Source organism: Bradyrhizobium sp. IAR9 (assembly GCF_013408065.1).
Taxonomy (GTDB): domain Bacteria; phylum Pseudomonadota; class Alphaproteobacteria; order Rhizobiales; family Xanthobacteraceae; genus Bradyrhizobium.
Window position 1 is genome coordinate 115,344 of record NZ_JACBZW010000011.1, and the last position, 57,671, is coordinate 173,014.

Sequence of the window (57,671 nt, forward strand, 5' to 3'; positions counted from 1 at the left end):
AGGAATCGCCCGCGTTGACTATGGCGGCCTTGCCGGAGGCATCGACGCCCATTGACCGGGACACCTTCGCGACGACTCGAACCTCGGTCACGCTTGCCTCAATGCTTCCGTCCGGTCTGAACACGATGAAGTTGACATCTCCGCTTGTCAGGGTCGTTGCACTCGGCGTGTTGATGGCCGCCGAGATCGCAACGCGGCGGTCTGGAATCTTGCCGGGGACCGGCTTCAGTTCCTGGAGTTGCCCCTCGTTCAGCGCGTAGACGCCGAAGGTTGTCGGCAAAGGCATGGAGGGGTGTGCAGGGGGTGCCGGCTCCTTTGCGCTGTCGGGCGATCGTTCGATACTCACGCTCTCCGACGGGGTCGGGGCGGTGGCCGGCCGGGGCTCGGGGTTGCCCGGCGCGCGCTCGGATGGCAGCACCAATTGTGACAGTGCGGACACGTGTGTCCTCAAACGCGGCCAATAGATCACCGCGCTGCTGGCGCCGGCCATGAGCAGGAGAATGCCGGCCAGTCGAACCAGAAAGGTGAAGGCGCCGCTCCGTTTGGGTTGATCCGGCGATCGTGGCGAAGCCACGGAACGGCGCGGTGCTCCCGCGTCCTTCGCAGCAGGTGGCGAAGCCGAAACGGGTGACGACATCGGAATGGGCGGGGGAGCGGGGGTATGGCCCGGGGGCGGGACTGGAACGTCGGTTGCCGCGACAAGTTTTTGCGGCTCGGACGCGGCGCTACGCTCGAAGGAACGCTCGACCTCCTTGATGGCACGTTCGAGGACTTGCTGAAACTCGCGCGATTCCCGCGCGTCGGCATGCGTAAATTGCTCCAGAAGCTTGACGCGCGCCAGCTCATAGACGATCTCCCGCATCTGCCGGGGATCGTCGGATACGGCGCGGATGCGGCTCGACAGGAGACGGATAAACCCGGCTTTGATCTGTTGCGCCGAGGGAGCGTTAGCCGCAGTTTCACCGGAGTCGGTCATCAAGGCCGATCAAGTAGCCCGGATAGGGCTATTTCGCTAGGTCTTTCCGCTTCAAACGTCTCGAGTTGAGGCGGTTTGGCTTCGATTGGCGGGTCCGCAAAGGCCTCGCGCGGTGTTCGAAGGTGCTTGCTTTTGGGCGAGAACCTGTGACATTTCGCCAAGCTCTTCTCTTTCTGGTGCTCGACCATGCGCGGCGTTCTGGCAGTCCTCACGGTTTTGACCTTCCTGGTTTCGCCTGCCGTTGCGCAAGGGACCAAGGATCAGGCCAACACCACGAGCTCCAGCATCATCACGACCCCCACGAAAAAGGCGCAGACCAATCAGGCTGCCTCGCGGCCGACCGCCGTTCGGAACCTTTCAGGCAGGCTGCCTGCTGGAAAGTCGGCCCAGGGCGTCTGGCGAGACGGCAAGCTGGTTGCCGTTCCCCGCTGAGGCGGCCGCCCAACGAACCGTGAAGGAACGGTGATCGCCTCCCTGACGTTCATGCTCGGGAGATATCGTATGAAACGACCAGTTCTGATCGCCATTGCGTTGCTTGTGCCCGCCGCTGCCTGGGCCCAGGGCGTCAATGACCCATCGACGCCCAATCGCAACGTGATCATTGTCAATCCGTCGCAGCCGTCGGGCAGCACGGCCACGCCGAATTACCCGAGCCGGATCCAGGCGCCCCTGACCCGCGGCGGGCGAGCCATACCCTATTACGGAAACAGAACCCGGGGCAGTGCCTCAAGTAGGCGGTAGGTGTGCCGCCGGCTGGCCTAAGAGAACATCGCCAACCATCAGCCATTCGGCCGCCGTGCTCGATTTCGGTAAATCCAGGAACGCTCCTGTCCCCTAAGAGAGCGGCGTCTTGGCGAGCTATTGAGGATTGACCTCGACCTCCAGGGTCGATGTCCCTGCACCGTGAAGGTTTTTACCCGAGATCAGAAGTGTGAATTTATCGGGGCCTTGCTTGTCGGCTGCTGCCAGATAGCGGAAGCCGGACCCGACCACGGTCAATTGTCCCCTTGATGGTCCGCTCACGACCGATACCTTGAAGATCTGCATGTACGACCAACGCAGGCCCTGGATGCAGTCGGATCCAGGCTGGATGGTCAGCGTCCACGTCACCGTGTCCCCCGATAGTTCGAACGGCGTCCGTTCCTTGATGCAGAGCGGACTGGCGTGAGCCGCCATGACTAGCGCAGCGGAAGCTGCGATGCAGGCAGCTAGCAGCAACAAGGGTTTTTGAGGCATGCGACAGCAGCTCCACGCGCAATTCCCGAAGAGAATATCAGCGAGCTAACGAGGTCTTCGACTCCTCGGGCTCGCCAGGTGCTCGTCAACTTCGTGCCAGACGAGGTTGCAAGCTAAAGCGCAAAGCTTGCCTGCGAATTCGCTTTCTTGCAATTGGCAAAGGTATAGATTGATGAGCCGGGCATAAGGGGTTTCCGGCCAATGGTCGTCCTTATGCTCTGTCTTTGGAGTGATCAGCGTGCGAACCGCTCGATGTGGCCATTCGCTAGATGACGGAAGGCGGTTTGGGATGCTGTCTCAAGCTGTCGTTTCCCTTGCCGCTGCCCTCGGCCTTGGTCTCGCCTGCCCTTGCTTCTGTCTTGCTCAGGCCGAACCGGAGCCCTCGCTCAGCGACTATCTTCCACCAAGCGAGCCAGAAGTAACGCGCGACGAATGGCGTCAGCGGATCGAGGACGCACGGCGACGCGCCAAGGAAGTTTCGCGCGAGCGGCGGGACCATCCCGAGCTCTACAAGCCGATTCCGGAGGATCCGGACCTTGTCGCGACCGAACGCCTTCTCCGCGACGACAGCCTGCAGCGAGGCGATATCGTCACGACCAAGAAGGGCATGTTCGTCTATCAGGGGCGATCCGACCAACCGCGTCGCGATCAGGACTTCGTGCCGGTCAACCCGAAATCGATGCGCTGAAATTCAGTACCGCCGCAAAATCTCGTTGAATTTGGGATCGGTCACTTTCGTGGTCTCGAGCAGCAGCGCCTTGCCTTGCGGCGTTGCCTGCACATAGGCCGCGATCAGCAGCGGTTCGTAACGCGAGCGGTTGGCGAGCGCCGAGCGGATGTCGGATTGCGCCAGCAGCTTGATCTCCTCGTCCGTCGCAGCCGCGCCCGAGGTCACGGTCCGGACGCGAGCGAAGGCGACATCGATCGGCACCGATCCGGTCAAGTAGGACATCTTCACAGCGGGCGTCGCCGCTTCGCCAGCCTGGGCCTGCAGCGTGCCGAGCGTGAGCCAGAGCGCGGGCCTGATCGGTGACACCTTCAAGGCAGCGACGACGGCGCCTTGGGCGGCCTTGTTCTCGCTGGCCCGTCCGGCCGCATCGGTCGACGGACGGTGAAGAACGTCAGCGGCCATTGCCGCCGCGTAATTCGCGAGCAGGTCGCCATCCAGCGAAACCGATGCCAAGACACCGCCGGCCGCCAGCTTGGCCTTCTCGGGCGGAATCTCACCCGAGAACAGGTCGCTCGCGCGAAAGTTCGGTCGGACGAGATCGCCGTAGAATTCCATGCCGGCATGAAGCGCCAGCACGATGGCGGTGCAGATGCCGATGACGCGAAGCAGGAACATGCGGTTCATGGTGAAATCGACGAGCCCTGTGAGGGCGAAGTGAGCACGGGATTGAAACGAGAGCAGGGCTCTTAAATTGCGAGCAGACTATCGCCTTGGATCGTCAGCAGCGTCAAGTTTCCGGTCGCATAGGCGCCGGTGTCGATGTTGATGCGGTTCGGGCGAATATCTGGCACGCTGACCGGCGTGTGACCGTGGACGATATATTTGCCGAAGCGCTCCTCGGACGCGAGGAATTCCTCGCGGATCCAGAGCATATCCTCATCTCTCTGCCGCTCGAGCGGGACGCCAGGCTTGACGCCGGCATGCACGAAGAAGAAGTCCCCGCAAGTAAAGGACGAGGGCAATTGCTGCAGGAAAGCCAAGTGCTCGGGCGGCAGCGCGCGCTGCAATCCTTCGATCAGCTCGACCTGCTGCTCCGCGGACGGATTCATGGTCGGCGTGATGCCGTAGGAGACCAGCGTCAGGAGGCCGCCATAGTGGCGCCACTCCTGCAGTCGCGCCGGGTCCCTGAGGACCTCGAGCAGGAAGATCTCGTGGTTGCCCTTGAGGCAAACCGTCTCGTGTGTTTTCGAGCGTTCGATCAACAGATCAAGAACGGCGCGCGAGTCCGGGCCGCGGTCGACGTAGTCGCCGAGAAAGACCTGGATGGCCCGTTCGGGGGCCGAGCGGGCCAGATCGACGTCGATGACGGTTAACAGCGATTGAAGCAGATCGGCGCGGCCGTGCACGTCGCCGATGGCATAGACGCGAACGCCGTCGGGAAGCCGAGGCTTGGTCTTCTTTCGAAAGCGTGAGGAAAGGCCCATCAGGTCGGTCGAATCGCTTCCAGCGTCACGAGCGGAACGTCGCGATGGCTCTTAGCAGAACAAGTCACACATCGGTATTCTTAATTGTTTCCGACCAAGGCGCCTGCATTTTGATTAAAGGATCGCGCGGCCTTTGAGCCGTATTTCAAGACGTCTCGCGTAGCGTCTCCCCAACAAAAACGGGGAGCGCGACATGCGCAAAGTTGTAAAGTTCCTGGCGGCCGTGGCCGCCATCGTCGTTGCTGCAGGGGTGCAGCAGCGCGCTGAAGCCGCATTCGTCGGTGCGCCCTTGGGGCTGCGCGGGGCCATCCAGTACATCAAGTTCGACCAGCCGACGCTGGCGCCAATGGCGTTCACGCTGTTTTGCCTGAAGTACAAGGACGAGTGCAAGCCGCGGCCGCAGCACATCGTGTTCAGGGGCGGGCGCCTGAAGCTTACGGCGGAGCGGCTGGCGCAGATGCAAGAGGTCAACCAGAAGGTCAATACCGCCATCCGTCCCGAGGCCAATCTGGAAGGGCTGCGCGGCGAGAAATGGCTGCTGCATCCGACCAGCGGCGACTGCAACGATTACGCTGTGACAAAACGCCACGAACTGATCGCCAAGGGCTTTCCGGCGCGCTCGGTGCTGCTCAGCGAGGTCGTGACCACCTGGGGCGAGCATCATCTCGTGGTCGTAGTGCGCACCTTCGCCGGCGATCTCGTGCTGGACAATCTCTCCGGCCACATTCTGCCGTGGTCGAAGAAGCCCTATCGCTGGGTCCGCATTCAGTCGCCCAAGAACCCGAACTACTGGGCCTCACTCGGCGATCGCGCGGTCTGATCACCCGCGCTCTATCGTGATCCGGATTGGCTGACGCTCTGCGACAGCCCCAGTCCCACGATCACTGCAAGGCACAGGATTGCTGCGGGCCGCAGCAGCCCGGGACCGGCCAAGCTCTGAACCAGCGCAAACAAAACACAGGCCGCGGCGGCGGCAGGGAAGAACGAGTCGCGTCCGCGCTGCAAGGCGCCGAAGAACAGGCGCAGCAGCGCGATCAGGCTCACCGCCAGCGCGGCCGCCAGGCCAATCCATCCCATGCCAGCAAAGACCGCCGTGGCTGTCGAGGGCGCCGTCAAAGCGGCTCCGACGTCGCTTTGATAGATCCGGCCCACCGCAGCAAAGGTCCCGGCGCCCGCGCCGAACCAGCGCGTGTCGGTCAACATCCGCTCCAATGCCGCCCGCGTTTCAGCTCCCACGTCCGGGATGAGCCGCAACAGGACCGGTCCGGAGCCTTTTTCGAACAGGAATGACAGGACGATCGCCGCCCCGATCAAGGCGGCGGCCGACAAGGCGCCCGCGGCCAATGGCGATAGATCGAGCCTGCGAATGACGAGGATCAGCAGGATCAGCACAATGCCGAAGGCCGCGGCGATCGCGCTGTTCGTGCCCGACAGGCCGAACACCGCAAGCGCGCTTGCCAGCGCGCCCATAAGCCCGCAAAGGCCGATCGCCACCGAGCGAAGGACCGAGTGATGCGTCTCGGCCCGTTCCGCAGCGAGCTGCATCACCGCCAGATTGAGCATGAGACCGAGGCCGGCCATGGTTGCCGTGAGATCAGCAGGAACGGTCGCCGCAAGCGCCGGCGACAGCCGATGCAGGTCCAACATCAAGGCAGAGACCCCAGTTACGCCGCTCAGCACAAAGAGAACCAGCTCGGCTCGGCTGCGGTTGCGGACCACCAGGATGGTGACACCGAGCAACGAGATCGCCGCAAGCGCCAGCAGCAGCGCGCTGACGGTCAGTCCGATATCGGCCGTGATCGGTCCGAACGGCAGGCCACCTATGGCATCGCGGGTGCTGGCCCAGATCGGATGGGCAAAGCTCAGCGGAAGCGGGACGAGCTGAGCCGCGATACACAGCGGAATGGCGATTGGGATCCAGCGGCCCCACGAGGTCGCGCGGACATAGTGATCGTAATCGGCTTTTCGCGCGCTCGCGGTGGCCGCCAGCAGGCTTAGCGCGGCGGCCATCGTCCCGAGCTGCGCACCAAACTTGGCGCCGGCGATTTCGAGAGCGGAAGCGGAGACGATGGAAACGATGAGGGCAAAATAAGCGAGGGACAAACGGCGCGCTCGAAGGGAATCCTGAAACGGTCAGGTCACCATACAAGCGAGCGGGTGGTTTTCAAACAGAGGCCTGCCTCGGTCCAACGCTCAAACCTTGGGCCGTTTGCGCGCGGGCTCGTCGCAGCATTGATCGGCGCGATCAGCGGGTGGCCTTGATCGGACGGCCGAACACGCGGGCGGCACGTGCAGCGGCAAGGCCAAAGCGCGCCGCCGAGCCGAAGAGATAGCCGCCCTGGAGGGCGATGGCCGCGAGTGCCACGCCTTTCAGGCTCTCGAGCACGGTGAGGTCGAGCACCAAGCCGACCGGGATGGCGGCGAGCACCATGACGAAGGTCAACGGCAGCAGCACCAGGACGCGAAAGCGTTGGCCCAGCACGGCACCTACGAGAAAGCTGAAAATCAAAAGCGCGGTCATCCGAAACACTCTCCGTGCTTCGGACCCTAGGTTCCCCACCCTAAAAAGACCCTTAAGCTATATGGCTAAATTTGGCCTATTGGCTGCAATTTGCCAGCAGCGAATGATAGGCCTCACGCAAGCCGTTCATGGCCACCACGCCTTTGATCTCGCTGTCGCTTTCCCTGACCACCACCGACAGCGAGGCCGTCGTCTGCCACTTGCCGGCGGCAAAGGCCGAGACCTCGTCGGGCAGCAGCACCGCGGCGCCTGCGGCCGCCATGCTGGCGTCAAAGGTCAGGGTGCCACCGCCGCTCGCGGCGATGGTGACCTTGGGGTGGCTCCGCGGCGGAAAGGGCCGGATCAAGGCCACCAGCACGTCGATCTTGCCCTTTGGCGCACAGCGGACGATGAGGCCGGCAAAGTCCGGGTCGGATTGGGTGGTATCCGCGGTCTTCGTGATGGCCGCGAAGCTTTCGCCGTCCTTGCCTCCCTGGGTGCGGCTGAACTTCCAGACGGAGGAGGGCGAGGGGGCGGCCACCTCGACAATGGGGGCGCCCTGGCACGAGGACCGCGCGCTGCCGGCGCAGGAGGTAGCAGAGCCCCATGGGCGATCGGCGGGGCCAAGGAGGGAGCCTGCCAACAGCGGGACAAGAAGGAGGCCAGACAATGGGAGTTCCTATCCTTAACGGCCCAGACTTAGCAGAGCGGAGAGAGGTCAAGAAGCCTCGCGCTCGACACACGGAGCCCTTGAGTTGGGCGGTTTGCTCGCCGACCGGGCACACGAAATACAACAAATGGTCACAAAGGGTTAAACCAAGCCCCAAAGAGTGGCCCGCACGCAACAGTAGCCGACGGATCGCTCCATTAACCACCGGGAACCCTTGTCGCACCACCCCCTAGGCCGTACCAATCAGGGCTAATTGGGGTCTCTTGGGGCGCGCGATTCATGCATTCCTTTGCCAAGTCATATCTTTTCAAGCCAGCATTTCTGGCCGCCGCTTTGGCGCTCGGAGCGTGCTCGACCAATCCCGGCTCGGGTCCGCTGACGGACGACGTCAACAACAAGATTCAGACTGAAAACGCTCCGGCCTACGAGCTGGTGCCGCTCAATCCGGCGACGGTGAAGATCCTGCACACCCATGAGCCCAAGGGGCTCGCTGGGGCGTTCACGGACAAGCGGCCGCCGGCCAGTATCGTGTTCGGCATCGGCGACGTCGTCAGCGTCACCATCTTCGAAGCCGCGGCAGGCGGTCTGTTCATTCCGGCGGAAGCCGGCGTCCGTCCGGGCAACTATGTGACGATCCCGGATCAGTCGGTCGACAATGACGGCTTCATCACCGTGCCCTATGCCGGCCAGATCAAGGCCGCGGGGCTTACGGCGGTGCAAATCCAGCGCGCGATCATCGACAAGATCGGCAACCGCGCCATCGAGCCGCAGGCGGTCGTCGCGATGTCCTCGCAGCGCACCCAGCTCATCAGCGTGCTCGGCGAGGTCAATTCGCCTGCGCGGTATCCCGCGAGCGCGGCGGGCGCAAAGGACAAGGTGCTCGATGCGATCACCCGCGCCGGCGGCATCAAGGGCCAGGGCTTCGAGACCTGGGTTATGCTGGAGCGTGGCGGACGGCGGGCCACCGTGCCGTTCGAAAATCTCGTGATGGCGCCCGAGAACAACGTCTATGTTCGCCCCGACGACAGCATCTACGTCTATCGCGAGCAGCAGAAGTTCCTGGCGTTCGGCGCCAGCGGCCAGAGCGGCGAGTTCAACTTCGATGCCTGGCGCATCAACCTCGGCGAAGCCATGGGCAAGGCCGGCGGTCTTCTCGATGGCCAAGCCGATCCGGCCGCCGTGTACATGTATCGCCGCGAGCCGCGCGAGGTTGCGGCCCAGCTCGGTATCGACGTGAGCAAGTACACGTCAGAGACCGTTCCGGTCATCTTCAACGTGAACCTCCGCGATCCCGGCGGCTTCTTCCTTACCACCAAGGTCATGATGAAGAACGGCGACGTGATCTACGTCTCGAACTCCCGCAACGTCGAAGTTACGAAATTCCTGCAGTTCCTGCGCGTGATCATGGCCACCGGCTCGGATGCGGTGAATCTCTCCAACGACGCCCTGATCTTCCGCAACAACGTCAAGCTGGCGCCGTAAGACGCCAACTTGATCCAGCGAAACCGATGGCACCGGGGCTTTGTCCCGGTGCCATTTTCGTTTAGATCGAAGCGGTTCTGCTGCGGCTACGAGTTCGGGAAAGATCAAGGCGCCACTGGGCAGCGCGCCGGTCATCGGGCACCCCGCACTGTTGCAAGGGGCTTCATGCGCTTTCGGACACTTTGCCGTCTTCTGGCTCTCGTCCCCGTCGGCTTCGGGCTTGCACCGCTCGGGCAGGCTCTCGGCGCTGCTGCAGAGCTAGGCGTCCGCCACCGCATCGACGTGATGGTCTCCGCGGAGCCTGACGCTCCTGTCTTGTCGCGCCTCAAGGGGGCCAAGGGCGAGCTGTCGTTCACGGTCCGGCTGTCGGCGAACTCCAAGGAGAGCAAGTTCTTCGGAATGCTGCGCCCGTCCTTCCCGGATATCGTTGTCCCCGAAGCCGCGGGCAAACCGCTGGTCCAGCAGACCAAGCTGTGGGAGGAGGAGGTCTGCCATCAGCGTCGCGGCCTGCCCAAAGTCACGGTGACGCAGCTCGGCGGGCATTTTGGCGAGGGGGAGGGGCGGATCGAGATTTCGGCTATCAACCGGCACATCGGCGTCCTGGTCCCGCCCGACGAATTAACCCCTGGAATAAAACTCGATCCGGGCAGTGATAGCTTTGGCGTATTCTTGGCATTCCGGGCGCAGACCCGGAACAGCCGCCTCAACGTGGATCTGAAGATCTATCCGATCGATTGCTTCCTCTAAGCCTAAAGCAAGCTCGCCTTAAGAAAGCACGATGCGCCTTTGGCCTCCCAATATGAGCTGGTTCAGGATTCGTTGGTCATGGAGCTTGCCCGCGACCTTCATCCTGTTTTTTGTGGTGGCCGGCGCGCCGTTTCCGTTCGGCTCGACCAATGATCTTTCGATCGCGTTTTGGTGCCTGTGTCTCGGGATCGCGGTGATCTTCGCGCCGACGCGCGATCTGCGTCGGCCGCATCTTTGGCTGCTCGCCGGCATCGGCGTGATCGTTGTGGCCTACGCGTTCGTGCTGCACGAGCAGCTCTCCGACCATCCCTGGGTCGCGCCATTCCAACCGATCTGGAAGCAGGCCTCGGATCTGCTGGGCGTACCGATCGCTCCCTCTGCTTCCATCGTGAAGAACGAGGCGTTCTTCGCGCTCGGCGCCCCGCTCGCCAACATCCTCGCGATCGTCCTCGGCATCACTGTCGGAGCGAACCGCGACCGCGCCCGCCGCCTGCTGTGGGTGATCGCGATCTCGGGTGCGGCCTACGCCCTCTACGGCGTCCTCTCGTTCCTGATCGAGCCCACCATGATCCTGTGGCGGGACAAGACGGCCTATCTCGGCAGCGTCACCGGCACCTTCATCAACCGCAACACGGCGGCGGCCTATTTCGGCTCCTGCGCGGTGATCTGGATGCTGCTGATCCTGGAGGATGTCCGCCGCCGGCTGCCTGAACGGCACATCGAATGGCGACGCCTGTCGCTCGACGTGCGCACGATCCCGCCGAAAGAGATCCTGCCGCAGCTTGGCTGCCTGCTGATCTGCCTGATGGCGATGTTCATGACGGGATCGCGCGCCGGCGTCGGCCTGTCGCTGCTCGCGATGATCGTCGCGTTCACGCTGTTCCTGAGGAAAGACCTGCCGCCGCGCACCGGCATCTGGATTTCGCTGGGCTCGGGCCTCGCCGTCGCGCTTGGCCTCTTACAGCTGCTCGGCGGCCGCGTCTCCAGCCGCTTCGATAGCAATGGCCTGGTCGACGAAGGCCGCATCGAGGCCTGGAAATCAACGCTCAAAATCATCGGCGACAATCCCTGGTTCGGCACCGGCATGGGCACCTTCCAATGGGCCTTTCCGCCGTACCGCAGCCCCAACATCTCGATTCGCGGAATCTGGGATGCCGCGCATTCGACGCCGCTGGAGCTTGCCTCCGAGGTGGGCATTCCCATGGCGCTGCTGGTGGCGCTCGCCTGGGCCATCATGCTGCTGGTGCTGGCGAGAGGCGTGTTCACCCGCCGCCGCGATGCCATCATCCCGCTGGCGGCGGTGGCGACCGCGACGCTGTCGCTGCTGCATTCGTGCCTGGACTTCACGCTGCAGGTGCCCGGCTACAGCATTCCATTCTTTGCGCTTTTCGGCGCGGGCCTGGCGCAATCCTTCCGCACCAAGGGTCGCCCCATGCTGGAGGCGGGTGCCACCAGGCGGCGAGGCGAGGGCCATCCGACAACCGCGGACGCCGCCCCGAGCGGAGTGCCCCAGCTTCATAAAAGTGTCTAGATTTGAAGCAGTTGCGTCGTTTACGAAGTCTTTAGAATAAGTGGACAGCTCTTTTCTCTTCGGTTAGGTTCCGCACTGCACAGCCATTTGCCCGGGCCGAGGAAGCACATCGGGGCAGCTGATTTTTTGGAGGTTGATTTATGAGCGTTATCAGAACCGCGCTTCGCATGGCTGCCGCCGCGGCCCTCGCCGCGACGATTACCTCGGCCGCCAGCGCTGCCGTGTACCCGCCGCAGCGCCAGCTGCCGGCCACCGTCATTTCCGAGTTCAAGGCTTCGCCCAACAGCCTGCTGCAGCAATATCCGACCGGCGGCCCGCAGCTGATCTCGCGCGTGCGCGACCTCGGCGCTTCCGATCCGACCACGCTTCCCGGCCTGATCGCGCTCCTGAAGGATCCCGCGACCACCAAGGACCAGATGCGCGCGATCGTCGGCGGCCTCGCCCAGGTCGCCCGCATGGCGGCGTCGAGCGACCAGGCCTTCGCCAATGAGATCCAGGCCGCGATCGCCAACACCGGCAACGCCGACGTGATCGCCGCCTACCAGGCCGCGACCGGCGACGTCGCGATCGCCGCGACCGGCGGTGGCGGCGGCGGCGGCAGCTCCGGCTCGGGCGGACCGGTCGGCAATCCCGGCAACACCGGCGGCAGCGCGAACGGCGCACCGACCTTCGGTGGCCTGCACTATGCGACGACGGTCTCGCCGAACGCAACGGCCGGCGTGACCGGAACGACCAACGCCGCGAATCGGATCAGCACGCGCTGACCCGTATTTGCCCGGAGACCAAGCCCTCCGCGCAGCCTCATTCACGACCTAACCAAAGCGGCGCCATCGAGCGCCGCTTTCACGTTTGGGCCGTTAAGCTTCATGCAAAATGTCGTGCAAGCGGAGCTGTGCGCTGCATCATGCGCGTTCAATTGCGGACGGGATTGTGCTAGTGTTTCGCGGAGCGCGGGCTTTGGCATCAGGTTTGCTGCGGACGCATGCAGGCTTTTGGCGAACATTAATCCCAATAAGACACATCGATCCATTTTCAGGAATTGCTAGATGTTGCAGGTGAATAAGCCGACCTCGGAGATCAACCGTGATTTCGCCGAGGCCGACGGCTCGGCGTCGCAGACGCTGACCTCCTATCTCGACATTATCAGGCGCCAGTTCCCGACCATGGTCGCGATTGTCTCGGCTTGCGTGATTCTGGCGCTGCTCTATCTGTTCACCGCCGCGCCGCTGTTCACCTCGACAGCCTCGATGGTGATCGACACCCGCAAGGTGCAGCTGTTCCAGCAGCAATCCGTGCTCGGTGACATCGCAATCGATTCCGCGACGGTGGAGACGCAGGTCGAGATCCTGAAATCGGAGAACATCAGCCTCGCCGTGATCCGCGACCTGCATTTGATTGAGGACCCCGAGTTCACCGGCAGCGGAGGCGGCCTGCTCGGCACGATCATTGGGGCAGCGACGGGCCTGTTCTCATCAACTCGCGTCCCGTCCGAGTTTGAGCTAACGCGCAAGGCGCTTGGGCAGTTCGAGAAGAATCGGACCATCAAGCGGCTCGGCCTCACCTATGTGATGGAGATCGGCTTCACCTCGCGGGACCCGCAGAAAGCAGCGCGGATCGCCAACGCCGTTGCGGATGCCTATATCGTCGACCAGCTCGAGGCGAAGTACCAAGCGACCCGTCGCGCCAGCGTCTGGCTCCAGGACCGTATCAAGGAGCTGCGCACCCAGGCCTCCGCCGCACAGAAGGCGGTCGTCGATTTCAAGACCGCCAACAACATCATCGCCACCGGCAAGGGGCTGATGAACGAGCAGCAGCTTGCGGAGGTCAACAGTCAGCTGATCATGGCGCATGCGGCGACCGCCGAAGCCAAGGCGCGGCTGGACCGCTTGAACGATATCTTCAAGCAGGAGATTCCGGATGCCTCAGTGGCTGACGCGCTGAAGAACGACACCATCGTCAAGCTGCGCGGGCAATATGTCGACCTGGCCTCCAAGGAGTCGATCTGGTCGATGAAATACGGTTCGGATCACTTGGCCGCCGTCAATCTGCGTCGGCAGATGGCCGAGATCAAGAAGAACATCATCGATGAGCTGAAGCGCATCCAGGAATCCTACAAGAGCGACTACGACATCGCGGTGACGCGCGAAGAAAGCATCAAGACCAGCCTCGCCAACGTCGTTTCGGAATCGCAGCTCACCAACCAGGCGCAGGTGCAGCTCCGCGAGCTTGAGAGCAACGCGCAGTCCTACCAGGCGATGTATGATAATTTCCTGCAGCGCTACATGGAGAGTGTGCAGCAGCAATCCTTCCCGATCACCGAGGCGCGGGTGATCAGCGCGGCGACCACGCCGCTGGTGAAGAGCTACCCGAAGACCCCGATCATCCTGGCCGTAAGTCTGTTCGGGGGTATGCTGCTGAGCTTCGGCGCCGCGATGGCGCGCGAATTCACAGACAAGGTGTTCCGCACGACCTCTCAGGTCGAGGAGCAACTCGGGGCCAATTGCATCGCCATCCTGCCCGCGCTCGGCAACACGGTCTCTGCGCAGGGACTTGGCGAAAAAGTGTTGGGCGGTAAGCTTGCCAGGAAGGGCAATCCGCAGCCCGATCTTCTTCGCTATGTCGTCGACAATCCGCTGTCGCGCTTCTCCGAGGCGGTGCGCTCGCTGAAGGTGGCGGTGGATCTCAACTCTATCGTGCGGGAGAACCGCGTGCTGGCAGTGACATCGACCCTGCCGAACGAGGGCAAGAGCACGCTCTCCACTAACCTAGCGCAGCTAATGGCGCATTCCGGCGCCAAGGTGATCCTGGTCGATGCCGACCTGCGCAACCCCTCGCTGTCGCGCGCGCTTAGGCCGGACGCGAAAGTCGGGCTGGTCGATTTGGTCGGGCAGAAGGTTCAGCTTCAGGATGCCGTCAGCCTCGACCCGCAGACCGGGCTCGCGGTGCTGCCGGCCGGCACCACCTCAAAGCTACTGCATACCAACGAGATACTGGCCTCCAAAGCCATGTACGAGGTGGTCAGCCTGCTGCGCTCGAAATATGATTACGTGGTGCTGGACATGCCGCCAATGGCTCCGGTGGTGGATGTGCGCGTCACCTCGCCCTTCGTCGATTCCTACGTCTTCGTAGTGGAGTGGGGCAAGACCAAGATAGATGTCGTGCGGCACAATCTGCGCAATGCGCCGGAGATCCACGACAAGCTGCTCGGCGTCGTCCTGAACAAGGCTGACACCAAGGCCCTCGCGCGGTACGAGTCCTATCACGGCCGCTACTACTATCAGAAATACTACGCCCGTTATGGGTATGTCGAATAGCGCTCACTGGCTGGCAGTAACGACCCTTCGCAGCCATTTTCTGCTGTGCGGTCTGCTAGGCGTCATTTGGTCTTACGCTGCCTTGCCGTCGTTTCGGCTAACTGAGCCAGCCCGTAACGTTTCGGCGCGGATCATCGCGGAGGAGCGCTTCAAGCCGGGAGTCTTGCCGGAGATGCTTTCCCAAATGGAGGCTGCTCCTCCTCCCGGCATAGTGCAACCCGAGTATTATGAAGCCCAGGCGCTGATGGGACTAAGTACGGGCCAAATGGCCGCTCAGAGCAATAGCTCCGAGTTTGATCGCGAGATCAGTGGTGCGGAGCGCAGGCTCAGGGCTGCGCTTTCGGCCACCCCATCTAGCGCATTCCTTTGGCTGATGCTGTATTCAGTTGAGACAGCCCGCAATGGGTTTGACCGTGCGTACATCAGTTTTATTGAAAAGTCCTATATCGCCGGGCCGCACGAGGGGTGGATTGCGCTCCGACGCAATCGGCTGGCCCTGGCGGTATTTGCGCTGTTGAGCGATGTAACGCAGAAGGCCGTCGTTTCCGAATTTTCCGAGTTGGTTGACTCAGACTTCATTGACGCAGCAGCTATCAACCTGACCACTATCGGATGGGAACATCGCGCGTCGCTCCTTGCGGGATTAGAACAGGCCGATATCGCCAGCCGAGAGAGCTTAGCCCGCCGTTTATCGCGCGATGGCTTCGAGGTGGCAATCCCGGGTGTCGATCGCGACGATCGCCTATGGAGACGGTGAGAACATTAATGAAGCGGTCCTCAAGCTTTTGCGCTGCCCTGGAGGTAGAAGCGTGCGCCTACGACCAGCCCATGATTGCGGGCATACAGCCTTTGCGCGTGCCGATGTTGATATTCCACTGGCCAACGAAGTGTGCAGCCCATGGGTGTCGCTATCGATCATTCTCATTTTCTTTTTTGCGAGTGATCTTGGCTTCGTCATTGTCGCGGATAAGCGCATGACGATGTTGGCCTCTTCCGGCGAAACTGAGGAAGGTGTTCGGATTTTCCGGAGCGCATGGGTCGTCGTGCTTGTACGCCCGACTGCGGCGAACATCGTTGCTGCGCCAACGAGTTGAGTCATGATTGTCGACGGATCTCAGCTTTCCGGCAGTGCTGATCAATTGGAGGCCGACGTCATAGTTGTCGGCGCGGGAGCCGTCGGACTCACGTTGGCAATTCGGCTGGCACAACTCGGCAAGTCAGTCGTCGTTCTAGAGGCAGGCGATACGTCTCCCAGCGTCGACTACATCCAGTCGAATGAAGGAATCAATTATGGCTTGCAGCATCGGGGCTTGCGCCAAGGCAGAATGAAGGCATTGGGAGGGACAACCCGCCTCTGGGGCGGACAATTGGTGCCGTTCGAAGCAAAGGACTTTGAGAGCCGCTCTTACGATGGCAAGAAACATTGGCCCGTATCGTACGCCGAGATCCAACCGTTCTTCAGTGAAGCTTTCGAGATCTTGGGCGTGGGAGAGGGGGTCCAGGACACGGAACGCGTTTGGCGAGCCGTAACAAAGAGACCTCCCGAATTTGGAAAAGACCTAACGTTGGGAATGAATCTCTGGCTGCCGCAGCCTGACTTCAGCCGGCTCTTTAGGCGATGGTTGCATGACCCAAAGGGGCCGCAGATCGTCACCAACTCGGAAGTGAAGCGCCTGTTGTTCGAGGAGGGGCGTCGTGTTCGCGGACTTGAGGTTGCCATTGCCGGCGGCGAAGTTTGCCGCCTCGCCTGTCGGCAGCTCGTTCTCGCCAACGGCACATTTGAGGCGGTGCGTCTCCTGTTGCGCGCCGTCGAAACGCCCGGCTCTCCTCTTCAACATAATAAGAACGTAGGAAAGTTTTTCATCGACCATTTGCACGGAATTGCAGGAGCGATCGCTGTTAAGGATCAGAATCAGCTGCGCGATCTGTTTGATCACGTGTTCTACAACCGGCATAAATATAGTGTGAAAATTCGCACTACAGATGACTTTTCCGAGAGAATGAAGATTGCGAATTGCGTGGGCACCATCAACACACCCAATGGTGTAGGTTCGCTGTTTCGAGATTCGCTTATGTTGGCGCGGCGGATCGTCGACTTGTCGCAATGGCGGCAATCGCTGGCTGCAGCAAATGATGCCAGCAAAATGGCTCGCATTCTGCTCCCGCTTGCCTGGCGATACCTGATCGAACGCCGCGCGACCAGTTTGCTCGATAACGGCGTATTTCTCGGCCTCGAAATCGAGCAAATTCCTACCGCGGCGAGCTATTTAAGGCTCGATGCGTCTCAACACCCAGATGATGCTCCGATTGCTCTCCACTGGGCATTCGATGGTCGGGAAATGCGAGCTGCCAACGAAGTCTGCAAGGCGATCGATGCAGAATTTCGCGCATCTGGTCTGGGCGAGATTCAAATCGATCCCCGCATCCTCGATGAAGACCAGACTTTTCTGACCAGCTGCCATGACTCTTATCACCATATGGGGGGCGCGTGTATGGGCGAGAATGCCGAGGAGGCTGTTGTGGATCGGAATTTGAAGGTGTTCGGCACTGACAATCTCTACGTCTCCGGCGCTGCGACCTTTCCTTCCGGAAGCTTCGCAAATCCTACGCTGACGGCAATCGCCTTCGGTATGAGGTTGGCAAAATCTCTTGGACAAATCTGATGTTGGATGGACAGATCGTCTTTGGGTGCGCGAGGCTGAAGGGAGGAGCTTATGAGCGAAACTCCGCTCGCTTAATCGAATATTGTCTGCGAGCAGGTATCCGCCATTTTGATACCGCGCCATCCTACGGAATGGGAACGGCGGAAACCGTTGTGGGGAATGTTGTTTCGGGGCTTCGTGATGTCTTCCTTTCCGCCAAAGTCGGTTCAGTTCGGCCAAACCACGCGATCCTTCGCACTTACGCGAGCGCTCTCAAGCGCTTGATGCTGGAGCGACCAAAGCGCTCTGGTCCGACCTCAGCTCCGCAATCTCGGGGAGCCTTCATCCATCAGCATAGATTCGACTACTCGCCGGTAGCGATAAGAGAGTCTCTGGATCGGACGCGTGGCCGTCTTCGCCGAGAGCGCTTGGACTATTTGTTCCTGCACGAAGTACCTTCTGTAGAGTTGATACGATCCGCTGTCGAAGTTCTCGAGCAAGAGAAGCGTCGAGGCGCCGCGGTGGAGATTGGGTACGCAAATGGTCGATGCTTCGATCGCGGCCTCGATGCGATGCTCCCATCCGGTTTTGTACCGCAGTTTGCGGCGCGGCCGTGTGATCTCCAACTCGACGGTCCAGGGCTTTCTAAGCCTCACTTCCTGCATAGCATTGCTAGCGCTGGGTTTGCATTGCAAAAGTCGGATGCTGCGTTTGGCGACAAGATCAGCCGAATAGCAGTGCCATTAGCAAGATCGGCGCGCTTGGATCTGGCTGCGGTCGAGATAGCGGTATTTTTCACTGTTCTGCATGCAGGCTTTCCCTCGGCAAAGCTGATATTCGCTTCGACTAGTCAGGAGCGTACCAGAGCTTTTGTGGAGGCTCTGGCTCTTATCGAGAACTCGATCGGTATTGCCGCTGTGCTGCGCGCCCTGTCCCTTTTAGAGGAGAGCGCCGGTGAATCTTAAGCGTGTGAGCATCGGCGTCGCCGCAAACGTCTATGACAAGCTGGTCATTGCTGGAGTACAGCTTCTCATCGTGCCCGTACTGGCTGTTCATTGGGGGGTAGAGGCATATGGAGCGTGGGTCATTCTTGCGGCGGTTCCAAGTTTCCTTTCTGTGAGCGACCTGGGATTTGCGACTGCTGCAGGCAATCAGATGACCATGCTTGCTGCACGCGGAAGACACGCTGACACAGTTCGCGTGTTTCAGAGTGCTTGGGTTGTCATTTTGGCCTCGTCGCTTCTCGCGGTCTTGGGAGCGTTGTTGATTGTCTGGGGTATTCCTTCTGCAGTGTGGCCAAGTTTCTCGTCGATGACGCCCAGCGCTACACGCGTTACGCTTTCGCTACTGATCGTGTACGCGATTGTTTCTCTTCAGGGTAGCATCTTCATGGCTGGGTTTCGGTGCGCTGGCTTATTTGCGCTGGGAGCATTTTGGTCTGCTAATACTATTTTGTTCGAGAATGTGTGTATGGTCGCCGTAGTCGTCCTGGGCTATGGGCCTGAGTATGCGGCTGTGACGCTCGTTGTGGCGCGCTTTCTTGCGCTTTTGGTCCAGAACCTCCTCTTAAGGATTAATGTTCCTTGGCTGAAGATCGGCTTTGAAAAGGCCGATCGAGTAGAGGCGCTTGGCCTCCTCAAGCCTGCTCTAGCGGTGCTTGCGGTTCCGCTTGGTCAGGCCGCATTCCTTCAGGGTACAACCCTGGCTCTCGGAGCCGCGCTCTCCAGCGCGGCTGTTCCGGTTTTCACCGCGACAAGAACTTTCTCGCGAATCGGCATTCAGCTCACGCAGTTGCTCACACACGCGATCATGCCCGAGTTTTCGGCCGCCGTCGCACGGAAGGACCGACGAAGCGAGTTTCTCATTGTGCTGTTAACCGTAAGTGTGGCGTTGGCTGTCGCGCTGCCATTCGCGATTCTATTAGTCCTGTTCGGTCCTCAGCTGATAGCCCTCTGGACTCGCCAACTCATTATTCCCAGCCGGGAGTTAGTCGCTCTGATGGCGCTGACGGTGGTGCTGGGTGGCTTCTGGAATCCCCTCTCGAACTTGATTTTGGCGATTAACCGCCATGCGGGGTTTGCTTTCCCATTTCTCCTTCTTAGCGCGTTGACGATGCCTGTAACTTTTGTCTGTTCTCGAATAATGGGTCCGACGGGTGCCGCGTTATCAGTCGCGTTTCTTGATGTGATCATGTGCTTGGTCATTGCGAAGCAGGCGAGGAGGCTGTTTTACCGCCCCGATAATCCATTGCAGGCGGTGGGGGCCTATTTGGCAGGCGGCCTAACCCGATTGAAGTCTTGGCATTGATCTCAGCCTGCGAGGATAGCTTTTGCCCCAAGTGACTCATCGAGTTTGTTTCGTCATCAATCATATTGGCGACTACCATGCGAGTAGGCTCTCGTCGTGTCAGGAGCGGCTGCGTTTGGCTGGCCACGAGCTGGTAGCGATTGAGGCGTCGAGATCGTCCGCTTTCTATGCACACAGGCAGCGACGAGCTGCGGCTCTAAAGGATGCAATCCGCTGTATCAAGCTTATCGGAAGTCTAAGCAAGCGGGAGAGGGCTCTCTCTCTCTGGCGCGCCCTGAAGATAGCTCGTCCAAGCCATATCTTTACGATCGGCTATTCTGACGAGTTGGCGTTAACGTCGCTGCTTTTTGCCAAGGTGAACAGCGTGCCTATATTTTTCATGTCGGACAGCAAAGCGGATGATCAGGAGCGCAGTGCTTGGTCCGAATGGATCAAGGCCGGCTTGCTTCGCCTGTTCGATGGCGCACTCGTCGCGGGCGCTAGGCACCGTTCGTACTTTCGATCGCTCGGTATGAGCCGGCCGATTGAAATCGGTTATGACGTGATCGACAACACGTTCTTTCGAGCCCAAGCTGCCAAGCTGGAGCGGCGGGCTCCGTTTCTTCTCCGCAAAGGCATTTTGCCTGAACGATACGTCATTTGTGTCAGTCGGCTCGTCAGTCGCAAACGGGCCGACGTGGCTTTGCGCATATATGCGGCCAGCGGCGCTCCACAGTGCGGTGTTCGCTTCGTGCTTATCGGGTCGGGGCCTGAGGAAGCAGCGGTTTCGGAGACAGCAAAGCAGCTCGGGGTCGATAACATGATGTGTCACCTTCGAGACGTTCCGAACAGCATTATGCCTATCTTCTATCGGCGATCCGAGGCCCTACTGCTGGCATCAGAGTACGATCAATGGGGTCTCTGCGTGAACGAAGCGATGGCCTTGGGCATTCCCTGCGTCGTAACCAGCCGGTGTGGCGTTGCTGGCGAAATCGTCGAGCACGGAAAATCCGGATTTGTGTTCTCGCCAGGGAGTGTTGAGACCGCTGCGGGGTTCTTGCGTCAGCTGCTGTCCGAAAAGGCCTTGAGAGATACAATGTCTTTGGCGGCAACCAACACAATCGATCAATGGGACCTGCTCCGGTTTAGTACTGGCGTAGCAACGCTAGTAGGGGGCGTTCGGGAACATGAGCGAGAGCAGGATGGTGCGGAAATACTTAATCGTGAATGCATTTGGTCGTTCAAATCGCGGGGACTCGGTCCTGCTGGACGAATGCATCGAACAGATGCGGATGGTCGATCCGGATGCGACGATCATGGGCATACTGTTCGAAGGCATTTCCTCAGCGCAAGCGGCGCATCCAGGCGTGGACTGGAGTGAGCGCATCGGAAATTCGTCGCGATTTTCGGGGCCCTTGGGACGCCTTGAGCAGCTTGTGTACCTCTTTGTAGCTTGGTTTGCGTGTGCGACCGGCTGGTTTGGATTGGCGCAAGTCCTTCCGGTGAGCCAGCGCAAGACGTTGACGGCTTATCGGGCTGCCGACTTCGTGATCAGTGCGCCTGGAGGATATATTCACGACGTCAATCTGTCCTATATCATTGCGCTATTGCACATCCATTTTGGAACTCTAGTTGGAGCCAAAACTGTTCTAGCTCCACAGAGCATTGGGCCGATCAAGTCGAAGCTTGGAGCTGCGATGACGCGCCTTGTCCTATCGCCATGTGCACTGATGTGCGTGCGCGAAGGTTATTCTCGGCAGTTCCTCGTCGGAGAGTTGGGCATTGCTCCAGAAAAGGTCGTGGTGGCTGGTGACAGTGCCTTCTGGAATTTGCACGTGACCGAGAACGGGTCCGAGATCGACCATCTTCTGCAGGAAATCGGTCTTAAAAGGGGCGAGCAATTCGTCGGGGCAACTGTTGTCGATTGGCCATTTCCCCATCGGACAAATCCCGCCGAAGACAAGGCCAGGTACGAGGACGGCCTGGTACATATTTTTGATAAGCTATATCGCGAGCACGGACTGAGGACCGTCATCTTCAACCAGGTTGCTAGTGATCTGGACTTAGCCCAGAGGGTCGCGGAGCGTTCGGGAGCACATGTTCTCGTGCACAAGACGGAAACCGAGCCAGAAATCCTTCGAGCAGCCATCGGACGAGCGCGAATCTTTGTCGGGACACGATTTCACTCCTGCATTTTTGCAATGATGGAGGCGCGACCGTTAACCGCGATCTCGTACCTTCCGAAGACGGAGTTCATCATGAGGGATCTCGGTTTGGACGACCTGGTAATCGATATCGCATCCATTGACTGCCAGGTGCTGAGCCGTTTGGTCGCAGAGAGCCTCAAAGAGGAGAAGGCTGTATCTGTCCGTGTAAATCGAGCCGTTAATCACTACAGGAATACAAAGATGCGCTTCGGCGCGGCCCTAGCTGAGGTTCTGGAGACCGAGAAAGAGCCGCAACTGAAGGGGGCCGTCTCGTGACAGGCCGATCCTCATTCGCGGACAAAATTGCGGTCTTTCATCCGGGAACGCAGCATTCGTGGCAGACTGCGCTGGCGTTGCAGCAGCTTGGACGGCTTCAATTCTATGCGACGTCGATTTTTTATCAGCCGGACCGGTGGCCCTATCGGATTGAACGGATGATGCCGTCGCCAATCCGGGAGAAGGTGCACTACGAGTTTCGTCGATTCAGCAATCCAGCGCTTGATACTAACCTCGTCAAGACTGTTGGAGTCTCTGAATGGATAGAGCGATTGGCTCACCGCGCCGGATTCCGGCAGCTGTCAAGAAGGATTGATCAGTTCGGAAATGCAAGATTTGCGGAACTGCTGAAATCGGAAATGGAGTCCTCCCGAAGCTTTGACCTGTGGGGGTATAGCAGCTCGTCGGTCCACGCGTTTCGGGCGGCGAAAGCCGCCGGAAGGGCTTGCATTCTCGATCGGACCATTGGCGATGGACGGGAGCACAACCGGATAATGGATGATCTACACGAGACATATCCGGAATTCTTCTCCGACTCCTCATTCCGAATACCGGCCGACCGCATCGAACGAGACGACGAGGAGTATAGCCTGGCGGATGTGATCTTGACGGGGTCGCCGTTTGCTGCGGATTCCGTGAGGAAACATGCGTCTGACGGTTCGGTTGGAGATCGATTGCGCGTGTTGAACTACTGCTTCGACGAACGCTTGTTCGGAGGATTCAACCGGGCTGAAGATACCCCCCGGTCTGGGCCCGTTCGCTTCCTGTTTCTTGGTCAGGCCGGTGTGCGGAAAGGAATTCATCTGGTGCTCAAGGTGTTCGAAAAGATTCCACGCGAGCTGGCATCTGTGCAGATCGTCGGAGATATGCTTGTGCCTAAAGCGATCTTCTCGAAGTATTCAGAACGAGTGAGCTATCAGCCGACTGTCCCGCGTGCGGATGTTCCTTCCATCATGAGGAATGCGGACGTCCTGATCTTTCCGAGCTACTTTGAGGGCTCCGCTCTGGTGCTTCTGGAGGCAATGGCTTCCGGACTGGCGCTCATTCAATCGAAAAATGCCGGCGTTGCGGTCACGCCCGAGACGGGCATAATGCTGCCGGAACTCACGGAAGAAGCGCTCCAATCGGCTGTGATGGAAGTAATATCCAACCGTGAGAGGCTGGCTTCCTTCAAGGCGAACGCGCAGCGTGAAGCCCAGAAATATACGTTCGCGCGTTATCGGTCGTCGATCGAATCCCTGCTGGAATGACCATTCTAGCTTCGCTGAACCGTCCAACGTTTTGTTGTGGATCCAAACAAGGCAAAGAGCGCGAACATGATGAAGCCAGTAGACCGACGAGTTGTCCTCGCAGGACTGGCCTCCGGAACGGTGTGGCTGGCTGGACCGGCGTGCTCTGAAGAGTCGTTCAAGCGATTGCTTCCGATCAGTCAGCTTCGCAGCGCGCAAATTCCATCATCGGTGACGCAAATAGAATGCCTCGGGGACGGGCCAATTCCCGTGAACCTGATCTTCGAAAGTGACCCGCGCATTGATCCTGCGTTCTTGGCTGCCCACCCTTCAGCCACCTTCACTGCCTCGGATGGCCGAAACTTCCGTCTGAGCCCTGAGACGGTCTTCGTCGAAGCGTTCGGCGCGGTCGGAGACGGCCGTACAAACGATCAGGCAGCGATACAGCAGGCTATCAAATATGCCGAGACGTTTGGTGCCGGAACGGTGCGGTTCAAGCAGCGCGCCTATGCCGTTTGGTGCCCAAAGCGGACTAGCGATCCCGATAAGAACAATGCATATGACGGTCACTCGATCATCATCGAACGTCCGGTCGCTCTCGTCGGACATGGGAACAAGACTCGAATTCTGTTTCGAAGTCAGGATGGCCGGGAACTTCAGTCGAATTGGCAAACTGTGAATGGAAAGGTCTGGCGCGGAGCCGGCATATTCTTGAAGGGGTGGCCATCATCTCCTTCGGATCCTTCTAAATTGCCGTCGGTAAGCCTCACCGATATGGAACTAGACGGCGGATGTGACCGAACGGACGTCTATAGCTATCCAGCCGATGTCTCCACCGGTGAGGGGTGGGACCTCACGCACAAGGGCCTTTGGGCCGAAAACGATCGAGCAACCGGTGACTGGACCCTGGTTCGCTCCAAGGTCGTGCGCTTTAGAGGAGAGGTGTTCTACCAGGGCGGTGCTCATCATGGGGCATTCATCGGACGGGACATTGTTATGGGGCAAACGAACGCGGATATTCTTAATCCGTGCGGAACGAATCTGGATATCGAGCGAGGTTACTTCTTTGATGGCAATCAGGGTTGGGAGGGCTGGGCAGGCGCCCATGGAAGATTAATAGCTTGCACCTTCGAGAACTGTAGGTCGATGGGGGGCCTTCAGGGGGGGAAAGCAAGGCCGAGCAAGATACGAGGCAATTCCAGAAACGAGCCAACGCAGTGCTATCCTGAAGAGCTTCCGTGGCTTGATCTGGAGATCAAGGTGATCGATTGCGGACCCGTCTATATCGGGAGCTGGGTCAGAGGGCGGATTGATATGACGGACAGCTTCCTGGCCCTGTCGACAAAGGTTTATCCACGAATATCGGATGTTGTCCTTAGTATCACGGCCCGTTGTCACAAAAAAAACATGCCGTGCGTTGTCTCGGTTACTGCCGGAGAAAGCGTTCCAAATCTGATCAAGGACATCGCGATAAAGATTCAGTTGGATCAGTCAGCGAGCCAGGTTCGTTTTGCGCGACTCGTATCTCAACATGGAAGTCTGGATGATACGTCTAACGTCTCCGTCACACTTGAGCCCTAGAGCGCGTTCTGCGCAACGCCTCCACCAGAAGGGTAGGACTTTGACTATATTGAAAGCACTAATATGGTAGAAAACCTCGTAGACACACCGCTGATTTATGCTGCGCTGTTCAACTTCGTGGTGTGGCTTGCGGTCGGCTTTGTGGTTGTCAAAGTCTGGTGCGCCCCAGTCTATCATCCCTTTGTGATATACCTGCTCTACCACTTCGTAGGGTTCATTGTTCGACCGCTTCTGATCTATCTTGACGGGAAATCATTCATCTGGCTGCGCGTCGGGATCACACCGACCTCCGAGGACATCATCCGCGTAACGGCGATTGCGAATGTTGCTCTTATTGCCGCGTTCCTCGGGTTTACGTTTGCAAAACGCGCCAAGAGCATCATTCCAACATTCGCTCCGGTTCGCTTTGTCGTCCTGCGGCCCGTCGCCTTCTATGCCACTGTCTTTGTGCTGGGCGTGGCCGGACTCTACGGCACGTATCGGGCCTACGGCGACGCTGGGCTCCAGTCGGTCAATGCGTTTCAAGTTACGCGAGACGCAGAGGGTGGACAGCGTCTCGTTGGCATTTCCGGATACACCTTGGCGCTCGCCGAATTTCTTCCTATCATTTGCATCATGCTGTATCTGTGCAAAGGGTCGATCAGGACGCTCTCGATCTTTTTCATAGCGGCATTCGTCGCTCTTCGCGCGTATATTGGCGCACAGCGGCTTTCGTTCGTCGTCGTTCTCGTCAGCGTATTTTTTGTGTCGCTCATCGAGGCTCGAAGGCGATATCCAGGTGCTTTGATCATCATTGGAGTCTTGCTCGGTGCTCTGTTGTTCGACATCGTCGGGCATGATCGCTATGTGGTGCGCCGGGTTGTGCTTGGCGATGCGGATATTTCGTCGATATGGACATCCTACGTGGCTGACCGCGGCAGCAAGAGCTCAATGGACGTCGTTGAGTTCGATAGCGCGACCGTAGCGGCGATGGTTGTCGACGAGCGGGCGGGTTATTCTTACGGCACGCAATATCTTCGGTTGTTATATTGGCCAATTCCCCGGCAACTCTGGCCGGACAAGCCGGTATTCACGTCAATCGTGAATCTCAATGAGTATGGAAACTTCTCGTCGATGACTACCACTCTCTATGTCGACGTTTACATGGTCTACGGGTTCGTTTCGTTGATCCCTATGATGTTCCTCTTGGGGGTTGTTCAGAGTCGTCTCTATGACGCGGCGGTAAGGACGACAAGTCCTCTCCTGTTCACCTTTTTCTGGATATTCCTCATCTATTTCAAAACTATCTTGAGAGACGGGGGGGTAACCGTAGTGTACTTCTGGGCCTTCTCGATGATCGCAGCTGCTATCTTGATCGTTGTCGGAGGGATCAGGCTACGTCGTGAGACGACGGGTGCGCGAGCGCGACAAGATTATCCGGCGGCAACAGCATTGCGTCCCAGTGGCTAGGCGGCCGTATTAACTTGAAGCGTCGTTCTAGGTCTTCAGTTACCGGCCGGATCACGAAAACAACTGCTTCGCGATTGCAGAGCTGGATGAATGAACGGCCCCGTATGCGTCAATGCAGGAACGACGTTCGCCACGGAGGTTGGTCAGCTGCCCGGCCGCTTGTCGCAGATAGTCGACTGAATCCTGGACAAAGTTTGAGTCTGTCGGAACGATCAGCCCGTTCGTTCCAACTTGGCTCGTTATACAGCCCCGATCGAACGCGATGATGAGATTGCCCGCTGACAAAGCTTCAAACACGACGGTCGGTTCGGCCTCGTGCGAGTACTGCGTCGGAAAGACGAAAATGTCGATATCCCGGTAGAACGTGTTTTTCGAGGATCCGTAAAGGGGTCCCCGATACTCAAGGGCGTCGCGCAGATCGCGAGTTGCATCCTCCACCAGCTTGCGATCTGCCTCACCCGCAATTGGTCCGGCAAGAATTGCCTTCATGCCAAGACCTTGGATTCGTGCAGAACGTACCAGTTCCAGGAACGTATGGAGCCCCTTCTCTTTGGTGAGATTGCTAAGAAGCCCGATGGTGAGCGGTCCGGTCAGAGTCTGGAAGTCCCAATCGGGCTCGACGAAGGCCGAGTTCGAAAGGATGCAAGCCTTTGGCTCGACACCATAAGCCGAAGCAAATTTGGTGCTCATGATGGGGCATAAGAACACGTGCGTAAGAGCCGGTCCGCCGGCACGCAAAAGCAGGCGCAGGAGTGCTCTCGGTCGGTCGATGTAGGCAAAGCTGTGGTGATGTAGAACGGTCGGATAGCTGCAGACGCGAGCCAAAGCGGCGAGGAAGATAATATACGCCAAGCCCCAATCGCCTTCGCACACCAGATAACAGCGACGACCGGTCCTGAAGGTATGCCTCAATAGAACGGCGCCCGCAGCGAGTACCCGAAGGGCTCTACGGATGTGCTTTGATAGTCCCGTCTGCCCGGGCTCAGCAGCGATATTCGCTGTACGGACAGGGTGCGTGCCTTTGATGGCATCGATCATGCGGGCCGTAATGTAGGATAGTCCGGTTACGGGGGGCGGCAGCTGACCAATTGCCACTACGAAGTCGTCGTTTGAAGTCACGACGCCAAGGCCCGCTTGAACATGAAGTCAGCCTGGAGAGGACCTCTCGTTGGATCGACGTGCTGGTTGAAGACGCCCCGGATCTCAAAGCCCCGGTGTCGAAGAAAATCGATGACCTCGCCGACCAGCGCCTGGCCCTCGTAGAGCTCCATATAGGAGGCCTCGACATAGAGGGTATCAAAGGATGAGAGGAGTTCCTCGCAACCGCGCAGCACATCGAGCTCGAAACCTTGAACATCGATTTTGAGGAGCGCGGGAAACGCGATCTGATCCTCTCGCAAGAGAGTCGTCAGTCGACGCAGTTCGACTTTCTTTGTCGTATTCACTTTTGTTCCGAACACTTCAACCTGCGTAGGTGCCGGCGCAAATATCGAGGATGAGTCGTTCGCGTTGGTCACATTCATGAGGGCATCGGTATCGGCAGGCCCGACCCCACAACGAAAAAGATGAACATTCGGATCACTTCTAAAGATGGTGCTGAATGTGTCCCAGCAATCCTCAAGCGGCTCGAAACTGAAGATGTTGGCTTCCGGATACTGCTCGCGTACGAAAAGTGCAAACTGACCGACGTTGGCTCCTATGTCGACTATGGTCCTATACGGGACCCCCTCGAGTGCCGAGCGGTGTTCAATGCTTGCGGCGACCCCCCGCTTAAGGGCTCGCCGACCTGACGACGAACCGACGGCGTGTAGGAGCTTGCGGACCCGGACGATAAACAGATTCATTGATCAACGTAACGGTGAGAGGACGGGTCAGTAGGCGGTAGGGCGACCGAACGTGACAATTGCTGTTCCCAGCATGATTCTTACGTCCAACCACAAGCTCCAATTATTGATGTACCAGAGATCATATTCCACGCGCTTCTGCATCAGCTCGAGCGTGCGGGTTTCTCCGCGGTAACCATTAACCTGGGCCCAGCCGGTGATGCCGGGCTTGACGTGGTGGCGGAAGGCGTAGTTGCCGATGATCTGCTCATATTCGGTGTTGTGGGCGGCGGCGTGCGGGCGGGGGCCGACCAGCGACATGTCGCCCTTGAGCACGTTGAGAAGCTGCGGCAGCTCGTCGATCGAGGTCTTGCGCAGCCACTTGCCGATTCTCGTGACGCGCGGGTCGTTCTTCTGCGCCTGGACGATGGTCGGGCCGTCCTCCAGCACGCGCATGGTGCGGAATTTGAAGATCTTGAACGCGCGCCCGCCAAAGCCGTGGCGGGTCTGGCGGAAGAACACCGGGCCCTTCGAGGTCAGCTTGATCAGGACCGCGGTCACCAGCATCACCGGCGCGAACACCAGGAGCGCAAAGCTCGCGCCGACGAGATCCAGCGCCCGCTTGAGCGCACGTTCGCGAAAGGTCAGCGGAGCGCGGCGCAGCTCGGCGGTGAAGGTGTTGCCGGTGCCTTCAAGCGGATAGCGCAGGAAGCGCGCCGTGTTGGCGTCCGGCACCAGATGCACCGGGACGGGGAGGATCTTCAGCGCGTCCAGAATGCTATCGATCGCGTGCTGCCGGCTCCAGTTCATCAAGAGGAAGACGTGCTCGATCCGGTTCTCGCGCGCATAAGTGATCAGCTCCTCGAAGCGCGGTGCCTGCGAAGACAGCAGCAGCGGCGAGGCGAGCTCCTTGGCCGGAATCTCCATGACCCGCATCAGGCGGTAGCCGTGCTGGCCGAGGTCGTCGACCGCGTTGGACGAGGTGGCAAGGCCGAACTCGGCGATCATGATTGCGCGGCCGTTGGCGAAGGCACCGGTGCGTAAGCCATGCGCGGTCCAGCGCGCGGCCGCGATCTTCCAGGCGAGCAGAACGGCGAGGCCGACCAGATAAAACGAGATCGTGGTGCCGCGGGAGAACTCGTCGCTGACCTTCATCGTGAAGGCGATCGCCAGCAGCGCGCCGAACAGGCCGGTCCACGTCGTCAGCGTCATCCGGAACGTGCGGGCTAAGTCGGTGACGGTTTTCAGGCGGTAGCCGTGCTGCACGATGGTCAGAAGGATGAAATTGATTGCGACCAGGACACTGGCCGCCGCATAGACGTCCGCCTTGCCGAGCGTGCCCGCGGTCGCGATGTGATAGCCGACCGCGCAGCCGATCCCGCTGAATACGATCAGCGCCGCATCGACCACGGCCATCAACCGCTCGACAACCACAGGACGCAGCCAGCTCGGCGCATAGCCTGCTGCCGGGGATTGCTCGACCGTACCAATTTCCGTCGCAGAATCAGGGACGGGCACCGGTCGAGTGGAAAGAATCGTCATCTTGCCAAGCCCATTGACGCAAAATTCATTATCCGAACGCGCTGTGCTATCGGTCAAAATCGCTTTTAAAACAAGGCGAAGGGAAAATTAACCTTACCCCAGAAGCTTCATTGTAGCCCATCTCGCCTCGACTGATATGTTAAATTTCACAACCCGTTAGGAAGTTCTCGTTGCCCCGAACCCAGTCCCGGCGGCGGACCCGGCCGAGAGGAAGGCGTTACCTCGCCATTGGCCTCGCTGCGGCGGCATTGGTGGGGACCGCGCTTCTGCTTCTTCGCCCCGATGCGGCCCCCGTACGGGCTCCGACGGCCTCCGCGGCCGTCGCGGTCAAGCTCCTCCTCGACGGCCAGTATGGCGCGCGTTTCGCCGGCGAGCTCTCGGCGTCGAGGCAGGGATATTTCTCCTCCCGCATTGAGGTGGCGGCCCAGCCCGAAGACCCAGAGTTCGTCCAGACGATTGCACGCCAACATGCCATCGGCGTGACGAGCGGCCAGAAATTCCTGCTGGCGAGCTGGCGCGGCGTCCCCGTGACCGCCTTCGCCGCGAGCTTCCTCGATACCTCTGTCGCAATTTTCACGCTCGAAAGCTCGGGATTGCGGCGTCCGGCCGACCTGGTCGGAAAGCGGGTCGGATACCGTAGGGCGAGTGAGGGCGACGTCGTTTTCGACGCCATGATGGCGCAGCTCGGGCTGCCCCGAAGCCAGATCACCAAGGTCCCAGACCGCGACAGTTTCGAGGCTCTGCGGGCCGGTGAGGTGGATGCCATCATCGCCGCAATCGACCAGCAACCGGATCCGTCCGGTTCGACGTTCACGAAGCTGAATGTCATCAAACCGCAAGACTACGGCATCCATGTTCCTGGCTTGGTCTACTTCGCGAGTAACGCTCTCGTCCATGAACAGCCATCCATGATTGCCGATGTCCTTCAGGGCCTCATCCGAGGATGGCAATTTACCTATGCGGACTATGCACGGAGCGTGCCCGTTCTGGCCGGCGCCGGACCAGCCAAGCTGAACTCAGAGCGGCTGAAATTTGAACTGCAGCAGCTACGTCCGCTCGTGTTGCCGACAGGGGGGCGCATCGGCGATTATGACGAAAGCCGTTGGCGGACGCTTCGGGACATTCTCCTCTTCGCCAAGCTTGGCGAAGAGGACGTGCCGCTGGCCCAGACCGTCAACTACCAGTTCCTTCGAGATGTGTACCGACGTTCACCCGACCTTGCTGCCCCGGGCGCCTGGAGCGAGGAAAAATAGGACCAAGAAGCCACACTTGCGCGCCATATCGCAATAAAGGCCCTCCCCAAGCCGCGGCGTCGGTTGCCTTTTTGGTCCTAGCCTTGGTAATCTAGGCTTTACTATTCAGGCTGGTTCGCGGTGGTTCTCGGGTTGCAGCCTCCTGGTGGGGCGCGGAGAATGGACCAAATCCGCAGGGGCAAGGAGCTTTTTGGGATGTTTAAGACCTTGATGCGAGCCGGCCTTTTGGCCGCCACGGCTTCCGTCTGTGCAGCGAGCGGAGCAAGCGCGGCGATGCAAATGCCGGTGCCGGCGGCCCTGCTCACGGGTGCAAGCCAGGCGACGCCTGTCACGTTCTGGGCGCAGCCCTACCCATATAGATATGTGCCGTCGCGCCACTGCCCCTTGGTGCGGGTCGAGACGCCCTATGGCTGGTATATGGACCGTGTTTGCGCGCCCGTCGGCCCCGTCCTGCGTCGGGCATATTAAGCTTCGGCTGACCTAAGCGGCGAGCGCCGCTTTTTAGAAGATTTACAAGGCAGCCGCACAGCTCATGCGGCTGCCTTGCTCATTTTTGTTTCGCCGTGTGCTGCTCTTTTGTGCGCGCAGCACGGGTTCACCATGAATATCTTTGTCGGGCCGGGACAGGCTGGTGCATGGTGAAGATTGTGTTACCAGTTTGGCGGGGCTGCATCGGCAGCGTGATTGCGTCATGCGGCGGTAGCCGGATCTCACGGGAGTGACGATCCGGCCAATCGATCGCCGGTAGAGGATACGATGACAGGGGCTTCAACCTACGATCTCACGGGCAAACGTGTCTTTGTCGCGGGTCACCGCGGCATGGTCGGATCGGCTGTCGTCCGAAGGCTTGCGTCAGAGAATTGCACCGTGCTGACGGCTGATCGGCGTGAGCTGGATCTGACAAAGGAAGAACCCACGCTCAGATGGCTCGCAGCCAATCGCCCGGACGTCGTGATTCATGCCGCTGCAAAAGTTGGCGGTATCGCGGCCAACAACAATTTCCCGGTCGACTTTCTCTGCGACAACCTTGCGCTGGAATTGAGCGTGATCCGTGCAAGTCACGCGGTTGGTGTGCGGCGCCTGCTGTTCCTCGGCTCGTCGTGCATCTATCCAAAGCACGCCAAGCAGCCGATCGCCGAAAGCGAATTGTTGACCGGGCCGCTCGAGCCGACCAACGAGTGGTATGCGATCGCCAAGATTGCCGGCCTCAAGATGTGCCAGGCGTATCGTCGGCAATATGGCGACGATTTCATCTCGGTAATGCCGACTAATCTCTACGGCCGCGGCGACAATTATCATCCCGATCATAGTCACGTCCCGGCCGCGTTGATCCGGCGCTTCCATGAAGCCAAGCTCGCCAATGCATCCAGCGTCTCGGTGTGGGGCACCGGCACACCGCTCCGCGAATTCCTCAACGTCGACGATTTTGCCGATGCCTGCGTCTTCCTTCTGAAGAACTATTCAAGCGATCTTCCGATCAATGTCGGCAGTGGCGACGAATTGTCGATCGCCGATTTTGCGAGGACAGTCGCGGAGGTCGTGGGCTATCAGGGCGAGCTCGCGTTCGATACGTCAAAGCCTGACGGCACGCCACGCAAGCTGCTCGATAGCTCGAGAATTCGAGGGCTTGGCTGGCGACCGAACGTCGCTCTGCGGGCCGGTCTCGCGGCCGCCTACGCAGACTTTTTAAAGGGCTCTGGACGTCATCTGGAAGTCAGCGCGACGCGCTGAGAAAAACTACGTAAGACTACAAGAAACTTTTTTATTCTGAACTTTTGATTTGGGCGGGGCTTTATGCGTGTTCTCTTGGTCGGCATCAACTATGCCCCCGATCTGATCGGTGTGGCAAAATACAACGCTGAGCTCTGCGAAAGCTTGGCCGCCGAAGGTCATGAAGTCAGGGTCATTACGGCACCTCCGTATTATCCAGCCTGGAAGATTCCCCCGGCGTTCAAGTCGTCGTACTTCAGGTCGAGAGATATTCACGGCGTTCGCGTGACACGTACGCCGATTTATGTGCCCGGACATCCCTCGGGCGCCAAGCGGCTGGTTCATCACGCTTCATTCGCGCTTACGAGCGGGGCGCCGGTCCTCGTTGAGGCGCTATCCTGGCGCCCCGACGTTATGATCGCCGTCGCACCATCATTAATGTCGGCTGCCTTCGTCTCATTCGTCGCTCGTTGCGTCGGTGCCAAATCATGGCTTCATGTGCAGGACTTCGAGGTGGACGCGGCATTTGATCTTGGTCTGCTACGCAATCCTAACTTGCGAAAATGGATGCTTCGAGCCGAAGCGGCGATCCTCAAATCGTTCGACCATGTTTCAACTATCTCTCAAGCGATGGTCGAACGGTTGAGAATCAAGGGGTTGAGTCCTGACAAGACAGCCGAGGTGAGAAACTGGATTGACACCAACGCGATCTGCCCGGGTTCGCGAATGACCAAATACCGTCAGCAGTTGAAGCTGGGCGCGGCCGATATCGTTGCGCTCTACTCCGGAACAATGTCGAACAAGCAAGGCCTTGAACTCGTGATCGAGGCTGCGATCGGTTTGGAGGAGAGCCATCCTCATATCCACTTCATCCTTGCAGGCGATGGGCCACATAAAATGAGGCTGGAGCAGCTCGCTGCCGGACGTCGCAATGTCCATTTTCTCGGGCTTCAGCCCAACGAAAGTTTCAATCAATTGATGGCCACGGCCGATTTTCATCTGATCCCGCAGAAAGCCGAGGCCGCCGATCTGGTGTTGCCCTCCAAGCTTGGCGCGATCTTCGCGTCGGCTCGGCCGGTCATTGCGATGGCTGAAGAAGGCACGGGCCTCGCGGCTGAAGTTACGGATGCGGGCCTGGTGATTCCACCCGGAGATTCGTCCGCGCTTGAGCTTGCAATTTGCCAGCTCAGCGAGGCGCCGGCTCTCCGTGAGCATTACGGCGAAGAAGGAAGAAGGCGCGCGCTTGATCGTTGGGATCGACGCGCAATTGTTCACCGGTGGTCGGAGGTCATGGCAGGGCAGGGCAGTGCGACAGGGCAGAAGAATGTCGACTCGAAAAACGCTGCCGGCGACATTGGGCTTCCCGTGGAGGATGCCGTTCGGTCACCTTAAAGCATCTGATCTCAACTTGTTATCGTCCAAAAAAATGAGCGCCGCGATGGGCGCTCATTTGGCTTCTTGCCTTGCTGGCCGATCTGCCAGGACTACTCGTGGCGCGGGAAATACCTAAAGCCGTGCTGCTTAATCAGCTCATCGCGTTTTGCGGATTCGAGATCTTCCTTCATCATCTCGCGAACGAGGCTCTCGAATGAGGTCTGGGGCTGCCAGCCGAGTCTTTCTTTCGCCTTGGACGGATCGCCAAGCAAAGTGGCGACCTCTGTTGGGCGGAAATAGCGCGGGTCGACCGACACCACGCATTTTCCGTTTGCAACATTGTAACCCTTCTCGTCGACGCCGGCCCCCTCCCATCGGATCTGCATGCCGACTTCGCTCGCCGCCACGTTAACGAAATCTCGAACCGAATGTTGAACACCGGTCGCGATGACGAAATCTTCCGGCTTTTCTTGTTGCAACATAAGCCACTGCATCTCGACATAGTCGCGCGCGTGTCCCCAATCGCGCAATGCATCGAGATTGCCGAGATACAACCGCTCCTGCAGGCCCAGATGGATCCGGGCCAATGCCCGCGTGATTTTTCGGGTGACGAAAGTCTCACCCCGGACGGGAGATTCGTGATTGAAGAGAATGCCGTTGCAGGCATACATCCCGTAAGCTTCACGGTAATTGACCGTGATCCAGTAAGCATAGAGCTTGGCGACGGCGTACGGCGAACGCGGGTAGAAAGGAGTGGTCTCCTTTTGCGGGATTTCCTGGACCAGACCGTACAGTTCCGATGTCGATGCTTGGTAAAATCGGGTCGTCTTTTCCAGTCCAACGATCCGCATGGCCTCGAGAATTCGAAGTGTGCCCAGGCCGTCGGAGTTCGCAGTATATTCCGGCTCCTCGAACGAGACGGCAACGTGACTCTGCGCCGCGAGATTGTAGATCTCGTCTGGCTGCACCTGGCCGACAATCCGGATCAGGCTCGAGGAGTCCGTCAGATCGCCATAGTGGAGCCGAAAGGGCGGGTCAGGCTCGTGCGGATCGAGATACAGATGATCGATGCGATCAGTGTTAAACAGCGAGGTCCGGCGCTTGATGCCGTGGACCTCGTATCCCTTCTGCAAAAGAAGTTCGGCCAAATAGGCGCCGTCCTGGCCAGTGACGCCGGTAATAAGTGCTCGTTTCTTTGTCATATCAGTCCCAAAAATGGAAATTGGTGCTTACACGAAATTGACCTGGTTAGGGAGGGCGAAATGGAGCGAAAATCAAGCTTAGATTAACAGCGTCTGGCTCCAGCCGGCGCGCCAAAGATCTCCTCCGAGTACGTGCGAGGCGCAGTGCCATCAAGGTGTCCGTCCCTCGTTTGACCGTAGTCGGGCGAGAGGCCTCCAAGCCGCGGAAAAAACTAGATCGGATCTCATGACCATATGCGGCTTGGCCCGGTTGATCGGAAGGCCAGCTAGTAGGTCGCGACTTCTCGTGTCCACCGTTGTGGATCCGTTCCCGACTCCGCACGCAGGATGGTGAACCGATCCAAAGCATCCACAAGCGGCGTGACCACCGGACTCAGATTATCGAGTACGAGAACGGCTCGTCCCTCACGCACGAGCAGCACAAGGTGGTGCTCTCCGGTCGCCCGAATGACGACCTCTGCGAGGAGGAGTGCTGAACTGGGCCAGCCGGATCGCAGCAGCAGATGGCGCTTGGTGACGGCGTAATCCCCACAATTGCCCTCGTAAGGGAATATCTGCCATTCCGCGTCGCGTCGGCTTGCGGGCGGATCCTTCGGCGCTATGCCGAAGTTCACCGCTGAATTGATTTGGGCGAGTTCGCGCCAGCGTTGGATTGAAGAGCGGAAGTCTCGGATCCTGCGATCGTCATGGCGCCGGCAGTCCTCGGGATATTGAATGCAGAATTGAGAGAATGAAAGCGGTGGCGTCACCGCTTGGGATTCATAGTTCGAATAGGCGGGCTGGCCGCAAACGCAATACGTTATGGCCAGCATGCGGACCGCATGTCTGATCATCGAAAGTTCGCCTGACATTTCTGATTGCTAGGCGAAGTATATTGCGATGCGATGGAAGCGCCATGACAATTGTGAGGCAATCGATGCACAATCGTGGAGCAGCGTGCGAGCGCTTGATCTGAACGAGGTGAAGGTCGCCACGGTATAGGAGTCTGTGGCCTCGAACACCTGCAACGTGCGCAAGGGTGTGGCAGTTGGGCTGCCGGAGATGATTGGCAGCGTCGGCCTATCCGGATCGTTGCTTCGATCGCATATAGTACGTCAGATGCTCGGTGCATGTCCGCCGAACCGCTCTTCGTTTCCCTAATCCTTCCATCCATTCAGCGAAGTTCAGGCTGCCGCCCACTACATTGAGCAGAAATGCGCCCGTGGGCGCTGATCGCCGCGATCGCGGCCTGAGGCGGGCCCCGGCTAACCACAAGTCCCTGATAGGAACGACTTCGCCATCGATATTTGGAAAGTTAGTCTGTGGCGTAGCCGACTGTTCGCAGTCCTGCGAACGCAAATGACGGTCACGGACCATTAGAGCCCTTCCGTCAGGGACGCGATGAATGTTGGGACGCCAGGGCTCGAAAACACACCTGGGCGGAAGCTGGCTGACGCTTCTTATGGTTGTAGGGAAGACGAATTAGACGGACCGGTGAAAGGCTGCCCTTGGCTATTTCGAATTGCGCTGTCTCACTTCCGAAAGCTAACATCGCAGTCCTGTGAGCGAAGGGCAGTCACGGGACAATTCCGACACGGGCATTGCGAAGAATCCGGTCTCACACGGGTTCGGCGCTGTTCAAAGTGCGATCCGACTGAAATTGTCCTTGAGCGTAAGTCTGAATAGGGGGCACGTGCTCCGTGACCAAGCGATTCTTCAACGCGATTGGCGCAGCGGTCCATTGAGGAAGCGCTGATTCCTGATCTCGCGAAGGAGCAGCATGCGCTTGGTTTGTGCGGCGTTGAGCAGCCCCTCGAACAAGACCAGGACCTCGCGCGCCTGCACGTAGACTTCGGTGGTGATGGCGTGTTGGTCGAAGCCATAGGTCGCGAGGCGCGCGTCGATCTCGGACGCAGCGGCGGGATCACACCGCCAGCTAAGGGCATTTTGTAGCGTGTAGGTTTCGGCCTCCGCTTCGAACTCGGGATCAATTCCGACCATGTCGATGCGCCGCAGCGCCGCCTCAACCGCCTTTTGGCGGTAGGTCTCGAGCAATTTATGCCGCAACATGCGGTAGCGCTGGATGTCCCAGGACAGCTCCGCGACGTCGATGGCGAGCAGCCACTCGATGGCGGACCGCGGCGCGAGGTCGGCAAAGATCGCCTGCTGGAGCGCCTGGTAGTGTTCGAGCTGTTCGCCCGGCAGCAGCAGGGGCGGGGGCGCCAAGGACGCAAACTCGACCGGCAGCGCCGTGGCGGTGAGCTCGCGCGCGGTTTGGAACAGACCGTTCATCCGGCGGCCTCCGAATCCAGGTTTGCCGCAAGCGACGCGGCGCCGACGGCGACGTTGGCGGGATCGTGGACGGGGCTTGCCGTCCACAGCTCCTGCGCCACCGGCAGCGGCGCGATCTGCAGGTTCGCCCACCACGCCCGTTCATTGCCATGCTGATGCAGCTCCTGGTGATGCTCGCGGCACAGGGGGACAGTGAACTCATCGCTGACCTTGCGGCCGAGCGCCCGGGCTTGAGCGAATTTCAGATGATGGGCATCGCACGGGGTTTGCCGGCACACCAGGCAGGGCTGCTCCCGGACAAATAACAGGTGCGCCTTGCTGCGTTTGCGGGACGGCTCCTTGGGATGAGCGAGCCCAACCTCGGGTAGCGCTGGCTGCAGCACGGCCTCGGCGTCAGCAGCAGGCGCTGCGGGCAGGCTTGGCGTGCCATTCAAATCGGCCGTCTGCTCCGCCTGAGCACGGCCAGCGTCCTCAAGCTTGGCCTGATAAGCTGCCTCGACGTGCCGGGCATCCGGCTCCTGCAGGCTGTTCTTGAGCGGGAGGCTCGCCATGGCCCAGCTGAGCAGATCGGTGCTGGCAGGCAGCGCTTCGAGCTGGCGCAACAGCTGCTCCCGGAGTGCGGCGGACTCCCCCGGCCGCAGCACCGGGGCACGGTTGAGAGCGCCCTTGCCGGGCGAGGCCTTGAGGTTAGGTGGTGCGGGGGAACCGGCGGCCGTATTCGGGGCATCCAGATCATCCTCGCCGGCAATCCCGACCAGCGCGAACAGGGCGTAACGTCGGGCGTAGGTGAGCGCCGCACCCATGCGATGCGGCGCCTCGATGTCCCGTGCGGCGCAGACCGGCCAGTCCGAGGAGATCCACTCGCCGGAGGAATGGGCGAGCAGGGTGGTGAGGTGGATGTGGCCGGTGGTCTCCTCGACCCGGGTGGTCTGAATGGTGGCGATCTCCTGCTGGCTCAGCGTCTTGCGCACGATGTCAAGGCCGCTCGCCAGCGAGGCATAGCGAAAGGTGCGGTCGTCATCGCGCAGGAACGGGGAGCGGATCTGAGCGGTCAGAGTCTTTTCCGGATTGGTCAGGTCGGCTTGCGCGCGAGCCAGCGCCGCCGCGATCGCCCCGATATGCTCACTGGCCTGGTGCATGGACGGTCTCCATCTCAACCGGATCAAAGCTGACGGCGCCGGCCTTTGAGCGCTTGGCGCGAACGCCGTGGCCAAACGCTTCCTTGGCATCCTCCGGCAGCAGCTTCTTGAGCTCAGTCTTGGCCAGCTCATGCTCGCCATGGGCCTCGCGGGTGCGCAGATAGGTCGCCGCGCATTCGGCCCACAGATGGGAGGCGGTCATGTCGACGACCTTGACGGCGGCAAGCCGCGGCCGTGGGGTTTCGATGGCGAACAGCAGCGGCGGCTCGCCGCTCTGCACGCAGCGCCAGAACTTCTTTTCCGCGGTCAGCAGCAGGTGCTGATAGAGCGGGTCGGCATGCACGGTGATCTCGACCCATTTGCCGCCGCCGGTGATGATCGAGAGCACGGCCGCGCGCGCCGCCACCACCCACATGTTGTGCTGCAGCTGCGCCATGTGCTTGTCGGCCGCTGCCTCTTCAGTAAAGGCCCAGGGCAGCATGAACTTGGCCTCGAACACCGCCCCGGTCGGCGCGACGATGCCGTCCAGCGTGGCCGCCATCCAGCCGTGGACGGGGTGCCGCACCCGCTTCTGGATGTCGGTGATCGCATACCCGGTGGCGTTCTGGTACCAGCTGCGGTTGAGGTCTTCGGTAGCACCGCCAAGCTGAACGATCAGGTTGCGCGACAAATCTTGCGGCGCGATCTCGCCGCGTTTTTCCCGCCACAGGCGCAGGAGCTCGTCCTGGTCCTGGCCCATGATGATGCGGGCGTCCGAGCCGCCGATGAAGGCGCGGCGGTCGAGGCGGTTGAATGTGACGACGGAGTGGGGCGCCGCGGCGCCGTCGGATGCAATCGTGCTCACCGGTCTCTCCTGGGTTGACGCGGCTTGCCGCCGCACCACCAAAAGCCCCGCCACTGCGAGGGGAGAGACCGGGGCCAAGGGCCCGCCGGCCGGTTTAATGATTAACGCTCCTTTTGCGCGGCAATGCCAGTCCTTTCTGCAGCAAAATCGCAGTTCTATGGGTCTGAAAACCCTTGATCTCTCAATGCGTTGGAGCGAGCTTCCGGCCGCCACGATCAGCATCGGCCGAGGGCCTCGGACATGGTGTCCATTCGACAAATCGAAGCCAATCGCAGCAACGCCAAGCGCAGCACGGGGCCGAAAACGGCGGTTGGAAAGACGAGGTCCAGCCGCAACGCGCTGCGCCATGGGCTGGCGCGGAGCATTATCAGCGATCCTCCCGAGGTGGAGAATCTTGCCGTCGCGATTGCTTCGGGGCTCGGGCATCCGATCACGCCCGATGCGGCGATGGCGCTGGCGCGGTCCAAGCTCGCGCTGCTGCGGATCCGCAGCCTGCGGCAGGCGATGTTAGGCGCACTTTTGAACGGCCCGCTGGCGGCAGATCTGAAAGGCCTTCAAGGCTTGGAGCGCTACGACCGGGCTACTTTGGTGCAGCAGAAGAGGACGCTTCGCTTGCTCAGCTTCGAGCGCGAGTGAGGCAAGGTCAGTTGGCTTCGTTCCGGAAATTGGCCGCACCGCCCCAATGGCTGCCGGCAACGCTCCTCGACTGCGCATCGCAGATGATGGGCTTAGCGCCTGGGCTGCTTCGGCGCCGAACCACGAGCCGACAGAAAGTCCCGGAACAACTTCAACGGATCAACGCCCAGGGCCTGGGCGATCGCGACAAATTCCACGACGTCGATCCGCCGTTCGCCGCCTTCGTATTTGGCGATGAACGATTGCGGACGGCCGAGCTTCTTGGCCAATGCATGCTGGCGGATGCCAGACTTCTGTCGCACTGCGACAAGAAGTTCGATCAGGCGGGCATGTTGCGCGGATCTTAGGGACTTCTGCATGACCGCCGGGCCAGGGAATCGGCGGCGGTCAATTTGATCCCGAAGATGGATTATCCCAAAACTGGATAAATTTGGCGGCCCGAGCTATCAGTGGCGGCAGCTACGGGGCACCTGATGAAGATTTCAGCGACAACGGTTCGGTACATCAAGCTCGGCGCCGGCGGCCGGTGGGAGAACAGCCTGGACCGCGCTGAGCTGCACTTCGGCTATGGTTCGGTCAGCCATGAACTTGCCGTCGACGGCGACCGGGCGAAGATCATCGCGCATCTGATTGCGCTGGGCCGATCGCCACAAGCGGCGGGGCGCGACGCGCAGGAAGTCGCCGACTTCTACGAATTGGACGAAAGGTGTCTTTGGATCACAATCGCGCGCGATCATTTGTGGTGGACGTTTGCGGAGCGAGAGGTCACCTGGGTCAAACCTGAACCAACGCGTGCAGGCGAGCGCTTCAGGAAGGCCATCGCCGGGTGGCGCAACACCGACATCAAGGGAACTCCGCTCAAAATAAACTCGCTGAGCACCAAGCTAACCAAGGTCGCAAGCTATCGTCGGACGATCTGCGCCGTCAAAGCGCAGGACTACCTGCTACGGCGGATCAATGGCATCGAAGAGCCGATCGTCGCAAAGGCGAGCCAAGCCCGAACCGCGCTGCTCGAGGTGACGATCGAGGCCCTGCAGCTGCTGCACTGGGCCGATTTCGAAACCCTTGTTGACATCATCTTTGCGCGCAGTGGCTGGAACCGGATCTCCGTGCTCGGCGGCACCAAGAAGCTGGTCGACCTCGAGCTGGAGCATGCGGTGATCAACGAGCGGGCAGCAGTTCAGGTCAAGTCTGCCGCCAGCCAAAAGACCTTGGATGCCTATATCCGCCGGATGGACGCCACCGAGCAGTTCGACCGGTTCTTCTTCATTTGTCATTCGCCAAGGGGGCGCTGAGCGCCCCCCGACGACCGCTCTGACATTCACGTCTGGACCGGTCGCGAGTTAGGTTCGACCATCATGCGGCTCGGGCTGCACGATTGGGTGATGGAGAGGCTCACCTAGCCAACCGATCAGAGACTACCCAGCGCGAGGCTGCGCGCTGGCCCGCACTACCATGCAACTGGATCTTGTCCGGGCTACGGGAAAGAATCGTCAATCCCCTTGGCGCGGGTGGAGTCGGCCAGGATGGTGTCCCGTAGTCGCACGAACCGGGCCCTTGCTTCCTCTATCGACACCGGGTCACGATCGTTTTCGATTTTTGTACTTTCGATTTCGCGAATTTGTTGAATCAGTGTCATCATTGAATTCAAGGCTCTCAAATTGCCCTTGAGCGCGAGATCTATCAGTCGCTTGACCAGTACCTTGTCCGTCTCAATGCGCAATCGTTGGCCGTCTTCGACAATGGGTCGCTTCCGCTTCAGTTCGTGTGCTACTAGGTCGATTAACCTGAGACATTTTTTCGGCCTACCGCGTGGATTGCCGGATTGACCGGGTTTGAAGCGCCGCTCTTTGGGAGGTTTTCCGTAACCAACTGAATAGTTTTCGGAGTTGCGCTTGGTCATTCCGCGCACTCCCGTTGCTTGTCTGCGGCGATTTCGTCGAACAGGCGACCGGTTGGGACATGGACGGCGCTTTGCCCGGTGTGGCGTTGCCAGCGCCTTATCGCGACGTCAACGTAAAGCGGCTCTAGCTCCGTCGCATAGAGGCGCCGGCCGACCCTTTCAGCAGCCAGCAACGTCGAGCCGCTGCCCAGGAAATTGTCCAAAACAATGTCATTGCGTTCTGTGCAGTCGAGGATTGCATCGGCGAGCAACTGAACCGGCTTCACAGTGGGGTGTAAGGCAAGCAGGTTACCTTCTTCGCCCCTCCGTTCGAAGCTATTGCATCCTGGATATTGCCATACGTTGGTTCTGAAGCGACCGTGTCGGCCAAGCTCGACGTTGTTGCGATGGGGCACCTTGCCGTGCTTAAAGACAAAGACCAATTCGTGCTGGCTGCGATAGAGTGATCCCATGCCAGCGTTTGATTTGACCCACGCGCATATGTTCTTGAGCTCGAGTCCAATTTGCGTAGCGGCAGCAAGAACCTCGGCGGAATGACGCCAATCCATGAAGATGTAGAGGAGGGATCCCTGGGAGAGGTGCTCGGTCGAGCGGCGAAGATAGCCGTTGAGGAATGCGGTAAACTCCTCGTTGGACATTTCGCCGGACGCCATCGCAAACTCGGGGTGGCGAATGCGTCCTTTGCCTGAGACGTGCCCTTGAATGGGGAGGTTGAATGGCGGATCCGTGATCACGGCACGTGCGCGTTCGCCGGCCATGAGGGCGGAAAATGAATCGGAATGAAGCGCGCTTTGGCACAATATCCGATGTGGTCCGGCTTGCCAGAGATCGTTGACAGCCGAAACCGGCGCCGAGACAACCGCAGGAACGATGTCGGCCGGGTCAGCAGACGGCTCAACCTGCAGAGATTCGAGGTTCTCGATGCGAAAATCGATCTCTCCCTGGGAGAAGCCCGCGACCTCGAGACTGAACCCGAGGTCGAGCTCAGAGAGCTCCTTGAAGGTTTCTGCAACGGCGCGATCGTCCCAAGGCGCTAGCTCGCCGAGCCGCTGCTCAGCAATCCGATAGAGTTCGAGTTTTTCGGGAGTGAGATGCGTGACCCGGATGACCGAGAGGTAGCGTAAGCCAAGCTGCAGCGCGCCAAGGTACCAGATCAAACCGGCCACGATCACGCCCGCAGAATCGATGATAACAGGGCTGATCAAGCCCAGTGCCTCGATGCATTTCGCGTATTGTTTCTTGTGGCGATCGGTGTGTTTGCGGACCAATCGCCGCGGCAGCGAAATTGCATCGATGGCAAGCCGCTCGACCGGTCCCACTTCTGTGAAGACCTCGTTGTGTTTCGATGATGTCGTCATGATTTACTCCTTTGGGTTGACCTTGGCGCCGCAGCGCGGATGTTGGGTGGCGCGCGAGCTTGTTTGAAGCATCGATATAGGTTTCAATGGGACGTGCGTGCATCGTACTTTTCCCTTCGGCTCATTCAGTCCGCTCGCCCGTATGCGCGCGTCCATGGCCGCGGTGGCTTCGCGAGCCTATGCGTTTTTGTTTTGAAGCGTTGATATGGGTTTCAATTAAACGTGAGTGCATGGTCCTTCTCCTTTCTATGCGGCTGGTTCAGCTGCGTCCTCGCTTGCGCGGTCGCGTTTTGGCGAGCTGTTCTGACAACGCGTGTGCTGACCGCGTGAGTTCGAGCCAGGTCATGGAACGGCCCGGCTTTTCAATCCCACGCTTAAACGCCGCGCTCGGGTCCTCGAAAATCTCAACGTTCGGGGCGGGGTCTTCCGCCGTCCGTTGATCCGACCAAATCAGTAAAATTACCGGTGAGTTCGTGTCGAAAGCTAGGCTCCCAGGTTTGGCCTGCAGCCGGATCTGATCCGGATCGAACAACTTGGCGCGATCGAGCCTCATGATCTTTTTGTGCTGGCGTTCCAGCGCCGGCCTGATGCGCCGCAACGATTCGACGACAAACTTCTGCGGCCATCTGTGGTTGAGCATTTGCAAGCCGATCAGCAAGGCAAAGCTCTCATATTCCGAAAACTGGGTCTCGCCGCCCTTACCCGGAGCATCGCCACTAACGAAAGCGTAGTTAGCCAGTTCCGGTCGGTTCGATTGCGGAGGCACCTCCAACGCACGGTCGGTATCCAATAGGCGTTTTAGGCGCGTCACCAAGTTCGCCTCTGACTTGGCGTCATCGGCGCCGAGCCCCGCCACAATGGCGTCCTCGACCTGGTTGCGCTTGTAGGCATTCATTGGAGCATGATATCAGGTTACAAAATGGGCGTCCAGGGGGACCGGACCGTGGCCCCGCTCGCGGTACTGTTCGGGAGGCGTAAGCCCGCTTGAGGTGCTCGCGGCGACGTTCGACGTGCAGGCGTTGGACGTGGCGCAACGTCGTTCGCTCACGACAGAGCTCCATTTGTCAATTCCGATCGATAAGTCGATGCCCGTCGTGAAATGCTGATATCCATCAGTTGCAGCGATCAGCACCTCCAAGACCAGTGCCTTTTCGCTGCTGGAGGCGGCGCCGCATGCTTTGCATATGCCCTCGCACATCTTCACGCGCGTCGGCTACTGGAACGAACCATCGAGGCCAATAGCCGTTCCGCCAAGGAGGGCAAGGACCCCCGCGAGCAGCTGCATGCCGACGACTGTAAGCAATTCACCGCGAGACTGAGACTTGATCTGCTTTAATTTTTCTGCCATTTTAAATCGGTTATTTTATTTTTGTTTTTTGAAGCGGCTTTTCAGAGCTATTTTGCAATATTGCGCCGCTGCCTATTTGGATAGAACATGAGCGACGAAACGATTGTCCGTTTGCAGACCCATAGGAAGAATGTTGAGCGGTATTTGCGCCTGCTGGAAACTGCGTTGACCGACGTTGAGCAGCAGTACATTGAGAAGCGCCTGGCTGAAGAAGGATCGGCCATGGACCAGCTATCGCTTCAGATGGCCGGGGCGGCGAACGCTTTCCATAAGATGTGCAATCACCCGCCCAGCGGCAAACGGTAAAAACCGCAAGCAGCGGTCAACCCGCGGTCTGTCGCAATTGTCCACTGACCGAGATGTGGCAGGATACGCTTGGCGAGTGAACGCACCGCGCAATCGCGGATAATAAGGGAGCGGGGCGCGGGACTTTGGTCAACTAATCCTTGGATGTATCTCGCAGCGCAATTTGAATGGCTTCGCGGATTCGCCGACCTCCTTTGGGGTCGATCGCATCCAAGTGATAAATTCGACATAACAGACCGTTGATGCGCCTCACAATGCGCCTGTTATTGGAGTGCCGATTGCGCGCGCGCACCAGCTGACGGCGCACTTCCAACAGGTCCAGGCGATGAAGCCCTCTTGATTGCACCATGCGGATGGACCCAGCGTGTGTCGTTTTGGATCGTCAGCCACGGACACTCGGTCCAGCGTGATTATCACGGGCCAAACCACCGCAGGCTTTCAGCGTTCCAGCCCAGATCAAATAGCTCTTTTAATTAAATTTACGGGGTGTTATTAGCATTTAATTATTTAATTGGCAAATTTACGGGTGGGCGCTGGTTTGAATACCTCATTGAACCAAAAGTTCGATGTTGCCGGATCTGAGATGGCTGGGGCGTCCTTTAGTTTCCCCGAGCCTGCTCCAGCTCACGCACTGATCATTTCGGACGCGCATCTCCTGTTCTCAGGGGACTATGCACGTTCAGGTCATGATCTCATCATTTCCGATTCTGACCATCGGATCACGATCCCCAATTACTTTCTCGGTGAGAAGCGTTTGCCGCTCAGCTCCTCGGACGGCGCGCTGCTCGACGCGAGAGTGGTCGAAGCCCTCACCGGTTATCAAACCTTTGCGCAAGCCGGAGGCAATGCCGCGGCTGGAAAGGTGATTGGCCGGGTCGCGACCGTAACGGGAAGCGCCAGCATCGTTCGCAACGGCGTTACGATCGAGGCGAATAATGGGGATGTCGTTTATCAAAACGATGTCGTGCAAACTGGAAGCGGCTCTACCATTGGTCTCGTCCTTATCGACGGCACCACGTTCAACCTGAGCGCCAATGCTCGGTTCATGTTGAACGAATTGGGGTATGAGGGGCAGAGTAGTGCGAGTGGCACCTTAGTCAGTCTGACGAGTGGCACGAACCATTCGATGTTCACTCTCATCCAGGGTGCCGCCAGTTTCGTCGCTGGGCAGGTCGCGAAAACCGGCGACATGCAGGTCGCGACGCCTACTGCCGCGATTGGAATTCGCGGTACTGCCGTCCTTCTCAGCGTCGATGCTGTGGATGGGAAAGTCTCGGTCTCTGTCGCTGATCAGCAAGACGGCCGAGTTCATTCCGTACAAGTCTTCAAATGCGTTCCAGCGACGAACTTGCTTCAAGGCGTTTGTACTGCGGGAGATCCGATCGGGATAGTCACCAGCGACGGTCCATCGCTAACCATCACACCAACCGCGAATTTTGAGGTGATCACCCAAGCCGTCAGCAAGACCCCAGGGCAAGTTGCGCAGGAGTTCAACGCTTTTCAACAGGTGTTAACGACCTACGATATCGGGAAACAGATCGCTCCAGACACTCCGGCACCTAGCGACGGCAAGCGAGGAGACGTCGACACAAAGTCGCTGCAGAAGTTCGCTGGGAGCCCCCCACCATCACCCACTGAAGCTCCAACCACCGTTATTGGGGGCGACATAAAAGGCCAAGCTGGTGGGGGATCGATCACTCCAGTTGTTGTGACCCTCGCTTCCATCGCGGGGACTTCTGGCTCCGCCTCGAAACCGCTCGTCCCCACTTTGGACCCATCGCAAGCTGTTGTTATGGCTTCATTCGGACCTGTCCTTATCAGCAGCGCAGGCGGTCCAACCAACCAAGGAAATCAAACAATCAGCGGAACAGTTGATCCGTCCTTCGTTGGAAGCGCGGTGACGCTGTACGACACATACAATGGTGTTACGACGCAGATTGGAACCGTTACCGTTGGCTCCGGCGGCGTTTGGAGCCTGGCGGTCACCCTGGCTGGTGATGGCGACCACAGCATCGTGGCTTTGGACTCTAGCGCCAACTTTACAACGAGCGTGCCCGTTGTTTTCACGCTCGACACGACGGCACCCGCGGTCGCGATCACCAGCGCGGGCGGACCCGTCAACCAGGCGAGCCAGACCATCACCGGCACGGTGGGCGTCGCCGATGCCGGCGCCACCGTCACCATCCTGGATGGCACCACGACGATCGGCACCGCCATCGTGCAGGGCAACGGGACCTGGAGCGCCACGGTCACGCTCGCCAACGGCCTGAACTCGCTGACCGCTCGGGTGAGCGATGCGGCCGGCAATACCGCGACCAGCGGCGCGGTGGTCTATACCCTCAGCACCACCGGCCCGACCGTGACCGAGACCCTGGTCGCCGACACCGGCACCTCCGCCACCGATCACGTCACCGCCAACCCGGCGCTGAGCGGCACCGGCCTCGCCAACACCGTGGTGCACTTCACCATCGACGGCAGCCCGATCGCGGCGACAGTGACCACCGATGCGCAAGGGGCGTGGTCGTTTACGCCGAGCGGGCTGGCGGACGGACCGCACACCATCGTGGCGAGCCAAACCGACACCTTTGGCAACATCGGCTCGGCCTCGCTGAGCTTCACCCTCGATACCACGGCACCCGCGGTCGCGATCACCAGCACCGGCGGTTCGACCAGCCAGGCCAGCCAGACCATCACCGGCACGGTGGGCGTCGCCGATGCCGGCGCGGCCGTCACCATCCTGGACGGCAGCACCGCAATCGGCACCGCCATCGTGCAGGGCGACGGGGCCTGGAGCGCCACGGTCATGCTCAGCAACGGCCCGAACTCGCTGACCGCTCGGGTGAGCGATGCGGCCGGCAACACCGCGACCAGCGGCGCGGTCATCTACACGCTCAGCACCACCGGTCCGACGGTGACCGAGGCCCTGGTCGCCGACACCGGCACCTCCGCCACCGACCACGTCACCGCCAATCCGGCCCTGAGCGGCACCGGCCTTGCCAACACCGTGGTGCATTTCACCATCGACGGCAGCCCGATCGCGGCGACGACCACCACCGATGCGCAAGGCGCCTGGTCGTTTACGCCGACCGGGCTGGCCGACGGATTGCACACCATTGTCGCAAGCCAGACCGACAGCTTCGGCAACACCGGCTCGGCCTCGCTGAGCTTCACGCTCGACACGGCGGCGCCGACCGTCGCGATCACCAGCACCGGCGGTTCGACCAACCAGGCCAGCCAGACCATCACCGGCGCGGTGGGCGTCGCCGATGCCGGCGCCACCGTCACCATCCTGGACGGCACCACGACGATCGGCACCGCCATCGTGCAGGCCAACGGTAGCTGGAGCACCACGGTCACGCTGAACCAGGGCGGCAACTCCCTGACCGCACGGGTCAGCGACGCGGCCGGCAACGTCGCGACCAGCGGCGCGGTGGTCTACACGCTCAGCACGACAGGTCCGACGGTGACCGAGGCCCTGGTTGCCGACACCGGCGCTTCGGCCACCGATCACGTCACCACCAACTCGGCGCTGAGCGGCACCGGCCTTGTCAACACCGTGGTGCACTTCACCATCGACGGCAGCCCGATCGCGACGACAGTGACCACCGATGCGCAAGGCGCCTGGTCGTTTACGCCGACCGGGCTGGCGGACGGACCGCACACCATCGTGGCGAGCCAGACCGACACTTTTGGCAACACCGGCTCGGCCTCGCTAAACTTCACGCTCGACACGACGGCACCGACGGTCGCCATCACCAGCACCGGCGGTTCGACCAACCAGGCTAGCCAGACCATCACCGGCACGGTCGACGTCGCCGATGCCGGCGCCACCGTCACCATCCTGGACGGCACCACGACGATCGGCACCGCCATCGTGCAAGGCAACGGCAGCTGGAGCACAACGGTCACGCTGAACCAGGGTGGCAACTCCCTGACGGCACGGGTCAGTGATGCGGCCGGCAATACCGCGACCAGCGGCGCCGTGGTCTATACGCTCAGCACCACCGGCCCGACCGTGACCGAGGCCCTGGTTGCCGACACCGGCACTTCAGTCACCGATCACGTCACCGCCAACTCGGCGCTGAGCGGCACCGGCCTCGCCAACACCGTGGTGCACTTCACCATCGACGGCAGCCCAATCGCGGCGACGACCACCACCGATGCGCAAGGGGCGTGGTCGTTTACGCCGACCGGGCTGGCGGACGGACCGCACACCATCGTGGCGAGCCAGACCGACGCTTTTGGCAACACCGGCTCGGCCTCGCTAAACTTCACGCTCGACACGACGGCACCCGCGATCGCGATCACCAGCGCGGGCGGGCCAGTCAACCAGGCGAGCCAGACCATCACCGGCACGGTGGGCGTCGCCGATGCCGGCGCCACCGTCACCATCCTGGATGGCGCCACGACGATCGGCACCGCCATCGTGCAAGGCAACGGCAGCTGGAGCACAACGGTCACGCTGAACCAGGGTGGCAACTCCCTGACGGCACGGGTCAGTGATGCGGCCGGCAATACCGCGACCAGCGGCGCCGTGGTCTATACGCTCAGCACCACCGGCCCGACCGTGACCGAGACCCTGGTCGCCGACACCGGCACCTCCGCCACCGATCACGTCACCGCCAACCCGGCGCTGAGCGGCACCGGCCTCGCCAACACCGTGGTGCATTTCACCATCGACGGCAGCCCGATCGCGGCGACGGTGACCACCGATGCGCAAGGGGCGTGGTCGTTTACGCCGAGCGGGCTGGCCGACGGATTGCACACCATCGCCGCCAGCCAGACTGACAGCTTCGGCAACACCGGCTCGGCCTCGCTAAACTTCACGCTCGACACGTCGGCGCCGACCGTCGCGATCACCAGCGCGGGCGGGCCGGTCAACCAGGCCAGCCAGACCATCACCGGCACGGTGGGCGTCGCCGATGCCGGCGCCACCGTCACCATCCTGGACGGCGCCACGACGATCGGCACCGCGATCGTGCAGGGCAACGGCAGCTGGAGCACCACGGTCACGCTGAACCAGGGTGGCAACTCCCTGACCGCCCGGGTGAGCGATGCGGCCGGCAACATCGCGACCAGCGGCGCGGTGGTCTACACGCTCAGCACCACCGGCCCGACCGTGACCGAGGCCCTGGTCGCCGACACCGGCGCTTCGGCCACCGACCACGTCACCGCCAATCCGGCCCTGAGCGGCAGCGGCCTTGCCAACACCGTGGTGCACTTCACCATCGACGGCAGCCCGATCGCGACGACAGTGACCACCGATGCACAAGGCGCCTGGTCGTTTACGCCGAGCGGGCTGGCCGATGAACCGCACACCATCGTGGCGAGCCAAACCGACGCTTTTGGCAACACCGGCTCGGCCTCGCTGAGCTTCACGCTCGACACAACGGCGCCGACCGGCGGTGCACCGGACCTGACAGCGGGCTCGGACAGCGGTACCTCGGCTACCGACAACATCACTTCGGCGACGTCGCCAAGCTTCACGGTGTCGCTGACCCCGACGGTTGCCATCGGCGATACGGTGCAGCTGTTGCTGGGCGGCTCGCTGCTTGCGCACCCAGTCACGCATGTGATCACGGCCGCCGACGTGACGGCAGGCAACGTCAGCCTGATGGTGACTGCCGGCGATCTCGGAGCCGATGGCACCAAACAGATCACGGCGCAGTTCAGCGATGTCGCCGGCAACAGTTCGACGAGCGCAGCGCTGAGCTTCACGCTGGACACGGCGGCACCCGCCGTTGCGATCACCAGCACCGGCGGACCGGTCAACCAGGCGAGCCAGACCATCACCGGCACGGTCGACGTCGCCGATGCCGGCGCCACCGTCACCATCCTGGACGGCGCCACGACGATCGGCACCGCGATCGTGCAGGGCAACGGCAGCTGGAGCACCACGGTCACGCTGAACCAGGGTGGCAACTCCCTGACCGCCCGGGTGAGCGATGCGGCCGGCAACATCGCGACCAGCGGCGCGGTGGTCTACACGCTCAGCACCACCGGCCCGACCGTGACCGAGGCCCTGGTCGCCGACACCGGCGCTTCGGCCACCGACCACGTCACCGCCAACCCGGCGCTGAGCGGCAGCGGCCTCGCCAACACCGTGGTGCATCTGACGATCGATGGTGTTCTCAGCACCGCTACGGCGACCACGGATGCGCAAGGCGCCTGGTCGTTTACGCCGAGCGGGCTGGCCGACGGATTGCACACCATTGTCGCAAGCCAGACCGACACTTTTGGCAACACCGGCTCGGCTTCGCTGAGCTTTACGCTCGACACCACGGCACCCGCGGTCGCCATCACCAGCGCGGGCGGACCGACCAACCAGGCCAGCCAGACCATCACCGGCACGGTGGGCGTCGCCGATGCCGGCGCCACCGTCACCATCCTGGATAATGCCACCGCAGTCGGCACCGCCATCGTGCAGGGTAACGGTAGCTGGAACACCACGGTCACGCTGAACCAGGGTGGCAACTCCCTGACCGCCCGGGTGAGCGATGCGGCCGGCAACATCGCGACCAGCGGCGCGGTGGTCTACACGCTCAGCACCACCGGCCCGACCGTGACCGAGGCCCTGGTCGCCGACACCGGCGCTTCGGCCACCGACCACGTCACCGCCAACCCGGCGCTGAGCGGCAGCGGCCTCGCCAACACCGTGGTGCATCTGACGATCGATGGTGTTCTCAGCGCCGCTACGGCGACCACGGATGCGCAAGGCGCCTGGTCGTTTACGCCGAGCGGGCTGGCCGACGGATTACACACCATTGTGGCGAGCCAGACCGACACTTTTGGCAACACCGGCTCGGCGTCGCTGAGCTTCACCTTCGACACAACGGCGCCGACCGGCGGTGCACCGGACCTGACAGCGGGCTCGGACAGCGGTAGCTCAGCTACCGACAACATCACTTCGGCGACGTCGCCAAGCTTCACGGTGTTGCTGACCCCGACGGTTGCCATCGGCGATACGGTGCAGCTGCTGCTGGGCGGCTCGCCGCTGGCGCACCCGGTCACGCATGTGATCACGGCCGCCGACGTGACGGCAGGCAGCGTCAGCCTGACGGTATCCGCCGGCGATCTCGGAGCCGATGGCGCCAAACAGATCACGGCGCAGTTCAGCGATGTCGCCGGCAACAGTTCGACGAGCGCGTCGCTGAACTTCACCCTGGATACGACGGCGCCGACGGTTGCGATCACCAGCGCAGGCGGACCGGTCAACCAGGCCAGCCAGACCATCACCGGCACGGCCGGCGTCGCCGATGCCGGGGCGACCGTGACCATCCTGGACGGCACCACTGCGATCGGCACCGCCATTGTGCAGGGCAACGGCAGTTGGAGCAGCACGGTCACGCTCGCCAACGGCCCGAACTCGCTGACCGCTCGGGTGAGCGATGCCGCCGGCAACACTGTAACCAGCAGCGCGGTGGTCTATACGCTCAGCACCACCGGCCCGACCGTGACCGAGGCCCTGGTTGCCGACACCGGCACTTCAGTCACCGATCACGTCACCGCCAATCCGGCGCTGAACGGCACCGGCCTTGCCAGCACGGTGGTGCACTTCACCGTCGACGGCAGCCCGATCGCGGCGACAGTGACCGCCGATGCGCAAGGGGCGTGGTCGTTTACGCCGAGCGGGCTCGCGGACGGACCGCACACCATCGTCGCGAGCCAAATCGACACTTTTGGCAACACCGGCTCGGCCTCGCTAAACTTCACGCTCGACACCACGGCACCGACCGTCGCCATCACCAGCGCGGGCGGACCCGTCAACCAGGCGAGCCAGACCATCACCGGCACGGTGGGCGTCGCCGATGCCGGCGCCACCGTCACCATCCTGGATGGCACCACGACGATCGGCACCGCCATCGTGCAGGGCAACGGCAGCTGGAGCACCACGGTCACGCTCAGCAACGGCCCGAACTCGCTGACCGCGCGGGTGAGCGATGCCGCCGGCAACACTGCAACCAGCGGCGCGGTGGCCTACACGCTCAGCACCACCGGCCCGACCGTGACCGAGGCCCTGGTCGCCGACACCGGCGCTTCGGCCACCGACCACCTCACCGCCAACCCGGCGCTGAGCGGCACCGGCCTCGCCAACACCGTGGTGCACTTCACCATCGACGGCAGCCCGATCGCGGCGACAGTGACCACCGATGCGCAAGGGGCGTGGTCGTTTACGCCAAGCGGGCTGGCGGACGGACCGCACACCATCGTCGCCAGCCAGACCGACACTTTTGGCAACACCGGCTCGGCGTCGCTGAGCTTCACCCTCGACACGACGGCACCGACCGGTGGCACGCCAGATCTGACGGCGGGTTCGGATACTGGTACCTCGAGCACGGACAACATCACCTCGGCGACCTCGCCGAGCTTCACGGTGGCGCTGAACCCGACCGATGCCATTGGCGATACGGTGCGGCTGTTGCTGGGCGGCTCGCCGCTGGCGCACCCGGTCACGCATGTGATCACGGCCGCCGACGTGACGGCAGGCAACGTTAATCTGACGGTGACTGCCGGCGATCTCGGAGCCGATGGCACCAAGCAGATCACGGCGCAGTTCAGCGATCTCGCCGGCAACAGTTCGACGAGCGCAGCGCTGAGCTTCACGCTCGACACCACGGCGCCGACGGTTGCCATTACCAGCACCGGCGGACCCGTCAACCAGGCCAGCCAGACCATCACCGGCACGGTCGGCGTCGCCGATGCCGGCGCCACCGTCACCATCCTGGATGGCACCACCACGATCGGCACGGCCATCGTGCAGGGCAACGGGACCTGGAGCACCACGGTCACGCTGAACCAGGGCGGCAACTCCCTGACCGCCCGGGTCAGCGATGCGGCCGGCAATACCGCAACCAGCGGCGCCGTGGTCTACACCCTCAGCACCACTGGCCCGACGGTGACCGAGGCCCTGGTCTCCGACACCGGCACCTCGGCCACCGACCACATCACCGCCAACCCGGCACTGAGCGGCACCGGCCTCGCCAACACGGTGGTGCATCTGACGATCGATGGTGTTCTCAGCACCGCTACGGCAACGACCGATGCGCAAGGCGCGTGGTCGTTTACCCCGACCGGGCTGGCCGACGGACCGCACACCATCGTGGCGAGCCAAACCGACACTTTTGGCAACACCGGTTCGGCCTCGCTGAGCTTCACCCTCGACACGGCGGCGCCGACCGGTGGCACGCCAGATCTGACGGCGGGTTCGGATACTGGTACCTCGAGCACGGACAACATCACCTCGGCGACCTCGCCGAGCTTCTCTTTGGCGCTGAACCCGACCGATGCCATTGGCGATACGGTGCGGCTGTTGCTGGGCGGCTCGCCGCTGGCGCATCCGGTCACGCATGTGATCACGGCCGCCGACGTGACGGCAGGCAACGTTAATCTGACGGTATCCGCCGGCGATCTCGGAGCCGATGGCACCAAACAGATCACGGCGCATTTCAGCGATCTCGCCGGCAACAGTTCGACGAGCGCAGCGCTGAGCTTCACGCTCGACACCACGGCGCCGACGGTCGCCATTACCAGCACTGGCGGACCCGTCAACCAGGCCAGCCAGACCATCACCGGCACGGTCGGCGTCGCCGATGCCGGCGCCACCGTCACCATCCTGGACGGCGCCACGACGATCGGCACCGCCATCGTGCAGGGCAACGGCAGCTGGAGCACGACGGTCACGCTGAACCAGGGCGGCAACTCCCTGACCGCACGGGTCAGCGATGCCGCTGGCAACACCGCAACCAGCGGCGCCGTGGTCTATTCTGTCGGCGTGCCCGGCGCCATTCTCGGCGATGCTGGCGACAACACCCTGACAGGGACCGCCGGGAACGATGCATTCCAAGGCTTCGGCGGTAATGATACATTCAACGGTTTGTCGGGCGTTGATCGAGCGGTCTATGTCGACGCGACCGGGGGCATCACCGCCGATCTGACGGCGGGAACCGTGACGGGTCCGGGTGTCGGCACCGACACTCTGGTCGGCATCGAAGCCATCCAGGGCAGCAACTTTGCCGATCACTACTCGGCGGTCGGTTTCAGCGGCAATTCCGGGGTGCCTGGCACGCCGATCGGCTTCAACAGCTTCGAAGGCATGGGGGGAGATGACATCATCGCCGGCACGGTCAATCCTTCCGGCGAGATTCTGACCCGCATTTCCTATGTCAGTGCCACAGCGGCAGTGGTCGTTGATTTTGCCGCGGGAACGGCGAACGGCGATGCATCAGTTGGCAACGACACCTTCACCAATGTCAATTCGGTCATTGGGTCGGCATTTGGAGACACGCTGCGGGGCAGCGACAATCCGAACGGTACTTTCGAGCAATATGACGCTCGTGCGGGCAACGATCTGATCGATGGCCGCGGCGGCTACGATTTTGCCGTCTATAATAACGACGCCGCCGCCACCACGGGCATAACCGTCAATCTTGCGGCCGGTACCGTCACTGGCGATGCGACGATCGGGACCGATACGCTGCGTTCAGTGGAAGCCGTCCGCGGCACCAACTTCGCCGATACTTACGATGCCGCTGGTTTCAGCGGCACCAGCACCAATGCCGGATCGAGCGGCACCTTCAACAATTTCGAAGGCATGGGCGGCAACGATGGCATCATCGGCAACGGCAACACCCGACTCCAATATACCCAATCAACCGCCGGCGTGACGGTCGATTTCCTCGCGGGCACAGCGACCGGCGATGCCTCCGTGGGTACCGATACATTCACCGGCGTCAACGCCGTCATGGGCTCGATGTTTGCCGACACCTTTTCGGGAAGCGGCGCCAACGAGAACTTCATGGGCCTTGCCGGCGATGATTTCATCGACGGAAAAGGCGGCTTCGACACGGCGCAATATGCCAACCTGACCTTCACGACGGGGGGGATCAGCGTTCACCTTGCAGCTGGAACGGTGACCGGAGATGCCTCGAGCGGCACCGACACCTTGCGTTCAATCGAAGGCATTCAGGGCACTAATTTTACCGACACTTATGACGCGATTAATTTCGGCGTCACCGGCGCTATCGATCCCGCGACCGGCCTTCCCTATGCCAATGTCGGCAACAATGGCACCTTCAATCAATTCGAGGGAATGGGCGGTAACGACATCATCACCGGCAACGGCAACACGCGTCTGATCTACACCAATGCAACCGGCCCCGTGACGATCACTTTCGCTCTCAACGGCTGGACCAGCACCACCAGCGGCGCGTCGGGTACCGTAACCGGTGATGGGTCCGTAGGCACCGACACCTTCTCTGGTGTCGGCTCGGTGTCGGGGTCGTCATTTGCCGACACCATCACCGGCTCGAACAATCCAAACAACACCTCGGAGGAATTTGCCGGTCGCGGCGGCAATGACTTCATCGACGGTGAAACTGGTTTCGACAGGGCTTTCTACAACAACGATGGTTCGGCGTCGGGTATTCAAATCGATATGGCTTCGGGCGTGGTGACCGGCGACGCTGCTATCGGAACGGACACCCTCCGATCCATCGAAGCGATCCGAGGAACCGGCTTCGCCGACACTTATGTCGCGACCAATTTCGGCGTCTCCGGCGCAAATGTCGGCGATTTCGGTACCCTCAACGAGTTTGAGGGAATGGCCGGCAATGACACGATCACCGGCAACGGCAATACCCGCATCGCATACTACAATGCTCTCGATGGTGTGACCGTCGACCTCGCAGCCGGCAACGCCCACGGGACTGCCTCCGGTGACCTCGCAGGTGTCGGGACAGACACGTTCACCGGCGTGAATGCCGCCCGCGGTTCAGCTTTCGCTGACGTCATTCTCGGCGATGCCAATGCCAATGCCCTCGACGGCAGGGACGGCAATGATCGGATCGACGGCCGCGGTGGCGCCGATACCTTGACCGGTGGGAACGGCGCCGACACCTTTGTCTACGCCGATGGTGACGGAGCAGACACCATCATGGACTTTAACCGTACCCAAGGCGACACGATCGATCTGACAGGGTTGTCAGGCTTCTTCACGCTCGCAGATGTTCAATCGAAGGCAACGGTGAGCGGCGGCAACACCATCATCGATGTCGGAAGCGGGAATACTCTGACGCTGATAGGTGTAACAAGCCTCCAGCAGAGCGACTTCATCTTTCCCAACGCCACCAACGGCACCTCGGGCTCGGATGTGCTGCTCGGAACGAGTCAAGCGGATGCAATTTCCGGCCTCGCCGGAAATGATCGGCTTCAGGGATTCGGCGGCAACGATCTGCTCGATGGCGGGGCCGATTTTGACCGCGCTGTCTATACCGATGCCACGGGCGGGGTCTCCGCGAACCTTGCGGCGGGAACGGTATCCGGACCGGGAGTGGGTACCGATACGCTCGTTGCGATCGAAGCCGTGGTTGGCAGTGATTTTGCGGACACCTTCAATGCGACCGGTTTCGCCGGGGTCACCGGTACGTCCGGTACGCCGATCGGGTTCAACGAGTTCGAGGGCCGCGGTGGCAACGACACCATTCTGAGTGACGTGAATCCTTTAGGCGCGGCTCTGACCCGGGTCTCCTATGTGAGCGCCACCGCCGGTGTGACTGTCGACATCGCAGCCGGAGCGGCGGATGGAGATGGATCCGTTGGTCACGACACGTTTGTTGGCTCGGGGATTCTTGCCGTCTGGGGCTCTTCGTTCGCCGATACTCTTTTCGGAAGCAACAATGGATTC

44 protein-coding genes (2 of these 44 cut by a window edge) are annotated in these 57,671 nt (G+C 60.7%); 25 read left to right on the forward strand and 19 right to left on the reverse strand.

Annotation, left to right across the window (positions count from 1 at the left end; genetic code table 11):
• A protein-coding gene (locus GGD67_RS26550; RefSeq protein WP_179736954.1) for a hypothetical protein crosses the window boundary here: on the reverse strand, nt 1-976 show its 5' portion. It extends 242 nt beyond the left edge of the window; only the first 976 of its 1,218 coding nucleotides appear in the window; it begins with the start codon at nt 974-976; the stop codon falls past the left edge of the window.
• A 186-nt stretch (nt 977-1,162) separates the two neighbouring features.
• Between GGD67_RS26550 and GGD67_RS26555 the strand changes: the two genes are divergently transcribed.
• Nucleotides 1,163-1,408 carry a hypothetical protein gene (locus tag GGD67_RS26555; RefSeq protein WP_091956219.1) on the forward strand — a complete coding sequence of 82 codons (246 nt, stop codon included), beginning with the start codon at nt 1,163-1,165 and terminating at the stop codon, nt 1,406-1,408.
• Nucleotides 1,409-1,834: 426 nt separating this feature from the next.
• Here the strand turns inward: GGD67_RS26555 and GGD67_RS26560 are convergent, their stop codons facing one another.
• Entirely contained in the window at nt 1,835-2,212 is a 378-nt protein-coding gene (locus GGD67_RS26560) for an Ig-like domain-containing protein (RefSeq protein ID WP_091956218.1), read from the reverse strand.
• A gap of 289 nt (nt 2,213-2,501) precedes the next feature.
• Here GGD67_RS26560 and GGD67_RS26565 point away from each other — a divergent pair, with 289 nt between their 5' ends.
• Entirely contained in the window at nt 2,502-2,900 is a 399-nt protein-coding gene (locus GGD67_RS26565; protein ID WP_104464148.1) for a hypothetical protein, read from the forward strand.
• Nucleotides 2,901-2,903: 3 nt separating this feature from the next.
• Here the strand turns inward: GGD67_RS26565 and GGD67_RS26570 are convergent, their stop codons facing one another.
• Both GGD67_RS26570 and GGD67_RS26575 read right to left on the reverse strand, forming a co-directional pair.
• Nucleotides 2,904-3,566 carry a hypothetical protein gene (locus tag GGD67_RS26570; RefSeq protein ID WP_104464147.1) on the reverse strand — a complete coding sequence of 221 codons (663 nt, stop codon included), beginning with the start codon at nt 3,564-3,566 and terminating at the stop codon, nt 2,904-2,906.
• Nucleotides 3,567-3,628: 62 nt separating this feature from the next.
• A complete protein-coding gene (locus tag GGD67_RS26575) occupies nt 3,629-4,366 on the reverse strand; it encodes a metallophosphoesterase family protein (protein WP_179736956.1) in 738 nt (245 codons plus the stop codon).
• 193 nt (nt 4,367-4,559) lie between these two features.
• On the opposite strand from GGD67_RS26575, the gene GGD67_RS26580 reads away from it, so the two are divergent.
• Nucleotides 4,560-5,186: a transglutaminase-like cysteine peptidase gene (locus GGD67_RS26580; RefSeq protein ID WP_038949591.1), complete on the forward strand. Its 627-nt coding sequence runs from the start codon at nt 4,560-4,562 to the stop codon at nt 5,184-5,186.
• An 11-nt stretch (nt 5,187-5,197) separates the two neighbouring features.
• On the opposite strand, the gene GGD67_RS26585 is transcribed toward GGD67_RS26580, so the two are convergent.
• From GGD67_RS26585 to GGD67_RS26595, 3 genes are all read right to left on the reverse strand, one after another.
• Entirely contained in the window at nt 5,198-6,469 is a 1,272-nt protein-coding gene (locus GGD67_RS26585; protein WP_179736958.1) for a hypothetical protein, read from the reverse strand.
• A 142-nt stretch (nt 6,470-6,611) separates the two neighbouring features.
• On the reverse strand, nt 6,612-6,887 hold the full coding sequence (locus tag GGD67_RS26590) for a hypothetical protein (protein WP_179736960.1): 276 nt from the start codon (nt 6,885-6,887) through the stop codon (nt 6,612-6,614).
• Between the two features lie 76 nt (nt 6,888-6,963).
• Nucleotides 6,964-7,407 (reverse strand): hypothetical protein, encoded by a 444-nt coding sequence (locus GGD67_RS26595; RefSeq protein ID WP_246790856.1) that lies wholly within the window; start codon nt 7,405-7,407, stop codon nt 6,964-6,966.
• 408 nt (nt 7,408-7,815) lie between these two features.
• Here GGD67_RS26595 and GGD67_RS26600 point away from each other — a divergent pair, with 408 nt between their 5' ends.
• From GGD67_RS26600 to GGD67_RS26665, 15 genes are all read left to right on the forward strand, one after another.
• Nucleotides 7,816-9,018, forward strand: a complete 1,203-nt coding sequence (locus tag GGD67_RS26600) for a polysaccharide biosynthesis/export family protein (RefSeq protein WP_038973340.1) — start codon at nt 7,816-7,818, stop codon at nt 9,016-9,018.
• Between the two features lie 9 nt (nt 9,019-9,027).
• Nucleotides 9,028-9,765: a hypothetical protein gene (locus GGD67_RS26605; protein WP_246790857.1), complete on the forward strand. Its 738-nt coding sequence runs from the start codon at nt 9,028-9,030 to the stop codon at nt 9,763-9,765.
• Between the two features lie 85 nt (nt 9,766-9,850).
• The gene (locus GGD67_RS26610) at nt 9,851-11,296 is read left to right on the forward strand and encodes an O-antigen ligase family protein (RefSeq protein WP_246790858.1); all 1,446 of its coding nucleotides are present in this window, start codon (nt 9,851-9,853) and stop codon (nt 11,294-11,296) included.
• Nucleotides 11,297-11,436: 140 nt separating this feature from the next.
• Complete coding sequence (locus GGD67_RS26615; protein WP_179736964.1) at nt 11,437-12,060, forward strand: hypothetical protein; 624 nt, start codon at nt 11,437-11,439, stop codon at nt 12,058-12,060.
• Between the two features lie 282 nt (nt 12,061-12,342).
• Nucleotides 12,343-14,610 carry a polysaccharide biosynthesis tyrosine autokinase gene (locus GGD67_RS26620; RefSeq protein ID WP_179736966.1) on the forward strand — a complete coding sequence of 756 codons (2,268 nt, stop codon included), beginning with the start codon at nt 12,343-12,345 and terminating at the stop codon, nt 14,608-14,610.
• Between the two features lie 172 nt (nt 14,611-14,782).
• Nucleotides 14,783-15,367 (forward strand): hypothetical protein, encoded by a 585-nt coding sequence (locus GGD67_RS26625; protein ID WP_179736968.1) that lies wholly within the window; start codon nt 14,783-14,785, stop codon nt 15,365-15,367.
• Entirely contained in the window at nt 15,333-15,704 is a 372-nt protein-coding gene (locus tag GGD67_RS26630) for a hypothetical protein (RefSeq protein ID WP_179736970.1), read from the forward strand. Before GGD67_RS26625 ends, GGD67_RS26630 begins: the two co-directional genes overlap by 35 nt.
• Nucleotides 15,705-15,707: 3 nt before the next feature.
• Nucleotides 15,708-17,273, forward strand: coding sequence for an FAD-dependent oxidoreductase (locus tag GGD67_RS26635; RefSeq protein ID WP_179736972.1), 1,566 nt, complete (start codon nt 15,708-15,710; stop codon nt 17,271-17,273).
• Nucleotides 17,273-18,217: an aldo/keto reductase gene (locus GGD67_RS26640; RefSeq protein ID WP_179736974.1), complete on the forward strand. Its 945-nt coding sequence runs from the start codon at nt 17,273-17,275 to the stop codon at nt 18,215-18,217. The genes GGD67_RS26635 and GGD67_RS26640 overlap by 1 nt, the downstream gene beginning before the upstream one ends.
• On the forward strand, nt 18,207-19,559 hold the full coding sequence (locus GGD67_RS26645) for a lipopolysaccharide biosynthesis protein (protein ID WP_179736976.1): 1,353 nt from the start codon (nt 18,207-18,209) through the stop codon (nt 19,557-19,559). The genes GGD67_RS26640 and GGD67_RS26645 overlap by 11 nt, the downstream gene beginning before the upstream one ends.
• Before the next feature lie 115 nt (nt 19,560-19,674).
• Nucleotides 19,675-20,919: a glycosyltransferase gene (locus GGD67_RS39520; protein ID WP_246790859.1), complete on the forward strand. Its 1,245-nt coding sequence runs from the start codon at nt 19,675-19,677 to the stop codon at nt 20,917-20,919.
• Nucleotides 20,831-22,021, forward strand: a complete 1,191-nt coding sequence (locus GGD67_RS26650; protein ID WP_246790871.1) for a polysaccharide pyruvyl transferase family protein — start codon at nt 20,831-20,833, stop codon at nt 22,019-22,021. The genes GGD67_RS39520 and GGD67_RS26650 overlap by 89 nt, the downstream gene beginning before the upstream one ends.
• Nucleotides 22,018-23,271: a glycosyltransferase family 4 protein gene (locus GGD67_RS39985; protein WP_179736980.1), complete on the forward strand. Its 1,254-nt coding sequence runs from the start codon at nt 22,018-22,020 to the stop codon at nt 23,269-23,271. The genes GGD67_RS26650 and GGD67_RS39985 overlap by 4 nt, the downstream gene beginning before the upstream one ends.
• 66 nt (nt 23,272-23,337) lie before the next feature.
• Complete coding sequence (locus GGD67_RS26660) at nt 23,338-24,831, forward strand: hypothetical protein (RefSeq protein ID WP_179736982.1); 1,494 nt, start codon at nt 23,338-23,340, stop codon at nt 24,829-24,831.
• A gap of 63 nt (nt 24,832-24,894) precedes the next feature.
• Nucleotides 24,895-26,280, forward strand: coding sequence for a hypothetical protein (locus GGD67_RS26665; RefSeq protein WP_179736984.1), 1,386 nt, complete (start codon nt 24,895-24,897; stop codon nt 26,278-26,280).
• Nucleotides 26,281-26,331: 51 nt separating this feature from the next.
• On the opposite strand, the gene GGD67_RS26670 is transcribed toward GGD67_RS26665, so the two are convergent.
• The 3 genes from GGD67_RS26670 to GGD67_RS26680 all read right to left on the reverse strand — a co-directional run bounded on the left by GGD67_RS26670 (nt 26,332) and on the right by GGD67_RS26680 (nt 29,645).
• Entirely contained in the window at nt 26,332-27,132 is an 801-nt protein-coding gene (locus GGD67_RS26670; protein WP_179736986.1) for a glycosyltransferase family 4 protein, read from the reverse strand.
• A gap of 263 nt (nt 27,133-27,395) precedes the next feature.
• Nucleotides 27,396-28,124 carry an FkbM family methyltransferase gene (locus GGD67_RS26675; RefSeq protein ID WP_179736988.1) on the reverse strand — a complete coding sequence of 243 codons (729 nt, stop codon included), beginning with the start codon at nt 28,122-28,124 and terminating at the stop codon, nt 27,396-27,398.
• Between the two features lie 27 nt (nt 28,125-28,151).
• Nucleotides 28,152-29,645, reverse strand: a complete 1,494-nt coding sequence (locus tag GGD67_RS26680) for an undecaprenyl-phosphate glucose phosphotransferase (protein ID WP_246790860.1) — start codon at nt 29,643-29,645, stop codon at nt 28,152-28,154.
• Between the two features lie 251 nt (nt 29,646-29,896).
• Between GGD67_RS26680 and GGD67_RS26685 the strand changes: the two genes are divergently transcribed.
• The 3 genes from GGD67_RS26685 to GGD67_RS26695 all read left to right on the forward strand — a co-directional run bounded on the left by GGD67_RS26685 (nt 29,897) and on the right by GGD67_RS26695 (nt 34,000).
• Complete coding sequence (locus tag GGD67_RS26685; protein ID WP_312013795.1) at nt 29,897-30,898, forward strand: ABC transporter substrate-binding protein; 1,002 nt, start codon at nt 29,897-29,899, stop codon at nt 30,896-30,898.
• Between the two features lie 756 nt (nt 30,899-31,654).
• Nucleotides 31,655-32,629 carry a GDP-L-fucose synthase gene (locus tag GGD67_RS26690; protein WP_179736990.1) on the forward strand — a complete coding sequence of 325 codons (975 nt, stop codon included), beginning with the start codon at nt 31,655-31,657 and terminating at the stop codon, nt 32,627-32,629.
• Nucleotides 32,630-32,692: 63 nt separating this feature from the next.
• Entirely contained in the window at nt 32,693-34,000 is a 1,308-nt protein-coding gene (locus tag GGD67_RS26695) for a WcaI family glycosyltransferase (protein ID WP_179736992.1), read from the forward strand.
• A 92-nt stretch (nt 34,001-34,092) separates the two neighbouring features.
• Here GGD67_RS26695 and gmd read toward each other — a convergent pair whose 3' ends face one another.
• The 5 genes from gmd to GGD67_RS26720 form a co-directional block, all read right to left on the reverse strand.
• Entirely contained in the window at nt 34,093-35,184 is a 1,092-nt protein-coding gene (gene gmd / locus GGD67_RS26700) for a GDP-mannose 4,6-dehydratase (RefSeq protein ID WP_028142344.1), read from the reverse strand.
• A 266-nt stretch (nt 35,185-35,450) separates the two neighbouring features.
• On the reverse strand, nt 35,451-36,017 hold the full coding sequence (locus tag GGD67_RS26705) for a transglutaminase-like cysteine peptidase (RefSeq protein ID WP_179737199.1): 567 nt from the start codon (nt 36,015-36,017) through the stop codon (nt 35,451-35,453).
• 862 nt (nt 36,018-36,879) lie between these two features.
• Complete coding sequence (locus tag GGD67_RS26710) at nt 36,880-37,455, reverse strand: hypothetical protein (protein WP_179736994.1); 576 nt, start codon at nt 37,453-37,455, stop codon at nt 36,880-36,882.
• Nucleotides 37,452-38,594, reverse strand: a complete 1,143-nt coding sequence (locus GGD67_RS26715) for an ERF family protein (RefSeq protein WP_179736995.1) — start codon at nt 38,592-38,594, stop codon at nt 37,452-37,454. Before GGD67_RS26715 ends, GGD67_RS26710 begins: the two co-directional genes overlap by 4 nt.
• Nucleotides 38,578-39,429 (reverse strand): YqaJ viral recombinase family protein, encoded by an 852-nt coding sequence (locus GGD67_RS26720; protein ID WP_409411371.1) that lies wholly within the window; start codon nt 39,427-39,429, stop codon nt 38,578-38,580. The genes GGD67_RS26715 and GGD67_RS26720 overlap by 17 nt, the downstream gene beginning before the upstream one ends.
• A gap of 198 nt (nt 39,430-39,627) precedes the next feature.
• Here GGD67_RS26720 and GGD67_RS26725 point away from each other — a divergent pair, with 198 nt between their 5' ends.
• Complete coding sequence (locus tag GGD67_RS26725; RefSeq protein ID WP_246790861.1) at nt 39,628-40,074, forward strand: hypothetical protein; 447 nt, start codon at nt 39,628-39,630, stop codon at nt 40,072-40,074.
• 92 nt (nt 40,075-40,166) lie between these two features.
• Here the strand turns inward: GGD67_RS26725 and GGD67_RS26730 are convergent, their stop codons facing one another.
• Nucleotides 40,167-40,433, reverse strand: coding sequence for a helix-turn-helix domain-containing protein (locus tag GGD67_RS26730; RefSeq protein WP_179736999.1), 267 nt, complete (start codon nt 40,431-40,433; stop codon nt 40,167-40,169).
• Between the two features lie 114 nt (nt 40,434-40,547).
• Between GGD67_RS26730 and GGD67_RS26735 the strand changes: the two genes are divergently transcribed.
• Nucleotides 40,548-41,369 (forward strand): hypothetical protein, encoded by an 822-nt coding sequence (locus GGD67_RS26735; RefSeq protein ID WP_179737001.1) that lies wholly within the window; start codon nt 40,548-40,550, stop codon nt 41,367-41,369.
• Between the two features lie 182 nt (nt 41,370-41,551).
• Here the strand turns inward: GGD67_RS26735 and GGD67_RS26740 are convergent, their stop codons facing one another.
• The 3 genes from GGD67_RS26740 to GGD67_RS26750 form a co-directional block, all read right to left on the reverse strand.
• Nucleotides 41,552-41,977: a DUF5681 domain-containing protein gene (locus tag GGD67_RS26740; protein ID WP_179736807.1), complete on the reverse strand. Its 426-nt coding sequence runs from the start codon at nt 41,975-41,977 to the stop codon at nt 41,552-41,554.
• A complete protein-coding gene (locus GGD67_RS26745) occupies nt 41,974-43,335 on the reverse strand; it encodes a DNA modification methylase (protein ID WP_179737003.1) in 1,362 nt (453 codons plus the stop codon). Before GGD67_RS26745 ends, GGD67_RS26740 begins: the two co-directional genes overlap by 4 nt.
• Before the next feature lie 259 nt (nt 43,336-43,594).
• Complete coding sequence (locus GGD67_RS26750) at nt 43,595-44,230, reverse strand: hypothetical protein (RefSeq protein ID WP_179737005.1); 636 nt, start codon at nt 44,228-44,230, stop codon at nt 43,595-43,597.
• A 540-nt stretch (nt 44,231-44,770) separates the two neighbouring features.
• On the opposite strand from GGD67_RS26750, the gene GGD67_RS26755 reads away from it, so the two are divergent.
• Complete coding sequence (locus tag GGD67_RS26755) at nt 44,771-44,989, forward strand: hypothetical protein (RefSeq protein WP_104464108.1); 219 nt, start codon at nt 44,771-44,773, stop codon at nt 44,987-44,989.
• 526 nt (nt 44,990-45,515) lie between these two features.
• Nucleotides 45,516-57,671, forward strand: partial view of an Ig-like domain-containing protein gene (locus GGD67_RS26760; RefSeq protein ID WP_179737007.1) — the 5' portion only. 1,866 nt of this gene lie beyond the right edge of the window; 12,156 of the gene's 14,022 nt are visible here — the first part of the coding sequence; it begins with the start codon at nt 45,516-45,518; the stop codon falls past the right edge of the window.

Excerpts from the sequence above, each read along its gene's own strand:
- GGD67_RS26555 (WP_091956219.1), top strand. The coding sequence starts at position 1,163 with ATGCGCGGCGTTCTGGCAGTCCTCACGGTTTTGACCTTCCTGGTTTCG.
- GGD67_RS26560 (WP_091956218.1), bottom strand. The coding sequence starts at position 2,212 with ATGCCTCAAAAACCCTTGTTGCTGCTAGCTGCCTGCATCGCAGCTTCC.
- GGD67_RS26565 (WP_104464148.1), top strand. The coding sequence starts at position 2,502 with ATGCTGTCTCAAGCTGTCGTTTCCCTTGCCGCTGCCCTCGGCCTTGGT.
- GGD67_RS26570 (WP_104464147.1), bottom strand. The coding sequence starts at position 3,566 with ATGAACCGCATGTTCCTGCTTCGCGTCATCGGCATCTGCACCGCCATC.
- GGD67_RS26575 (WP_179736956.1), bottom strand. The coding sequence starts at position 4,366 with ATGGGCCTTTCCTCACGCTTTCGAAAGAAGACCAAGCCTCGGCTTCCC.
- GGD67_RS26580 (WP_038949591.1), top strand. The coding sequence starts at position 4,560 with ATGCGCAAAGTTGTAAAGTTCCTGGCGGCCGTGGCCGCCATCGTCGTT.
- GGD67_RS26590 (WP_179736960.1), bottom strand. The coding sequence starts at position 6,887 with ATGACCGCGCTTTTGATTTTCAGCTTTCTCGTAGGTGCCGTGCTGGGC.
- GGD67_RS26600 (WP_038973340.1), top strand. The coding sequence starts at position 7,816 with ATGCATTCCTTTGCCAAGTCATATCTTTTCAAGCCAGCATTTCTGGCC.
- GGD67_RS26615 (WP_179736964.1), top strand. The coding sequence starts at position 11,437 with ATGAGCGTTATCAGAACCGCGCTTCGCATGGCTGCCGCCGCGGCCCTC.
- GGD67_RS26620 (WP_179736966.1), top strand. The coding sequence starts at position 12,343 with ATGTTGCAGGTGAATAAGCCGACCTCGGAGATCAACCGTGATTTCGCC.
- GGD67_RS26625 (WP_179736968.1), top strand. The coding sequence starts at position 14,783 with ATGCTTTCCCAAATGGAGGCTGCTCCTCCTCCCGGCATAGTGCAACCC.
- GGD67_RS26635 (WP_179736972.1), top strand. The coding sequence starts at position 15,708 with ATGATTGTCGACGGATCTCAGCTTTCCGGCAGTGCTGATCAATTGGAG.
- GGD67_RS26640 (WP_179736974.1), top strand. The coding sequence starts at position 17,273 with ATGTTGGATGGACAGATCGTCTTTGGGTGCGCGAGGCTGAAGGGAGGA.
- GGD67_RS26650 (WP_246790871.1), top strand. The coding sequence starts at position 20,831 with ATGGTCGATCCGGATGCGACGATCATGGGCATACTGTTCGAAGGCATT.
- GGD67_RS26660 (WP_179736982.1), top strand. The coding sequence starts at position 23,338 with ATGATGAAGCCAGTAGACCGACGAGTTGTCCTCGCAGGACTGGCCTCC.
- GGD67_RS26665 (WP_179736984.1), top strand. The coding sequence starts at position 24,895 with ATGGTAGAAAACCTCGTAGACACACCGCTGATTTATGCTGCGCTGTTC.
- GGD67_RS26675 (WP_179736988.1), bottom strand. The coding sequence starts at position 28,124 with ATGAATCTGTTTATCGTCCGGGTCCGCAAGCTCCTACACGCCGTCGGT.
- GGD67_RS26680 (WP_246790860.1), bottom strand. The coding sequence starts at position 29,645 with ATGACGATTCTTTCCACTCGACCGGTGCCCGTCCCTGATTCTGCGACG.
- GGD67_RS26690 (WP_179736990.1), top strand. The coding sequence starts at position 31,655 with ATGACAGGGGCTTCAACCTACGATCTCACGGGCAAACGTGTCTTTGTC.
- GGD67_RS26695 (WP_179736992.1), top strand. The coding sequence starts at position 32,693 with ATGCGTGTTCTCTTGGTCGGCATCAACTATGCCCCCGATCTGATCGGT.
- gmd (WP_028142344.1), bottom strand. The coding sequence starts at position 35,184 with ATGACAAAGAAACGAGCACTTATTACCGGCGTCACTGGCCAGGACGGC.
- GGD67_RS26705 (WP_179737199.1), bottom strand. The coding sequence starts at position 36,017 with ATGATCAGACATGCGGTCCGCATGCTGGCCATAACGTATTGCGTTTGC.
- GGD67_RS26710 (WP_179736994.1), bottom strand. The coding sequence starts at position 37,455 with ATGAACGGTCTGTTCCAAACCGCGCGCGAGCTCACCGCCACGGCGCTG.
- GGD67_RS26715 (WP_179736995.1), bottom strand. The coding sequence starts at position 38,594 with ATGCACCAGGCCAGTGAGCATATCGGGGCGATCGCGGCGGCGCTGGCT.
- GGD67_RS26730 (WP_179736999.1), bottom strand. The coding sequence starts at position 40,433 with ATGCAGAAGTCCCTAAGATCCGCGCAACATGCCCGCCTGATCGAACTT.
- GGD67_RS26735 (WP_179737001.1), top strand. The coding sequence starts at position 40,548 with ATGAAGATTTCAGCGACAACGGTTCGGTACATCAAGCTCGGCGCCGGC.
- GGD67_RS26740 (WP_179736807.1), bottom strand. The coding sequence starts at position 41,977 with ATGACCAAGCGCAACTCCGAAAACTATTCAGTTGGTTACGGAAAACCT.
- GGD67_RS26745 (WP_179737003.1), bottom strand. The coding sequence starts at position 43,335 with ATGACGACATCATCGAAACACAACGAGGTCTTCACAGAAGTGGGACCG.
- GGD67_RS26750 (WP_179737005.1), bottom strand. The coding sequence starts at position 44,230 with ATGAATGCCTACAAGCGCAACCAGGTCGAGGACGCCATTGTGGCGGGG.
- GGD67_RS26755 (WP_104464108.1), top strand. The coding sequence starts at position 44,771 with ATGAGCGACGAAACGATTGTCCGTTTGCAGACCCATAGGAAGAATGTT.